Genomic DNA, 43,111 nt, shown 5'->3' on the forward strand with positions numbered 1-43,111 from the left:
ACTACGCCTTTTTGCTGATTCCATTATTCCCTCCTGAAAATAGATCAGAAGGTGTAAACCTTATTCAGGACGGGACATTTAACAAACAAAAGGGGAAGACTCGTAAGCCCTCCCCTTTCGTTCACCCCACGGTGCTATCCAAACGCACCTTCCCTGTACGCCTTGTGCCAGACCAACCCCGCAGCACTGTTGCCATACGCAAAGAGAGGCTGGCTATCGATTGAACCGCTCGACCAGTGAGTACTGAGTGGCCGCCGTTTTAGTCAGCTCGTTGCTGAGCTCTGCCGAGTGATGGGCTTGCTCTGAAGTCTGATCTGCCAGGTGCGCAATGGTGCTGATATTGCGGCTGATTTCCTCGGCAACGGCGGTTTGCTCTTCGGTAGCGGCCGCAATCTGAGTGGTCATGTCGGTGATATTGGCTACGGCTTCGCTGATCCCCACCAACGCCTTGTCTGCTTCAAGTACCCACGCCACGCCCTCTTCGGCCTGACGATGACCGTTTTCCATGGTCTGCACAGCGTTATTGGAGGACGCCTGGAGCTTGGTGATCAGGCCATGGATCTGTGTCGTCGACTCGGACGTGCGCTGCGCCAACTGACGAACCTCGTCAGCCACCACGGCGAAGCCTCGACCCATATCGCCAGCACGTGCCGCTTCGATCGCGGCATTCAGGGCCAGCAGGTTCGTTTGATCGGCAATGCCCTTGATCACGTCGACGACTGTTCCGATTTCATTGCTGTCCTTGGCCAACTGCGCCACCGTTTGCCCGGTTTCACCGACCACGGCAGAAAGACGCTCGATGGCTTCTCGGGTGTCTCTGGCCACATCGCGTCCGCGCCCGGTCAGCTGGTTAGCCTCCTGGGTGGCGTCAGCAGTGCGTTGGACATGGCTAGCAACTTCCTGCGTGGTCGCCGCCATTTGATTGACCGCGGCGGACACTTGCTCGGTTTCGACACGCTGTCGATCAAGACCTTGCGAGCTATCGGACGCCAGAACGTTGGATCTTCCGGCAAGCCCGCTGAGTTGCTCTGCGGTGTCTTGAAGGCGCGTCAGGCAGGTCTTCAGGCGCGCGTCCTGACTGACAAAAGCCGTTTCCAATCGTGCTTGAGGCCCCCGCTCATCGCTGTACATCTGTGCGATGAGTTGATCGGACGTGGAAGGTTCAGCCATCTGCAACAGACGCAGAGTGCCTCGCTGTTGCCAGCGGGACGTCATCAGGCCGAATGGAACCGAGACGCCTATCGCGACGACAAAAGCCAGCGTGGAATCGAGGAACATCCCCCCCAAAGTGCCCACCAGCCCCATAACCAGATACGGCAGGCAATCCTGGAGGACAGGTTGCCACTTGTCTCGAGTGGGAATGGCCGGCTTTCCCTGACTGATGCGCTTGTAGAGGGCTTCGGCGCGGCGGATCTGTTCGGCGGTAGGTTTGACCCGGACCGACTCAAAACCAACCACTTGGCTGCCTTCAAAAATCGGTGTGACGTAAGCGTTGACCCAGTAGTGATCGCCATTCCTGGAGCGGTTCTTGACGATCCCCATCCAGGGATTGCCTTGCTTGAGAGCGCCCCACATATGGGCAAAAACGGCGGGTGGCACATCAGGATGGCGAACGATGTTTTGAGGGGCGCCAATCAGATCGGCTCGGTCGAAACCACTGATCTCGACGAAGGCGTCATTGCAGTAAGTGATGACGCCTCGGACATCGGTTGTCGAGATCAGTTTTTGTTGAGGTGCAAGCGCGATTTCACGTTGCGTAACGGGTTGATTGTTTCTCATTCCTACTGCTCCCTGTGTCCTGTAATAGTGCCATCGGCAGGCATCAGGAAAAGGTTAGCTGGACTTTCAAAAAAACCCTTTAATAACAATGAGTTGCATTATACCAATTCGATTAAATTGGATCCAAGACAGCTTATCGCTATCTCGCTGAATACCCTGGATAAATAGCGTTTCAAACAGGCAGGAGACTGTCATGGACGACCTGAAAGTTCGCATCATCTCTAACAACGCGGAATGAGATTTCAGCCCGGCCCACCGAATATTTGCGAAGGCCATCTCTATCGATTGGGATCAGGTCAACCAACGGCGGCCGGAATGGAATGCGCGTTGGAGCAAGACGATCGAGCGGTAGGCCTCTTCGGTTAACGCCTGCAAAAAAAAAAGCACCAGCAAAAGGCCCGTAGCGTGGATCGCACTCAAAAGATGAAACAAGTCCTTACTCTGAACACCCAGTGCGGGCCGCGTGGGGGCGACGCATTGGAGTGGCAGTGGTCAGAGTAGGATAAGATGCCTGTAAATCAGGCTCGCCATGAGTAGCCCCGCATGACAGATAACAGTCGGAACACCACCCGTCTGATCAAGAAGTACCCGAATCGCCGTCTATATGACACGCACACCAGCAGTCATTTGACCCTTGCGGATATACGCCAATTGGTCGTCGATAAAATCCCGTTCGAGGTGGTCGACGCCAAGACCGGCGAGGATCTGACCCGAAGTATTTTGCTGCAGGTCATTCTGGAAGCCGAAAGTGGCGGTGAGCCGATATTCTCCAGTGAGATGCTCATGGGGATTATCCAGTTCTACGGTCCCTACCAGAGTGTCCTCGGCAGCTACCTGGATAAAAGCATCCAGACGGTCATCGACATCCAGTCCCAGACCGGAGCTCAGTCCTCTGAAGCCTGGAGTGAGTTCATGCACCAGCAAGCACCGGTCATGCAGGATTTGATGCGCCAGTATGTAGACCAGTCGAAAGCCCTCTACCTGAACACTCAGAACCTCTTCGGCCTGTTCGGCGGCATGCCACCAGGCAAGCCGGGTGCCGGTGGCGGGACGAAAAAAAATGGCGATGGGGAGTAAACCCATCGCCATCCGTTCAACCGCTCTAATGTGACTTACTTGCTGCCGCTTGTGGCCTTGGCACCTGGAGCGGCTTTGCCGGCTGCTGCGGTCGCTGCCTCAAAACCGCTCTGGGCAACGTCAGCAGCCTGTTTTACGGCTTTCTGTGCGCTTTCAAAAACGGTACCGGCATTCGCCAGCGACGACTTGAATGCGGCCACAACAGGCTCGGAGCCAGCCGGTGCATTCTTGCTGATCACGTCAACGAACTCTTGCACCTGCTGGGTGCCCGCCTCGACCTGACGCGAGGCCAGCTTGGTGATTTCCGAGTGAGTGCCGACAATCAACGCTTGCACTTGGCGATTGAACTCAGCCAGGCGTTCGGCTTGTACATTTGGCTGGGTGAAAGAAGCCTGGAGCTCAGCGAACCCTTGTGGATCACGGACTGCCAGCAGCTTGCGAAAGACCTCGAACTGCTCCTCGGTGGAGGCCTGCAGCGTCTTGAACTGCAATTGGCTGAGCTGTTCAACACTGGAGAAGATTTTGCCGCTGATTTGCTGCAGGAGGTCTAGGTTGGCTTTCTGAGCGTCTTGCAATTTTTCCGAGTTGAAAAAAGACATGCTTGAATCTCCTGATTCTGAAAGGCCGGCATAGGCCTGAGGACGCGATAGCGATCCTGCCGGTCATCGCGCTAGATTTAATATTGCAGCGCACAATTTTTTTTGGCAATGGTTTTTTTGTGCAGCGCACAAAAGTTTTTCCACCACGGCTGATATTCGCTATAGACTCCTGACATCAAGCGGACAGCCTGGGCCTCATTCATCAATGAGCCGCAGACCGCTGCTTCGCATGCATAACCTCAGGAGATCACCATGGGCCAGGAAGATATTATTGCATCGCAATATAAAAAACCCTTCTCTCAATGCAGCCTGTTCGAACACCTGAGTCATCTGCAGCGCCTCAATACGCTGAACATCCTTGATGCTTTGCGCCAGCGCCAGGAAAAAACCCTCGCGCCGCTGAAGCAGGGTCAACTCAGACAACCTACGCCTGCTGAATGGCAGGAATATGTCACTGACCTTGGCCAACGCTGCCTGCTGTTCTGGGACACCCTGCGCCAGCGCGGCGACAATACGCTGGCCCATGAACGCGCCGGGTATCCGCTGCTGCTCAAGTTCGATCATGAAACCCTGATCGCAGGCGCCGACCTCCCGCGCCCGGTCAACTATTCACTGCTGCGAATCCTCCTGGGTCCCGAGCAAAAAATCGACAGCAATGGCCAGCCGGTGATCATCATTGACCCACGCGGCGGCCATGGCTCGGGAATCGGTGGCTTCAAACAGGATTCGGTATTAGGCGAAAGCCTCAGAGCCGGCCACCCCACTTATTTCATCTCTTTCAGCCATTCACCACAGCCTGGGCAAACCCTGGCCGATATCGTCGAAGCCCAGGCCCGGTTCATCGAGGTCGTCAGCGCCCTTCACCCAACCAACAGCAAGCCAATCATTATCGGCAACTGCCAGGCCGGCTGGGCCTTAATGGGATTGGCGGCAACACGGCCGGAACTGCCGGGATTGATCATTATCAATGGTGCCCCCTTGTCGTATTGGGCCGGTGTCAATGGACGCAATCCGATGCGTTACACCGGTGGCTTGCTGGGTGGTGGCTGGATGGCTCGCCTGGGCAGCGACTTGGGCAATAACCGTTTCGACGGCACCTGGCTGGTCAGCAATTTCGAAAACCTGGACCCGGCCAACACCTATTGGGGCAAGTACTACCAGTTGTTCAGCCAGATCGACAGTGAGGCTGCGCGCTTTCTCGACTTCGAACGCTGGTGGGGCAGCCCGACCCTGCTCAATGGCGAAGAGATCGAGATGATTGTCGATGACCTTTTCATCGGCAACCAATTGTCCGGCGGCCTTGGCCGCAAGAGCTCCGGTATTGACCTGAAACGGATCGAAGTACCGGTGGTGGTGTTCTGCTCCTACGGCGACAACATCACCCCTCCCCAGCAAGCGTTGAACTGGATCGCCGATGTCTATCCCAGCGATCTCGCCTTGCATGATGCAGGACGTACCATCGTCTACCTGCGACACGCCAGCATCGGCCATTTGGGCATCTTTGTTTCCGGTAAGGTGGCTCGACGTGAACACCGTGGATTGCTCGGTGCGGTCGAAGCCATCAACGCGCTGCCGGCAGGGCTATACGAAATGCTGATCGACGATCTGCCGGCCCCCTCAGGCAGCGGTGACGTGCAATACAGCGTGAGTTTCGAATCAAGGCGAATCGCTGATATCCATAATGACGTCGAGCCAGCCCGTGATGACGATCGCGAATTCTCTCTGGTGGAGCATGCCTCTGAAATCAACAGCGAGTTTTACGACGGGTTCATACGCCCGTGGCTGCGTCAGGTCGTCAACGAGCCCATTGCCGAACTGATACGCAGGACGCACCCCTTCCATCAGCAGCAATTACTATGGAGCAGCCTGAATCCGGCGCTGTGGTGGTTAGCCGGGGCCGCCTCCCAAGTGAGCAGCGATCGTCGTCCCGCACGCCAGGACAACCCGCTGCTGGCGTGGCAGGAGCTGTTCTCCAACCAGATACAAGACGCCCTGAATGCTTATCGCGATGTGCGTGACGCCACTCAGGAGCTGTGTTTTTACGGTATCTACGGCGCACTGGGTGCCCTCACCAGCAACAGTCCGGTGCGAAATCTCCAGGCACATGCCGACCAGCAGGACCAGGCCCTGATCGAACGCCTGCAGGATGCGCTGCCCCATGGCGGCCCCCTGGAAGCGTTGGTGCGGATTCTGTTTTTGCTGGGCCGCGACAGCGACAAGGCAGGCAAGGAAAGCATAGAGAAACTGATCCAGCAGGTGCACTTGCTGGTCCAGGACTACAGCACTGAGCCCACAGCCCTGCGCGAAGCCATCCGATTGCAGAACCTGCTGGTTTTTGCCCACCCGCAAGAAAGCTTGCGCAGCCTGCCCTTGTTGCTAACCGAGGCCAAGGAACGCCAACAGGTACTGACAGCCGTTGGGCAATTAATGCCTGAGTTGCTCTCGACTGCGGGAACCGAAGGCGAATTCTGGCGTGAACTGCACACGCTGCTCGAAGTCCCCCTACCCGCTCCCGCCATCGTCGTTAAAGCCCCAAAGCGCAAAGCAACAAAAGGTCCAAAGCCTCAATGACCCGCCATAGGGATTAGCGGTGTATCCGTTCGGCGTAGGCGCTGGCGAAGCCTGCAATTCTATGGTCTCTGCGCAGACCGACAGAGTTCATGGCTCGGACCGGCACCGGCACGGCCTCGACTTTCTCGAGCGCAAACAACGACTCATCGGTTCGATACTGACCGGGGGGCATGCCGAACCAACGGGTGCATGCCTTATGGAAGCTGCTGTGATCATGAAAGCCGAGCAGATACGTCACATGCTTCATGTTGAGACGAGAATGGCGCAAATAGAAGTCGGCCAACTGCCGGCGCACATCGTTCAGGACATCCTTGAATTGCGTGCCATCCTTCTCAAGGCCTCGCTGAAGCGTTCGTTTGCTGACGTTCAGTGCCGCCGCAATCGATTCCATATCACATTGCCCTTGGCCCTGCCCCTGGCTCAAGCGCTCGATAATCAGCGCGCGAATCCTGCCAACAATAGAGCAGCCGGACAACTGGTCCAGTTGAGCCTCGGCAAAACTGTCATGGAGTACGGCGAGCGCCTCGTTGGCCATACTCAAAGGACTCAGAAGCTCCTCGCCATCGAACAGGATGCTGTCATAAGCCGCCCCGAAACGCAGCGGGCAGCCAAAAAGCCGCTGATGCTCCGACGTATCTTCAGGCTCGGGATAAGCGAACTCTACACTCAACGGCTGCGGCGACTTGCCACCCGCCAGCCAGCGGCAGAAACCCAGCAGCGAAGCCAGGCCTGCATCCGTATATTGCCGGGGTTTGACCGAGCCACGTTGCTGATGATCGAGGCTGGCCAGACGGAAATGTTGCTGCTCCTGAACAAAGAAAAGGCTGAATCCGGTACTTATCAACGGGCTGAAACGAACCAGGCGTTCGAGCGCCCTCTTCAGATTCGAACTGGACATCATCGTGTAGCCCACGATCTGAAAAACGCCGGGGTGGAAACTCCCGTAGGCTTTCAAACCGATGTTCGGATCATCCGAGGCCTGAGCAGCCAGATCCCAAAGACGATAGATAACGCTTCGCTCGCAGTATGCTCCAGGTTTATTCACGAACTCGACGTCCAGTCCCGCCTCCTGGCACAGACCGGTAACGTCCAGTCCTTGAGCCAAAAGCGTATTCGCCAGCATGCCTGCATAACCTGAACTCATTCTATACATAGCGCCCTCAATAACCTGTGGAACCGAACATCCTGTCCGGAGCCGATATTGACCTACGCTGAACATATTTCAGCCATGTTTCACGAATATTAATTATCCGTTCCGTTTCAAGTATTGATCCCAGTATAGGTACTCCTCATTTTTTGCAAGCCGTCTAAAACGCCTGTGTGGCACCGATGGACACGAATACGTCACCTACCAACACTTCCGCACGAACCGTTGATATCGAACAATCTTCGCTCCTGCAGCGCAAAAAAAAGGAAGTTGAAATATGGAGTTGCGTAGTCGTATTGCGGTAGTAACAGGTGGTATGGGCGGCATTGGTACAGCCATCAGCCAACGTCTGTACAAGGAAGGCTTCAAAGTCATTGTCGGCTGCAGCGCCAACTCCAGCCGCAAGGATGACTGGATGGCAACACAGCTTGCAGCAGGCTATCAATTCGAATGCGTCGAAACCGATATCACCGATTGGGAATCGACCCGCAAGGCCTTTGAGATGGTGCGCGAACACTTCGGGCCGATCGACGTACTCGTCAACAATGCGGGCATTACTCGTGACGCGTCCTTCCGCAAGCTCACCCCGGAAGACTGGAACGCGGTGATCGGAACCAACCTGAACAGTTTGTTCAACACCTCCAAGCAAGTCATCGAAGGCATGCTCTCCAAGGGTTGGGGGCGGATCATCAACATCTCATCGATCAACGGCCAGCGTGGCCAGTTCGGTCAGACCAACTATTCGGCCGCCAAGGCTGGCATCCATGGTTTCACCATGGCACTGGCCCGGGAAGTTTCCGGCAAGGGCGTGACCGTCAACACCGTCTCCCCAGGCTACATCCAGACCGACATGACTGCGGCAATCCGCAAGGACATTCTGGACGGCATGATTGCCGGCATTCCGGTGGGTCGCCTTGGCCAACCCGAAGAGATCGCCTCAATCGTGGCCTGGCTGGCCTCCGATGAGTCCGCCTACAGCACCGGTGCCGACTTCTCGGTAAACGGCGGCATGAACATGCAGTAAGCCCAACCAGGGCATGAATGCCCTGGTGTGTTCGACGAATTTTGTCTTTTCAATGAGGTCACGCATGAACGAAGTCGTAATCGTTGCCGCTACTCGTACCGCCATCGGCAGTTTCCAGGGTGCTTTGTCTGCAATTCCCGCGACCGAACTGGGTGCCGCAGTGATTCGCCGCTTGCTGGAGCAGACGGGTATCGATGCTGCTCAAATTGATGAAGTGATCCTCGGCCAGGTACTCACTGCCGGCGCTGGGCAAAACCCGGCCCGCCAGACGGCGATCAAGGCCGGCTTGCCACACACCACGCCTGCCCTGACCTTGAACAAGGTCTGCGGCTCGGGTCTCAAGGCGGTCCATCTCGCCGTCCAGGCAATCCGTTGCGGCGACGCGGAACTGGTGATCGCTGGAGGTCAGGAAAACATGAGCCTGGCTCCCTACGTTCTGCCCAAGGCACGCACGGGTCTGCGCATGGGTCATGCGCAACTGCAAGACAGCATGATCCAGGATGGCCTGTGGGATGCCTTCAACGACTACCACATGGGTATCACCGCTGAGAATCTGGCGCAAAAGTACGAGATCTCTCGTGAAGCGCAGGATGCCTTCGCCGCCGCCTCGCAACAGAAGGCCGCCGCTGCCATTGAGGGCGGGCGATTCCAGAGCGAAATCACCCCGATCCTGATTCCTCAGCGTAAGGGCGAACCACTGGTCTTCGACACCGACGAACAGCCGCGTATCGACAGTACTGCGCAAGCCTTGGCCAAACTCAAACCGGCATTCCAGAAAGACGGCAGCGTGACCGCCGGCAATGCTTCGACCCTCAACGATGGCGCCGCCGTACTGTTGCTGGCCAGCGCCGCTAAAGCACAAGCGCTGGGCCTTCCGGTACTGGCACGGATCAAAGCCTATGCCAGCGCCGGTGTGGACCCGTCGATCATGGGCATCGGCCCGGTCCCGGCTACGCGTCTGACCCTGCAAAAGGCTGGCTGGAACGTCGAGGACCTGGACCTGATCGAAGCCAATGAAGCCTTCGCCGCCCAGGCGCTGGCGGTTGGCAAAGAGTTGGGTTGGGACACCAGCAAGGTCAACGTCAACGGCGGCGCGATCGCCCTTGGCCATCCGATCGGCGCGTCAGGGGCACGGATTCTGGTGTCGCTGGTGCACGAACTGATCCGTCGCGACGGCAAGAAGGGTCTGGCCACTTTGTGCATCGGTGGCGGACAAGGCGTCGGCCTGGCTATCGAGCGCTAACCAACGGCATTTGAGTAGCCAATGCGCGGAACTGGGACCTTGTTCCGCGCATCAGGCTGGCGTCAAACAAAACTGCCCGCATTCCTGCCGTCGCTGCGCCGGAGTCCGGCAAAGCGCGGCTTTTTTCTGCCCGGCTCATCGGTATGGGCAAGGAACTTTAATGGACAACAACGCGCATACATTCAAGACCTATTGGTCAGGCCAGGTTCCGTTCATCGCATCCTTGGCAGTGCAACAATTGCGCCTATGGGTCAGCACTAATCCCTGGTTTTCCGGACATGAGCACAGCGCCTGGTTCGAGCTGCCTCGCGAAACGCTGGACAGCCTTCAAGCGGACTACCAGGTTGAATGGGGCCAACTCGGCCAAAAACTGCTGACCGGCCAATCCTTCAGCTTCGATGATCGACGTTTCGCCAGCGGCAACTGGAGCGAGCCACTGTTCGGCTCCCTCGCTGCGTTTTACCTGCTCAACTCCAGCTTTCTCCTGAAACTGCTCGACAAGCTGCTGATCGACGATAAGAAACCGCGCCAACGCCTGCGCTATCTGGTGGAGCAAGCCATTGCCGCCAGTGCGCCAAGCAATTTTCTGGTCAGTAACCCTGATGCGCTCCAGCGTGCGGTTGAGACAAAAGGTGCCAGCCTGATCACCGGTCTGCAGCATCTGGCCAGCGACATGAACGAAGGCAAAATGCGCCAGTGTGATAGCAGTGCCTTCAAGGTTGGCGTCGATCTGGCCAACACTCCGGGCGAAATCGTCTTCGAAAATCACCTCTTCCAGCTCATTCAGTACTACCCGCAAAGCGAGACCCAGTACCGACATCCGGTATTCGTCGTACCGCCGTCGATCAACAAGTACTACATTCTTGATCTGCGCCCGGACAACTCGATGGTCCGCCATCTGCTGGAAAAGGGACATCCCGTATTCCTGATGTCCTGGCGCAACTTTGATGAGGAACACGCGGGCACCACCTGGGATGACCTGATTGAGCATGGGGTCATCGACGCCCTGCAAGTGACCCGTGAGATCAGTGGCGAACAGCGACTCAATTGCGTGGGTTTCTGCATCGGCGGCACCCTGTTGAGCACGGCGCTGGCCGTACTGGCTGCACGCGGTGATCGAGAGATTGCCAGCGTGAGCCTGTTGACCACGTTCCTTGACTACCTGGATACCGGTCCCATCGACATTTTCGTCGACGAAGAACTGGTGGCCTATCGAGAGCGCACCATCGGCGGCATGAATGGCCCCATCGGCCTGTTTCGTGGCGAGGACATGGGCAATACCTTCTCCCTGCTGCGCCCCAACGACTTGTGGTGGAACTACAACGTCGACAAATACCTCAAGGGTCAGAAGCCGATTCCACTTGATTTGCTGTTCTGGAATAACGACAGCACCAACCTTCCGGGCCCGATGTACTGCTGGTACCTGCGCCACACCTATCTGCAGAACGATTTGAAATCAGGTGAGCTTGAGTGCTGTGGGGTCAAACTGGATTTGCGTGCAATCGACGCTCCCGCCTACATCCTCGCCACCCATGACGATCACATCGTGCCCTGGAAAAGCGCCTACGCCAGTACCAACCTGCTCTCCGGGACCAAGCGCTTTGTACTGGGCGCTTCCGGGCATATCGCCGGTGTCATCAATCCACCCGCCAAGCAGAAGCGCCATTACTGGACCAACAATCGGGTCACGAAAAACCCGGAGACCTGGTTCAAGAATGCCGAGCAGCAACCCGGTAGCTGGTGGAACGATTGGTTCAACTGGCTGGCGGGACACTCCGGCGAGCGCCAACCCGCGGTTGCGCACACCGGGAATGACAAATACCCGCCTCTGGAGCCGGCGCCAGGCAGTTATGTAAAGCAATGAAAGGCTGCGGTGGGCCAGAGCGCGACACATCATTTATTTGGGTACTAAGGAGAGACGACCCGTGAGCACCCCGTTCCGCATCAACGAAGCACTTTTGATTGCCGGCCACGCATTCAAACCGTTTCAATGTGTCGCTTGGGCTCCGCAAGACGGTAATGGCGAATTGAGCCTGAGTGTCATCGACCAGGCCAACACGCGTATTTGTCGCAAACTGATTCCAAGCAGTGCCTATTCCGACCCGACGCAGCTGGAACGCCTGCTGGAGGAGGTGCGCACCGAGTTGAGCCAGGAGGGTTACACGCTGCAATCCTGGACAATGCCAGGTTAAGCATTCTCGCGGATCGCCAACGCTGATCCACCTGATACCAGAGCAGTAATCCTGCACCGCTGAACGCTTCGCCTGCCCCGTGTGCTTTCCCATGGAACACCCCATCGGTTATGTCTAACCTTTGGGGTGCAGTCCAAATTCAGATGGACACCATCGCCTTTGGCGTCGGGGGTCAGGAAGGCGTGAAGAATGCGGCGTGACATCTGGTTTTTGCATCAGCATTAAAACAACGAGCTGATAAACCCAATCGCGACGATCGAATAGAAGGCTGCGCAGATCATCCCGAACGATTTTCGCGTTCGAGTGAAAAACGGTTCAGCCGAATGGGCTGAAAACGCCAACGCGTAAGTACTGAAGATCAGGAACCCGAGTACGGCACAACCGGCCACCAGGACAAAACTGGCCCAGGCGGGTGCATTCGCGCTAAGCCCGACCGTGGTCACGGTGAACCAGGTCAAGGCGGCTTTTGGGTTGGTGAGGTGAATACCCAGTCCTTGTAAATAATACCCAATGTTCCTGGTCTGTTTGGAGCGAGCTCGAGCAACCGTGGTGGCATTGTGTGCCAGTGCACCGCGAATCGACTTGTAGGCCAGAAAGAACAAATAGCAGGCGCCAAGGACTTTCAGCCAGACCAGAATCTGCGTGTAGGAAAGCAGCAACGCCGATACCCCAGCCGCGGTCATTGCCCCCCAGCACAGCGAACCGGAAATGACCCCCGCCGCCAACGCCAGCCCAGGCGTACGCCCAAAGTTCAGGGAGGTATTGGCAATCGCCAGGTTACCCGGACCGGGGCTGGCGGTGCCGATGACATAGACCGCCAGCGCGGCTCCGAAGCTCGAAAGATCAAACATATGACGGTCTCTTATCAGTCGCACCAACGCGCGCAATGCACACCCTTCAGGCCGCTATCGGCCTGAAGCTCCCCCCAAAAAAGCACTTATTTGAAGCAACGATGATCGGGCTCCTGGGCGCGAATTTTTTCCATCCAGGGTTTCAGCTCGGATTGCTTGTACAGCCGTTCGCCCCAGCGCTCCGGTGAAACCGGCAACGACCGCCCTTGCAGGATGTAATCGGTGAGCAGATGAATAAACTGCTGCAAGCAATACGCGCCCACATGCAAACGGAGCGAAGACGCTGTCTCGGCCGGAGCGACGTTAAAGCGCGCGACATGGATGATCTCCCCGCTGTCGACCGAAGGCGCCAGGTGATGGCAAGTCGAACCGTAGGTTTCATCGTTGTAGTAAATCGCATAGTGCTGGCTGCCCAGCCCACGGTATTTTGGCGGGGCCGGGTGCAGGTTGATCGCGCCCTTGCGGGCGTTCTTATAAATACTTTCCGGGAAGATAAAGTCGCCGCGATAGGAAATGATCCAATCACCTTCCCAGTCATCCAGGTGATAGGGATAAGGATCGCCGGGATCCCAGCAGAACACTTCAAGGTTGGAAAACACGGTTTTGGCGAACTCGACTCCGTGATCGCACCAGTCCATGGTGCACACCGAAAGGAGGACTTTGTCCTTGCATGGCTCAATCATCTGCATCTTCTATTCCCCATCAACGAGTAGTAACGGTGAAACCGGCAAGCGCTGAGCAACTGTCGCGAACGTGCTCACGCCTGCGCAAAAAGGGCGAACCGTCATTGACCGACGGCCCTTACAACTGCACTGAAACGTTCGACCATCTCGGCGACTTCGGCCTCGCTGGAAATAAAGGGCGGCGCAAACAGCACATGATTGCCGTGAGTGCCATCGACGGTTCCACTGCCGGGATAGATCAGCAGACCGCGCTTCAAGGCTTCCTGCTTGAGGGCGGCTGCATACGCCCCGCCACCACGAAACGGCTCTTTACCCGTGCGGGTTTCGACGAATTCGAGGCCGACAAACAAACCACGGCCCCGCACATCGCCAACGGTATCAACGTCAGCCAGGCTTTCTCTGAGCCAACTGCGCAATTGTTCGCCACGGGTGCGAACCGTTGCCAACAGGTTTTCTTCAGCGATGACCTTCTGTACTTCCAAAGCAATCGCGCACGCCAGTGGATGGTTGACATGGGTTTGGCCGTTGCCCAGCACCCCGGACCCCTGGGCCATGACCGAATGCACCCGGTCGCTAACCAGCAACGCTGAAATGGGTATGTAACCGGCCGCAAGCCCTTTGCCCACGGCCACCATGTCCGGCACGATCCCGTCATCGGCATAGGCGTACATCTGGCCGGTGCGGCCCATGCCCGCCATCACTTCATCGAGGATCAGCAGAACGTCGTGACGCTCGCAGACCTCCTTGATTTTGCGAAAGTAGCCGGGGACGGGAGGAACCGCCCCGTTGGTCGAGCCAACAACGGTTTCAGCGAAGAACGCGGCGACATTTTCGCTGCCCAGCGCGTTGATTTTGTCGTCCAGCTCCTGGGCCAGACGCGTGGCGTACTGCTCTTCGCTCTCGCCTACACGCAGTTCGCGATAGGCATAACACGGCGAAACAAATTCAGCGGGCGGCAACAGTGGCCCGAACACCGACTGGCGTTGGGCATTCCCGGAAATACTCAGGGTGCCCAAGGTGCTGCCGTGATAGCTCTGGCGCCGCGAAATGAACGTCGACTTGGAGGGCAAGCCACGCTCACATTGATATTGGTAGGCGATTTTCATCGCCAACTCCATGACCTCCGAACCGCCTGACAGAAACTGCGCCCGCGCCAAGCCACCGGAAGCGTCCACCAACTGTTCAGCCAGCTCTTCGGCGGCTGCCGTGGTGAAACTGCCGGCATGGGCCCAAGCGAGCTTTTTCGCTTCTCGCTCGAAAGCCGCCACGATACGCGGATGCGCATGCCCAAGGCTCGACACCGCTACACCACCACAGGTATCAAGGTAACGCTTGCCTGAAACATCTTCGAGCCAGACACCGGTCCCCTTGACGGCGAGGATCGGTGAGATATTCAGGTTTTTGTAAATGACCTTTGACATGGGCGTGAGTCCTTGGGCTGTTGGGGCTATTTTCCCTTTGCCGGATGATCCCATGCCGTCGGGGCCTGGTGAAAATTCCGGCCAAAACGCGATGAATGAAAGACCGAGCGGGTCAGTCCAATGGGCAGCAGTACAACGATGAACATAAGAAACGCGAGGAACCTGAGCACAAAAAAATCTCCTTATTGTTAAAGGTGAACATCAATCCAGCGGGATTTCGCTGCGCCAGTCGACTTCTTCAACGAACGCTGGCTGACCAGGACGCTCAAGCACGAAACGGCCGAGCACCAGCACGTCCATTTCCGTACGCATGAAGCAGGCATAAGCTTCTTGCGGCTTGCACACGATGGGTTCGCCACGCACGTTGAACGAAGTGTTAACCAACACTGAACAACCGGTACGCGCTTTGAAACTACGCAGCAGATAAGTGAACGGTGCGTTATTTTCTTCGGTCACGGTTTGCACCCGAGCCGATAAGTCGACGTGAGTCACCGCCGGCAACTGCGAGCGAATATTGTTGATGCTGCCCAACCCACGCGCGGGACCGCCCTCTTTGAGCGAAGTCTCGGATTTGATCGAGTCGGTCACCGGCGCGACCATCAACATGTACGGGCTACTTTCACAGATATCGAAATAGGTCTTGGCGTCTTCAGCCAGGACCGCTGGCGCAAATGGCCGGAACGATTCGCGGTACTTGATCTTCAGGTTCATGGTGCGCTGCATCTCGGGGTTGCGTGCATCGCCGAGAATCGAACGTGCGCCCAGGGCCCGCGGACCAAATTCCATACGCCCCTGGAACCAGCCGACTACCGCACCGTCAGCCAGACGGCTGGCGACCTGGTCATACAGCTGGGCATCGTCGTAGCGAGTGTAGGGGTAGTTGTTTTCGCGCAGGAACGCTTCGATCTCTTCGTCGCCAAATCCTGGCCCCAGCAGGCTACCGCTCATGGCGTCAGTCTTGCTCCCGGTCAGGTGTGGGCGCCCGGTATGCTTGACCGAATAGTCCATCGCCGCACCCAGCGCGCAACCGGCATCGCCGGCCGCCGGCTGGATCCAGATCGAGTCGAAACGCCCGGAACGGCTGAGCACGCCGTTGGCCACGCAATTTAACGCCACGCCTCCGGCCAGGCACAGATTACGTTTACCGGTCTGCTTGACCGCAGCGGTCGCCAACCCCAGCACCACCTCTTCCGTGACTTTTTGGACCGAAGCCGCGAGGTCGCACTCACGCTGGGAAATCGGGCTTTCCGGTTTACGGATCGGCCCACCGAACAGCTCTTCAAAGGCCTCGCCCACCATGCGCTCGCCGCGCAGGTATTCGAAGTACTTCATGTTCAGGGTGAAGGAGCCGTCAGGACGGATATTAATCAGCTCATCGCGAATCTTGTCGGCGTAGATCGGCTGACCGTAAGGCGCCAGGCCCATCAGTTTGTATTCGCCGGAATCGACCTTGAAGCCGCAGTAATAGGTCATCGCCGAATAGAACAGACCCACCGAATGCGGGTACGAAATCGAGTTCTTCAGCTCAAGCCTGGAGCCCTCGCCCTGCCAGATAGTGGTCGAGTGCCATTCGCCGATTCCGTCAATGCACAGTACCGCGGCGTTCTCGAACGGCGACGGGTAGAACGCCGCAGCGGCGTGGGAGCGATGGTGCTGGGACGCCTGGGTGCGCGGGGCTTTGCCTCGCTCCAGCTCTTCGAGTTTTTCATCGACGAACTTGAGTACGTTCCACTTCCAACGAATCCATTCCGGCATCGCGTTGATGAACGTTCGCGCGCCACCGATGCCGCCACTGGCAAAGGAGGAAATGACCCGTGAGAACTTCTCCTGGGGGTCTTCGTAATAGACCACGGCCTCCAGGTCATCCAGGGTAATACCCTCGGCATCCAGGCAATACTGAATCGCCTGGGCCGGAAATGCCGCGTCGTGTCGCACGCGGGTGAAACGCTCTTCCTGGGCAGCTGCAACCGGGACGCCATCTTTCACCAAGGCGGCAGCACTGTCGTGATAGAAGGCAGAGATCCCTAATACATAAATAGCCATTTAAACGTGCATCCTCTTAGCATCATGCCAATACATGGAATCCCTTTCGCCAGACGCATCTACTGGCTTCTCGGTAACTCTTGCTTTTATAAATACCTTCAAGACCACCACTCGCCGAACGGCAAGCTTTTCAATACCGGTATCAATGACGCCACCAGCACCAGGCTCATGGTGATATTGAACACCTTCAAACGCTGCGGGTGAGTCAAGAAGCGCCGCAGGTATTGCCCAAAAAACACCCAAACCATCGAACACGGCGAGCCGAACAAAAAGAACAGCAGCGCGATCAGCAAAATCTGAAAACCGTAGGCATCGACCGGCGAGGTATACGTCAGCACCGCACCCACCGCCATCACCCAGGCCTTGGGGTTGATCCACTGAAACAATGCCGCATGGGTGAAGCCCAAGGGCTTTCCAGACTTGTCGTCAAGGTCCACGGTCGGCGCGCTGGCGATCTGGTAGGCCAGGTACAACAGGTACAGCGCACCCACCACCTGCAATACATCGTGAAGCCTGGGGTACTGTTGAAAAATCGCCCCGGCCCCCACCCCGACGGCAATCAGCATCAGTGGAAAACCGATGTTGATCCCCGCCACGTGGCGCATCGTGCGCCCGATGCCAAAGTTCGCTCCCGACGACATCAACATGACGTTGTTAGGCCCCGGCGTGACGCAGGTGGCGATGACAAACAAAATGATCGAGTAGTAATCCAGGGTTTGCATCGTCACACCCTTATCAACGGTAATCTTCCAGCGTCCCGCGCCGACGGATGTCGAGCGACACACAATGGAAACCACCACTCAAACTACGAGCATGGCGCATCTTCAATGGCGCCACGTCGACACCCTGTTTTCCAACGCGCGGATAAACGGAACCTGCTGATCATTGATCACCGCCAGTGACGGGTTGACTCGATAAGTGGAATCGGCCAATTGCGGCTTGGGTGCCGAGATCCAGTTGGCGCCGCTGGCGAAATAGTCCTGCACATGCTTGCGATAGGCGAAGGGTTCGAAATACCGGCTACGCAAGGCCATCGGTGCTTCGATGAGGGTCTGGCCGATCGGCAGAATGCCCTCTTGATCGGTGTGGTGCTCGCTATAGTCGAGGGCGAATAAGCCCTTATCAGGCAGTGGCACCCGCGCGCCAGTGGCGATGCCAACAACCATCTCTTCGAGGGGATCCCACTCGTTGTGCACATTGACCAGAGACATGTGTAGCTCCTTGTTGTTTTTATTAGCCGGTTATTAGCCGGCCACTTCCACCAATGTCTTGCGGGTGATTGGCAAATGGTGGAAGAGCTGTTGCGAAGAGGCCTGGCGTCCGGCACGCGGCAACACCCTCCCGGCGGACCCGACCCCCAACCGGCGCAACACCGAAGTCCACTTGCCCGGCATCGGTGCCAGGGATTCATAGCCCACCCGCACCCGCTGCCAATGCTCGGCCAACGACTGCGCACCGCCTGCGGCAATCTTGCGCATGTAGGCGTCAATCGCATCGGCGGCCCAGGCCGAGTGCCCGGTGGAGACGTTGTCGATGGTGTTGTGCAAGTCCACAAAGGCCGTGCTGAAACCGTAATGGCGCAGGAAACGCCGCGCCAAACGGTAACTGCCACCCACGCCAGATAACTCCATCGCCAGGTTCATGCCGAGCGTCTCCGGCATAAACGTCACCGGCAATTTGCCCAGGCACAGCCAATACACCGGCAAGCGGAACGAGTCCTCGTCCAGACGCGGGTCCTGGGCAAACTCACGACTGCCGGTCGGCGCCAACTCGTGCCCCATCTGACGTAAACCGTCGCGATAAATCTTTGGATGATTCAACGCGTAAACGCCGTTGCCCAGTTCATCCCAATAGGTTTGAAACAGCGCATAGCCAATAGGCGAGGACGCCAGGTCAAGGTCGGTGAAACCCTGCAACCAAGCGCCGTCGATTAACGTCAGGGGCGCCAACTGTAGGGTCGACTCGACAATTTCTTCACGGGTCGGCAGTTGTTCTGGATCGCTTTCATCGAACTGCTCGCCGTTCTGGTCATGTTTGTCCAGCAACCAAGAGCGCAACACGTTCACGCCCCAGTACTCAGGTAGCGGACGCCCGGAAGTCTCCAGCGAACGGCTTGAGCGCTCCAGCCAACGCGTCACGTAGGCGTGGGCAAAGGCTTGGGTGGTTGGCCCGAGCGCGCGCCCCTGCAAGACAAAGTAGGCCTCGCGCAGGCTTTTCGGCCAGTGACCGAGAGACGTATGGCGGGTCTCGGCCAGGGAGCGGATAACGCTTGCATCGGTAGGGTTGATGATCGACTGTCGAGGTAAGGGTTCGCTATGTGCTGCTTGGGGCAGCCAGTCGATCCATTTACGAATCACACTCAGGTCGGCGTCGCTGAAGATTCGGAACATACGCCCGGTCGGCGCAACCAGGCTGGTGACCAAAATACTTTTTTGCGCATTGCCGGGCACGATCAAACGGCTGCGTGACAGGACGTCCAACAGCGGCAGCGGATCGGTTTGCGCATCCTTGAGCCACTCGGAAAGGCTACGTCCTTCCACCAGGTAATTCTGGTGATAAACCGCACCAACCCGAGCCAGCCGCTGGATCAGTTGCGCCATCGCATGCTGCGGTGACGAGGCTACCAGTACCGCGTTGTAGAGCTGGGCATTCCAGCGCCGCAGCGCCGAGAACAACCAGGTGGCACCCCGGATCAGCTCGGTGTGCCGGGCTTCGCCTTGAGCGGCGACTTGATTGCTGATCCACTGCGCGGTCGCCAGCGGCGAGGTCTCGTCCAGCCCCCCGAACGGCTCGTTCAAATCCAGCCGCCGGATGTCCAACGGCAGGCTTTCAATCTGCCCCAAGACGGCCCAGCCAGGGCAAAGGCCAACCGTACGCAGCGCCCAATCAATGCCGCAAAGCACATCGCCAAACTCATCGCTGCGACGGCTGAGGGCCAGCAACAGCGCCGGCAACTCAAAGGCCTCATCGCTTAAGTCGGGTAACATCGAAAGTTCGAAAGGCGCTACCGCATAGGACTTCAGCTCCAGCTGACCAAGCAGCGCCTTGAAGTGATCGGCGCGTGAGGCCCGGGGGCGGCCCACGCCGACGTCATGAGCAAACAGCTGCATGATTTTCAGCTGTGCATTGTCTTCGAAGACCCCGGGCGCACTCATGCCTTGCAGCCAGCAACCCAGAATCGACGCCATCGGCGCCGAGTAAATAGCCAGCGCTTGGGCAAATTCCTTGGCATTTCCGTGTTGCGCAGCGGCAGCGGCCACGGCGCTATAGGCCGCGCCCTGTTCGACCCGCCAGCGGTCGATCTGTTGCGCCAGCTCCGACAAGCCAGGACTGGCTTCACCGGTAGCCGACGCGCACGCCTGCATCAGGCTTTTGAGATACACGTCATCCAGGAAGCTTTCGGGACTGATCGCCGAGCGATACAGCTGGCGCCACACATCCCCTGCCCTTGCGTGAATTGAAACCGAGCCATCCATTGCCAACATCCTGTTCAGTGCAAGTGACGTTATCAAGCGAACGTCAGAACATCGGATAAATGGAGGAATCGGGCTTTTTCTTCTTTTTACCGAAGAGGCGTTGGATAAATTTTTTGATCGATTTCATCACAGTTTCCTTTTAGTGAGTGGCATCAAGAATGAGCTTTGAAACGAGGTCATTGCCTTTGTCGGTGAAGTGAATCCGGTCGACGAACTGCCAGTCATCCGGGCCTAGCGCTTCGGCCAGCAACGGCGTGATATCGACAAAGCCCACACCCATTTTGTGCGCCCCTTCGCGCAACTGTGCGGCATAGGCTTCACGCACACGGGTCTGCAAAATATCGCCATACATCTCAGTGAAATTTCCGGCCTGGTCCAGTTCGGCAAACAGTTGCTCCTCTTCACTGCAACCTTTTGCCCGAATCCAGCCGGCCAGCGGTTGCAAAATGAAGGTCAGCTTCGCGCCCATATCCTTGGCCAGGGCGCGCCAGATATCCAATTGTTGCAGCGTCAGGTTGGCCGCGTAGTCGATCTGCTCTCCCATCGACGGCGGAGCCGGTGGCTCTGGCTCCTGGGTCTTGCCGAACAGGTTGGTCAGGCTCCACGAGCTGTGCGTTGGCTGCTCGGGCGCGAATGCACTGAAGAACTGATGGCAGTTGAAAAAGGCCCCGTGCTCGCCGCGGTACTCCTTTGGCTGGCGTGCCAAGCCGAGGTTGTTGAACCCGGAAAACAGCACGATCTCATCCACCTTTGGCAGCAGGTGGCGGTTAAGCGTGAAGAGCATCAGTTCTTGGGTTGAGTTGAAACTGCGACCGCCGAAGTTCAGCCAGCGTTGACCGCGCGGATCGTTCGCCGACAGGCGCGAAGACAAGGTGCAGCTGTCGGAACTGGCACCAATACCGAATACCGTAGAACTGCCAGCCAACAAGCGAACACTGCCGCTTTTGTCGCAATCAGCCGCCGAATACTCGACACCCAGAGATTCAGAGTAGCGAAAGCCCACACTGTCAGTGTTGACCACCGGCGAGCGGTGGTTGGCCGGATGGAAATACATCAAATACGGTAACCAGCGGACTTCGCCGCCGTCAGTAAACTTTTGCTCGTATTCAGCCATCTGCGGAGTGAGTGTCATCCTTGCCGTCATACCGCCTTCATCCTCATCAGTAATCGCTGATCATGTGCCGGAAGCGTTCTAAGCCGCTGCCAGACGTCTGAATTTGTAGGATTTTTCCCAAAACACGGGGTGCCGCCCTGGAATGTTGCGACTAGCGTCTCTACTGAACATTCCTGCACCCCAGAAGAATCATCATCCCAAGGTGCCTGTGTGTATTGCAGATACAGCTCCGGCTATTTTTTTTAATACAGTTGGCTTTTTTTGGCGAAAAATATTTCAAAATAAGTCCAATCTGTAGCTTCTTAAGCTACAGATGACACGCTACAGTCAAATCCATGACTCTCTATCTGAACCTCGCCGAATTCATCAGCAGCCGCATCGAGCAGGGCCTTTATGGGCCAGGCGAGCGCCTGCCCTCTGTGCGTACGCTAAGCCAGGAACACGGCGTCAGCCTGACCACCGTGCAACAGGCCTATCGCGTACTTGAATCTTCGGGGCTGGCGATACCGCGCCCCAAGTCCGGTTACTTCGTGCCGACTGACCGACGCATGCCGGAACTGCCGCAGATGGGCCGCCCGACCTTGCGGCCGGTGGACATTTCCCAGTGGGACATGGTGCAGGAGCTGATGCGTTTCGAACAAAGCGCCAGCGTCGTGCAGCTGGGTTGCGGCATGCCGGATGTCACCGCCCCTACCCTCAAGCCGCTGCTCACCGCCATGGCACGCATCAACCGGCGCAGCGACAGCCAAAGCCTGCAATACAACCACCTCCAAGGGGTGCCGGTCCTGCGCGAACAAATCGCCCGGCTGGCCATCGACTCCGGCTGCCGCCTGATCCCGGCCGAGATCATCGTCACCAGCGGTTGCCAGGAAGCCCTGTCAACCGCCATCCGGGCGATTTGCGTGCCGGGCGACATCGTTGCCATCGCCTCGCCGAGCTACCACGGGATGATGCAAATCCTCAATGCCACCGGTTTGAAGGCCTTGGAGATTCCCACCGATCCAGTGACCGGCATCAATCTGGAAGCCCTGGAAATGGCCCTCGAACAGTGGCCGATCAAAGCCATCCAGGTGACCGCCAACTGCAACAATCCGCTGGGCTACATCATGCCCGACGACCGCAAGCGCACTCTGATCCGCCTGGCCCAACGCTTCGATGTGCCGATCATTGAAGACGACATCTATGGCGACCTGTCCCATCGTTATCCACGGCCGCGCACGCTGAAGTCCTTTGATGAAGACAACCGCGTGCTGCTCTGCAGTTCATTTTCCAAGACCCTGGCGCCTGGCCTGCGCGTCGGCTGGATTGCACCGGGGCGCTACCTGCAACAAGCGCTGTACATGAAATACATCGGCTCCGGCACCACCGCGACCCAGCCACAACTAGCCGTCGCCGAATTCATCGCCAAGGGTAACTACCTGCTGCATCTACGACGCATGCGCAAGCAATACAAACGCAACGGCGACCTGATGACCGAATGGGTCAGTCGTTACTTCCCGGCAGGCACCCGCGTCAGCCAACCGCAGGGCGGCTTTACCTTGTGGGTCGAACTGCCGGAAGATTTCGACACCTATTCCCTCAACCGCCTGCTCGAAGCCCAAGACGTACAAGTCGCCAACGGCAACATCTTTTCGGCGGCCGGCAAATACCGCAACTGCATTCGGCTCAACTTCGCCAACGCACCTAATCGAAAAATCGAAATGGCCGTGAGCAAGGTCGGCCAGACCATCAGCCAACTGATACACCTGGATTCAGGTTTCGGGCCTCCGGCACCCAACGCTTAGCGTTAAACAGACCGCATAGCATCGAAGACGGGGCGGAATCTCCGACAGAACGGCTTTCGCAGCGGAGAGCACGGGTCGTTGGGCAGCGAGTTTTTTTGGCGGTAATGCAGGGGTGACGATCATCGAAGAGATCGAACATCTGCGGCATGGGGTCGACGTTTTTGGAGAGTCTGGTCCTTTGTGCCCGCTGGTATCCTGATCGGGTTTGGATGATCTCGAGCGCTGGCTTGTCAGTACGCTCAATAGACTGAGCGAGAGGGTGGGGGAACAGAAACACACCTTTTACCAAGGTGCCTCTCAAGCTCATTAGGGTCGTTACGAAAACTTGCCGAGCGGCGATCAAGCAAGTTTCCTACAGAGCCTATGGGGAGTGGTACGACCTGCGGGACGAGGGCTGCGCGCCCTTGATGGCAACGACCGGGACACGTAGTTCGGGTTGTGTGATGTCATAGACCTGCAGTTCACACCCTTCCCCCCGATCTACGAAGACAAACTCCGCCAGATAGACCTTTTGCTTCTCGGGAATAAAGGTACTTGTGATCGGCCCACAGGCGTAATACGACGAGACGGTCGGATTGGCGGTTACCTTTTTCTCAAACTTGTTCTTCGACGAGTTGAATACATAGTCTTCGTTGTAAAGCGTCCGATAACCCGGTGCCGGAATTTGACTACTAATCGTCGATGACCCGCCCACCTGCAAAATCTGGCCGGGATCGGCCTGTATTTCCAGCTGGGGGAAATGCTTGGAGACCGCGCTGCTGAGACGACTGAACCAGCCGCCGACTTTATTGCGAAACGGTTTGACTACTGTCCCCAGATGATCGGGACGTGTATCCGGGTCGTTACCTCGGACCACTTCAAAATCTACTGGGTTGGCCGTATCGCCTGATGCCTGCATGATCACTTTGGCATGTTGATCATCTACGGTGACCTTCTTCTGCTCCAGCATGATGCCATCTGTCCAGAGTGTCGGCGCAGAGCTACGAAAGTCGGAACCGCAGCCGCACAACCCCAAAAATAGAACCGTCGTGACAACTGTCTTCACTGCGCTTCCCTGCGTTGAACTGCCGATGAGCTTCCAGGTAAGTAGCTCTTCCTGAAAGCAATAACAAAACGCCACTATTGCGCAGAACCATAACCAAAGGGAACCGCTGAAGCACGGGAATTTCACCCTCGTTTATTGGAAACTCCAAAGCCTTCTCGTCAGAGCCTGCTTTTTACGCACCGAAATAGAGCGCCAGTCCCATAGCGGTCCCATATCGCCTTTTTTCAGACGCCAAAAACCACAAACCCCCGACTTTCTCTAGGAAAATCAGGGGTTTGCGTTTTCAGAATTTGGCGGTGAAGGAGAGATTCGAACTCTCGATACAATTTCTTGTATACACACTTTCCAGGCGTGCTCCTTAAGCCACTCGGACACTTCACCGTATCTCTTCAAACATGTTCTGTCTGTCGAGGCGCGCTAATGTAGTCGAAAGCTTTTCCGATGGCAAATATTTTTTTCAGAATTTTCATGCGGTTAAGCGATTTACGAGTTCGGGCGGGTTTGGAGGCATGGCAAACCTGCCAATCTTCGGCCGGGTGAATGTTTCTATATAGAGGGCAATGCGCGGTACGTATGGCCGGCTACGCTGGGCGGGCGTGAATTGGCTGACTGGCCGGTCAGTCATGGCGCTTTACCTGGCCTACGACGGTGGGTAACGTCTGCCCCACTTCAATACAAGGAATAGCGTCATGAGTGAGTTGATTTCCTACCACCTCGAAGACGGTATCGCGACCCTGACCTTGAGCAATGGCAAGGTCAATGCCATCTCGCCGGACGTGATTGCCGCGTTTAATGCTGCGCTGGATCAGGCGGTGACGGATCGCGCGGTGGTGATCATCACCGGTCAGCCAGGCATTCTGTCGGGCGGTTATGACTTGAAGGTGATGACGGCCGACCCTAAAGAAGCCGTGAGCCTGGTGACTGCCGGTTCGACCCTCGCCCGTCGTCTGTTGTCGCACCCCTTCCCGGTGATCGTCGCGTGCCCAGGGCATGCGGTAGCCAAGGGCGCATTCATTCTGTTGTCGGCCGATTACCGGATTGGTGTCGACGGTCCGTTCAGCATTGGCCTGAACGAAGTGCAGATTGGCATGACCATGCACCACGCCGGCATCGAGCTGGCTCGTGATCGTCTGCGCAAGTCGGCGTTCCACCGCTCGGTGATCAACGCCGAGATGTTCGATCCGCAGGGCGCTGTGGATGCTGGCTTCCTCGACAAGGTCGTTTCTGCCGAAGAACTGCAAGGTGCAGCACTGGCCATGGCGCGTCAGTTGAAAAAGATCAACATGACCGCGCACAAGAACACCAAGCTCAAAGTACGCAAGGCCCTGCTGGAGACCCTGGACAACGCGATCATCCAGGATCAGGAACACTTGGTTTAATCCCGAAAGCGCTACAACGAAAAGCCCGACCGCCGAGTCGGGCTTTTTCTTGGCTGATCTGTTTACAGTCCTTCAGCCGCTCTACTCCGCATCTGACGCTATCAGTCTGAAACATGCGCTTAAACATCGCCTATCTCCTACCTCTATAGCAGCAATTGCCGAAAACAGTGCACATCCGTACACTGCGCCACCTTTTGTCCCGGCGGGCCTGTAGATGCTGTATCTGTTTCGCATGTTATTGATGGGTCTGCATTTTGCTGTAGCGGGTGTGCTCGGTGTGGTGCTTGGCCTGTGCCGACCGTTCAATCCGGATAACAGCCGTTTGTGCGCGCGTCTTTATGCCTGGCCAGCGATGTGTATTTTGCGTTTGCGGGTAAAGGCCGACGTCGATGGGCTGAAGAACAAGACGCAAAGCTGCGTGGTAATCGCCAACCATCAGTCCAACTACGATCTGTTTGTGCTGGGTAATGTGGTGCCGCACCGCACCGTGTGCATCGGCAAAAAAAGCCTGAAGTGGGTGCCGTTGTTCGGGCAGTTGTTCTGGTTGGCCGGTAATGTGCTGATCGACCGTGGCAATGCGCACAAGGCTCGGCAGTCGATGCTCACGACCACCAACACCTTGCAGCACAAGGACACCTCGATCTGGGTGTTCCCGGAAGGCACGCGCAACCTGGGTGAAGAATTGCTGCCATTCAAGAAAGGCGCGTTCCAGATGGCCATCGCTGCCGGGGTGCCAATCGTGCCGGTGTGCGTCAGCAGCTACATCAATCATATGCGCCTGAACCGCTGGCGCAGTGGCAAGATCCTGATCCGCTCGTTGCCGGCGATTCCTACTGCCGGCTTGAGCATGGACGACATGCCGATGCTGATCGCCCAGTGCCGTGAACAGATGCGCGAGTGCATTGAATCGATGGATCGACAGCTGCAAGCAGCCTGAATGAAGCCCGCCTCGTGCGGGCTTCTTTTTGCCGGCGAACTTCGCTGATTTTGCTGACTCTCAAGCTTAAGAGCAGGATAATCTGGTCATTGCCTGTCATTGCCTGTCATTGCCATTTGCCAAGAAGAAGTGAATAAGAATTATGGGTAGAGTCGTTGCGGCTGCGGTCTACAGTGCCGGTAAGAGAGTCACCGATATCACCCTTGATGAGGGCGCCGCCTGGGCTGCAAAACCAGGCCACTTTGTATGGATCGGCCTCGAAGAGCCGAACGCCCAGGAGCTGGCCAACCTGCAACGCCAGTTCGGCCTGCACGAACTGGCGATTGAAGACGCCCTGGATAAACACAGCCGATCGAAGCTGGAAACCTTTGGCGATGCGCTGTTTATCGTCACGTACTCGCCGGTGCGCCATGAGGGCAAACTGGAGTTCATCGAAACCCACATCTTTGCCGGCAAGGGTTACATCATCACCTGCCGTAACGGTCACTCGGCGTCCTACGCGCATGTGCGCCAACGCTGTGAGGCGCGTCCGCTGTTGCTTGAGCACGGCGAAGATTTCGTGCTCTACGCCCTGCTCGATTTCGTCATCGCAAACTATCAGCCAGTGGGCGAAGCGATCCATAGCGAGATCGATGAGCTGGAGCGCAACGTGCTGTGCAGCACGCTCAACGAAAAGGACATTCAGAACCTTCATGGTTTGCGGCGCGACGTATTGCGCCTGCGCCGTTATGCGGCGCCGATGGTGGAGATCAGCGAAGAGCTGCAGAAGCTGAACTTCCCGTTTATCGACAAGAACATGCGCCCGTACTTTCGTGATGTGCAGATCCACGTCACGCGACAGATGGAAGACCTGACGACGTTACGTGATATTGCCAGCCAGACCATCGAGATTGGCGTATTGCTGGAAGCGGCCCGTCAAAGCGTGGTGCAGCGCAAGTTTGCGGCCTGGGCGGCGATTCTGGCGTTCCCGACGGCGGTGGCCGGGATCTACGGGATGAACTTTCAGAACATGCCGGAGCTGAGCTGGCACTACGGCTATTTTGTGGTGATGGGGTTTATGACCGTGGGATGTTTCGCGTTGTGGGCGAGCTTCAAGCGGTCGGGGTGGTTATAACGGCAGGATGCATGGCGAGCGCTTCGCGCTCGATCGCGGGCAAGCCACGCTCCCACAGGTACACCTAAATCCTGTGGGAGTGTGGCTTGCCCGCGATGCTTTCAGGATTTAAACCGATTTGGTTTCGGGTTTGTGGGCCACAAACCGCATCATCCATTCGGCAACGGTGGTGCCGTGGTGCTCATTTGCCAGGCTTTCAATGCCTTTTTGATAGACCTGTTCGCCAAGGTGTTGCTGGCGAATTTCCAGCAACGCCCGCGAGTAATCGTGAATGAACTCCGGGTGGCCCTGGAAGCACAGCACCTGGTCATTGATGTGATACGCGGCGTACGGGCAAAAGTCGCTGGACGCGATCACCGTAGCGTTTTCCGGTAGCGCGGTGACCTGATCCTGGTGACTGATCAGCAGTGTCAGTTCTTCCTTCACCGGGCTCATCCACGGCGCTTTGGCGGCCAGTTTGTACTTGTGGATGCCGACCCCCCAACCCTGGGTCGCGCGCTCGCTTTTGCCACCCAGCAGCAGCGCCAGCAATTGATGGCCGAAGCACACGCCCAGCAGCTTGTCGCCGCGCTCATAGCGCGACAACAGGTAAGTCTTGAGGGTTTGAATCCATGGGTCGGTGCCGAACGAATCAGCCTTGCTGCCGGTCACCAGATAGGCATCGAAACTCAGCTCATCGCTTGGGTATTCGCCTTGCATGACGTTGTAGACAGTGAATTCGGCAGCGATGGGTTGCTGCGAAAACAGACGCTGGAACATCTGCCCGTAACCCTGATATTGATCGACCAACTCTGGACGCAGGATGTCGGTTTCCAGAATGCAGATGCGTAACGACATAAAAAATACCTGACACGATAGAGGCGATAGTGCACACCCAGAGCCTGCCTTGAAACGCGGGGTCAGGCAAGTCCGGTGCGCACCGCCAATCCGTCAGAGCGACTCCCTCAGAACAACGCGCCCTTCGCGGCTTTTTCCAGCAACAAAGCCGGCGGTGTGAACCGTTCGCCGTACTGCTCGGCCAGGTATTGGGCACGGGCGACAAAATCCTTCACGCCGTATTGGTTGATGAACTGTAACGCCCCGCCCGTCCAGACGGCGAAACCAATGCCGAAAATCGAACCGATGTTGGCATCGGCCGTCGACAGCAGCACGCCCTCCTCCACACAGCGCACGGTTTCGATGGCTTGCACAAACAGCAAGCGATCGCGTACATCCTGTGGTGATATCTGCCCGTCAGCTTTCTCGAAACGCGTTTTCAGCTCTGGCCACAAATGTTTCTGTCCACCGGCCGGGTATTCGTAGAAACCACCACCTGCGGCCTTGCCAGGACGCTGGCATTCGTTGAGCAGCAGGTCGATCACCGCAAACGCCGGGTGCGCGGGCAGCGGTTTGCCTTCGGCTTGCAGGTCCTTGGCGGCTTGCTGACGGATATGGCTCATCAGGCTCAGGGAAACTTCGTCGGAGATCGCCAGCGGACCTATCGGCATTCCAGCCTTGCGCGCCTCGGTTTCGATCATCGGCGCCGAGATGCCTTCGCCGAGCATGGCGATACCTTCATTGGTAAACGTGCCGAAGACTCGCGAGGTGAAGAAGCCACGGCTGTCGTTGACCACGATTGGGGTTTTCTTGATTTGCAGGACGAAATCGAAACCACGGGCCAGGGTTTCATCGCTGGTATTGACACCTTTGATGATTTCCACCAGCGGCATTTTGTCGACCGGGCTGAAGAAGTGCAGGCCGATGAATTTTGACTGATCCGGCACGGCGGTCGCCAGACCACTGATTGGCAAGGTCGAGGTGTTGGAAGCAATGACCGCGTCTGCCCCGACGACTTTTTGTGCGGCCGACGAGACCCTGGCTTTCAGCTCGCGGTCTTCGAACACCGCTTCGATGATCAGGTCACAGCCCGCCAGATCGGCGTCCTGCTCGCTGGTCTTGATCCGCGCCAGGGTGGCGTCACGCTGCGCTGCGCTTAGCTGGCCACGGGCGACTTTTTTGTCCAGCAGTGCCGCCGAATGAGCCTTGCCCTTCTCGGCTGCCGCCAGATTGATGTCCTTGAGCACCACGTCGATACCGGCCACGGCACTGACGTAGGCAATCCCGGCGCCCATCATGCCCGCGCCGAGCACTCCAAGTTTTTTCGTCACGTGCGGCGCAAAACCCGCAGGACGCGAGCCGCCAGCGTTGATCTCGTTGAGCTGGAACCAGAAGGTGCCGATCATGTTCTTCGCTACCTGGCCGGTAGCCAGCTCGGTGAAGTAGCGGGTTTCGATCAACTGCGCCGTGTCGAAATCGACCTGAGCGCCCTCAACCGCGGCGCAGAGGATCTTCTCCGGCGCCGGCAGGCAACCCTGGGTTTTGCTGCGCAAAATCGACGGCGCGATGGCCAGCATCTGCGCGACTTTCGGGCTCGACGGTGTTCCGCCGGGAATCTGGTAACCGCTCATATCCCAAGGCTGCTTGACCGTCGGGTTGGTAGAAATCCAGGCGCGTGCCTTGGCCAGCAGTTCATCTCGATCCGCCGCCAGCTCATCAACCAAACCCGCTTGCAGGGCTTGTTGCGACCGGACTTTCTTGCCTTCGAGCAGATACGGCAGCGCCTTCTCCAGCCCCAGCAGGCGCACCATGCGCACCACCCCACCGCCGCCCGGCAACAGCCCCAACGTGACTTCTGGCAAACCGATCTGCACCGACGAATTGTCCAGCGCAACGCGGTGATGGCAGGCCAGACAGATTTCCCAACCGCCACCCAGCGCCGCGCCATTGATTGCCGCGACCACCGGTTTGCCGAGCGTTTCCAGTGTCCGCAGCTGAGCCTTGAGCAGCAGCACCATGTCGTAGAAGGCTTTGGCTTGAGACTTGCCGACCTTGATCAGCTCGTTGAGATCGCCACCGGCAAAGAAAGTTTTTTTCGCGGAGGTGATGATCACTCCGGCAATCGAGTCCTTGTCGGCCACCAGCCGCGCAACGCAATCAGCCATGGCCTCGCGGTACACCGCGTTCATGGTATTGGCGCTCTGGCCCGGCATGTCGATGGTCAGGACGACAATCTGGTCCTGACCTTTTTCGTAACGAATGGCATCAGTCATAAAGGTGCTTCCTTGAAGTCGGGGCTCAGAGGCGTTCGATGATGGTGGCAATACCCATGCCGCCACCGACACAGAGGGTCGCCAGGCCGTAGCGCAACTGCCGCACTTCCAGTTCATCGAGCAAGGTGCCGAGGATCGCGCAACCGGTGGCGCCCAGCGGGTGGCCCATGGCGATAGAGCCGCCGTTGACGTTGACCTTGACCGGATCGATGGCCATGTCCTTGATGAACTTGAGCACCACCGAGGCGAACGCTTCGTTGACCTCGAACAGATCGATGTCTTCGACCCGCAGCCCGGCCTTGGCCAAGGCCTTGCGAGTGGCCGGCGCCGGACCGGTGAGCATGATGGTCGGATCGGTGCTGGTGACCGCCGTGGCGACGATTCGCGCCCGTGGCTGCAAGCCCAGTGCCCGACCTTTGGCCTCAGAGCCGATCAACATCAGCGCCGCGCCGTCGACAATCCCCGAGCTGTTGCCGGGCGTGTGAACGTGATTGATTCGCTCCACATGGCTGTAGACCCGCAACGCGGTAGCGTCGAAGCCCATTTGCCCGAGCATCTCGAAGCTCGGCTTGAGCTTGCCCAAACCTTCCAGCGTCGACTCGGCGCGAATGAACTCATCATGATCCAGCAGGACGATGCCGTTCTGATCCTGCACCGGCACCAGGGATTTTTTGAACGAGCCGTCCGCCCGCGCCCGCGCAGCCTTCTGTTGAGAGTGCAGCGCGTAAGTATCGACGTCTTGACGGCTGAAGCCCTCAATCGTGGCGATCAGGTCGGCGCCCACGCCTTGCGGGGTGAAATGGCTGTGCAGGTTGGTCTGCGGATCCAGCGCCCAGGCACCACCGTCGCTGCCCATCGGCACCCGCGACATGGACTCGACGCCGCCGACCACCACCAGGTCCTCAAAGCCGGAGCGGACTTTCATCGCCCCAAGATTCACCGCTTCCAGCCCGGATGCGCAGAAGCGGTTGATTTGCACACCCGCGACGCTAACGTCCCAGTCGGCCACCAGCGCCGCGGTTTTGGCGATATCGGCGCCCTGATCGCCAATCGGCGTGACACAGCCAATCACGATGTCATCAACCTCGCGGGTGTCGAGTTGCGTCCGCTGTTGCAGCGCACCGAGCAAGCCTGCCAGCAGGTTCACCGGTTTGACGCTGTGCAAGGCGCCGTCAGCCTTGCCACGGCCACGGGGCGTACGTAACGCGTCGAAAATCAAAGCTTGGGTCATGACGTCCTCGTACCGCTGGGCAGGTGAATAATTAGCGAGTTCTCACCTTAGGCTCAGCAGCGGCGGATTCAATGACCGAAGCGCTCAACGGCCTTGACGGTCACGCTCAGACGAACGGTAGTCAGCTATCGGATTAATCGATGCAGGTCACGGAACGGTCTAGCAAAAGGCCGGTAAAGCAGCTGGCAGTATGCCTCATAGCTTTTTAGAAGCAGCTTGCTCTTAGTTGATACTAAATGGATCTAAAGCACAGCCTGCGGGGCCCCTAAGGTAAACCTTACGAAGTTGTCGTCGGGTTTTGCCGAGGCGCTCGTGAGAAAGGAATTACAGCGCTTTGCCGTCATGGAGAAATGCAGGCAAGCATTCGACGCTCAGGAAATAACAAAAAAAGGCAAACAGCCATGTTCAAACATTCGAAAGTGCGTCAAGCCGGGCTCATTTTGTTCGCCACTACGCTGCTACTGATTTTGCCGAACCTTACCAAGGTGATCGGATAATCAAGCGTGGTTGTTGACGACGCCTCACTAAAAAACTGACTCGCTCGCTTTCCGGGCCTGCATGTGTGTGCCAACCTTTACGGCATACCTTCGACAGGATGGCGATCACTTGAAAGCTCTACTTTTGCTTGGGGCCTTGCTGCTCAGCACGCCCTCGTATGCCGCACAGCTGGTGCTCGACCTGGGTACCGGCAGCCGAACCTGGAAAACCGAGGAGCTGCTCAAGCATCCTCAGGTCCAGACGATTCAAATCACCGACGATGTTTCCTACAAAAGGAACATGAGTTATCGCGCGGTGCCGCTGGCGGTATTGTTGACTGGCATCAAGGCTGACGACCACTTGCAAGCCGTGGCCCTGGACGGTTTTGCTGCCGAACTGGCTGCCGCACCGTTGCTCAACACGGTGGGTGCGCAGGCGTGGCTGGCCATTGAAGACCCGGCCAACCCTTGGCCAGCGCTGGCGGAAGGCAAACCCAGTGCCGGACCGTTTTATCTGGTGTGGACCAACCCTCAGGCTGGCCATATCAGCCCTGAGCAATGGCCATTCCAGGTCGCCAGTATCAAACGCCTGGCGGCGGTCGGCGTACGCTTCCCTGCCCTGCTTCCAGACCCGGCGCTCGCCGCCAAAGACCCGGTGAATCTGGGCTATGCGTTGTTCCAGAAAAACTGCCTGGCGTGCCACCGCCTGAACGGCGCGGGCGATGCGCAGTTTGGTCCGGACCTGAACATTCCCTTCAGCCCTACCGAGTACTTTGGCGCTGAATTCCTCAAGCGCTATATCCGCGACCCGCAAAGCTTGCGCCAATGGCCACAGGCAAAAATGCCGGGGTTCTCGACACAGGTATTATCGGATGAGGAACTGACGTTGCTGGTGGGGTATTTGAAGCATATGGCGGGGCGTAAACAGCAGCCCTGAGCCTACGATCGGTTCCCACGCGTGGGAACGATCAATTCGGTTGGGGTTTGAAGCCTTGGGACAATAGCCACCCGCGCACCACCCGCCCCTGCTCCACCGTCAAACCTTCCAACGCCTGGTCAGCCGGCTCGGTTTGCAATCGCCGCAGCAAAGGTGCCAACTCAACCCCTTGCACATGCCAGATCCCCAACGGCTGATCCGCCGTGATCACCACCTCGGCCTCATCGACAAACCCATCGTGTAGCACCGGCGCCCGCTCAATGCTCAGAGACGCAAAATCTGCGGGTGCATGAGCCAGCTCCGTGTCTGGCCACTGTCGACGTGCACGCCAGAACGGTTGCTCCGACCAGCGCAGTTCGTCGGCATAAAAGTCCCGACCAATGCGCGCAAAGCGCAAGAACAGTTGCTCGACCCGTTGTTGATGGAAGCGCTGGGCCAAGGCCGCCCGCTCAGGTTTAGCCAGCAAGGTGTTGATCACCACCGGCGCCTGCAAGGCTGAGGACAGGGATTGAAAGATGCCGTTGCCTGACAGCGGATCGACCGCCATGGCCGCATCGCCAACCCGAACCCAGTTATCGCCGCACACCCGCGGATTGAGAATCGCCGTGCTGCTGCGGGCGTGCAGTTGCAGGTCGATTTCAGGATGCGATCCGAAAAAATCGATGGCCAACGGCGAGTCCTGCCGGCGCTGGCGACAGTAGTCGAGCAACTGCGCTTTGCCCGGCAATTCGGCGCTGGCCACATCCACGGTCAACTGCCAATAACATTGACCGTCGGCCCGCCGTGCCATCCAGGCCCAACCGTCCGGCAAACTTTCCACCGCGCTGGCGGTGCTGCCTGGTGCGCCCTGCCAACGGTTGAGCAGGCTGACCGTCTCCGGTCCACGTTGCCCTTTGCCAAGCGCTGGCGCCTGACGACCGCGAGCCTCCACCAGAAACTCGCTGTTCAGCTCAGCATGACCTTCGACCTCAACCCGATGGCCCGACGCCTGGGAGTGAACCGCCAACACCCGGCCTTCGATCAACTCGACGCCGGCCAGGCGCAAATCCTCACGCAGGCCGCGATCAAAGCTCGACCGATCCAGCAGAAACTCGATGTTTTGCGCATGCTGCTGGCCGTTCCACGACACCTGTCGCTGCGACGGCAACGCGGCCTCCGCCAACGCCTGATTCAATCCTGCACCGCGCAGGGCTTCGAGCACCCGCTGCGAAACACCTTCAAGCGCCGAAAAACGACGCCGGTCACTGACCAGCGTTACCGCATAACCCAGCCGGCGCAGCCCTAACGCCACCGCGGCACCCGCGGGCCCGGCGCCGAGAATCAGGATGGCGCTCATTGCCAGACTCGCCGCTCAGGTCCGCGATAACGGGCGTTGTCTCGTAGCCATTCAAGGACCTGCGCATTGCTCGCGTCGAGGTGCCCGGCAAGGAAGTTGGCGATATGCCCGGTCAACGCCGCGCAACCGAGACTGGCACCGGATTGCCCTGGGTACATGCCCTGAACACAGGCGGCAAAGTCGGCCTGCTGGCTGTTGAGCCACGACCATTCGTGCTCGCCGCAACGGGCATCGCCGGTCACCCGCAACACCTGTGGGTAACTCGCCGGGTACACGCCCTCGCCTTGCGCCGGGCTCGACGCACACAGCAAAACACCACGGGCCAATGCCGCCGAACAGGCTTCACGCAACAGATTGCGGTCCTGACGCAAGCCCAGGCTGAGGTTGATCACTCGCACGTCCTGCGTCACCAGCCAATCGATCGCCGTGGCAATCTGCAAGGCGCTGGTGACCCCACGCTGGTCGAACACTTGCGCGACGCAAAACCGTGCCGAGGCTGCACGCCGGCTGATCGCCTCGACGACTGCGCTGCCGTGGCCGAGCGGATCGTCACGCAGTTCGTCTTCGGCGAGTCCGTCTTCGACCAGGTAAAACCGTCGCCCGACGCTCACTTGTCCGCGTTGTGCCACGGAATGTCCGCTGTCGACCACGCCAATCCTTAGCTCAAGCTTCATGCAGCACCTTAACCTGCGTTAGCACGCCGTCGAACAACTCAAAGCGCAGATCCGCATCGGCCAGGGTTGAGGGGCGATGGCTGATCAGGATTCGTGTACGTCCGGCAAACAGTCGATCGATGGCCTCGATGACTTCCCGTTCAGTGGCCTCATCGACCGCCGAGGTGGCTTCATCGAGCACCAGAATCAGCGGATCCTGCAACAGCGCACGGGCGATGGCAATCCGCTGTTTCTGCCCGCCGGACAACTGCTGACCGCGCTCGCCCAACGGACTGTCGAGGCCTTCGGGCAGGGACGCGATCAGACTGTCGAGCTGCGCCAGCCGCGCCACTTCGGCCACTGCCTCACGACTGGCGTCCGGCACCGCATAGGCGAGGTTATCCGCCAGGCTGCCGCGAAACAGCACGATGTCCTGGCTGACCACAGCGATCCGCCGACGCAACTCGAACAATGCAAGCTCGCGCAGGTCGATCCCGTCCAGCAGCACCCGACCAGACTGCGGGTCGTGATGCCGCTGTAGCAGGTCGATCAGCGTCGACTTGCCAACCCCGGAGCCGCCGCTCAGGGCAACTTTCAAACCGTAGGGAATCCGCGCGTCGATTCCGCGTAAGGTCGTCGGCCGCCCGGGATGGCTGAAGTGCACCGCCTCAAAACACAGTTCGCCAGAGCTCGGCATTGGCTGCGGTGCGACCGGTGTGACGACGCTCGGCTGTTCACCCCGCAGCTCCATCACCCGACCGAGGCTGACGGTCATCCGTTGAATCGCCACGTACAACCCGAGCAAGCTCTGCACCGGCCCGACCGCCATCCCCAGATACGTCGAAAACGCGATCAACGCGCCGAGCTGCCATGTGCCCTGCACCACCCAATAACCGCCAATCAAAAACGCACAGGCCCGCGACAACGAAGTCAGTGTGCCGGGCACCGCCTGGGTGAAAAACTCGCTGACTTGCAGGCGCAGTAACTGGCTCATGTAGCCCTGCCCCAATGTTTCGAGGCGCCGTGCTTCGCGCTGTTGCTGGCCAGCCGACTGAATGAATTTCATCACTGGCAAGGTTTCGACCATGAACGAGGACATGTCCGCCGAACGCTCACGCAACTGCCGCACATCACGCTCGACCTTGCGCCGCATCCAGCGCAGCCAGAGCACATCCAGCGGGATCAGCACCAACGCCAGCAGCGAGAGTTTCCACGACAGGGTCAGCAACATCGCCACCGCGCAGACCAGACCGATGACGCTGGAAACCGCCGAGAACAGCGAGTCGACGGCAAAGCGCTGGATCTCCGCGACATCACCGTCGAGACGCGACATCAGGTCGCCGATCCGCCGTTGCCCGTAGAAGCTCGGCGACAAGGTCTGCAAATGCCGATAAAGGTCGTCGCGCAGGGCAAACAGAATCCGCCCCGACAACCGTGTGTGCAGGTAGCGATTGATCCCCGACAACGCCGTGCCAAGCAATCCGGCGACGATCATCAAACCGGCGATCAGCACCAGCATGGAAAAGTTGTGCGCCAACAGCCCATCGTCGATCAGCAATTTGGTCAGCCAGGGCTGCACCAGCACCAGCAATGAGGCGCACACCGACAACCCGAGCAGCCCGGCAATCGCCAACCGATGCGGGCGCACGAAGCCGTACAGCCACTGTAAGGCGGCGTCCAGTGCCTGGGGGTTGTGGCTGTCGACCAGCCTGACGATCAAGCGCCGCATCAGTTGCGCAACTGTTTGAGCTTGCGATACAGCGTCGCTCGACTGATGCCCAGTGCATCGGCCGTCGCCGAAACGTTGCCGTGATGATTGTCGAGGGACTGGCGGATCAGCTCCAGTTCGTTCTCGCGGATACTGCCGGAGGTCGAACGCTCGCAGGCATTCAACTCGTCGAGCATGCTGTCGGGCAAATGCTCCAGGCTCAGCACCGTTTCACCGGGCTCGCGCATAGCCAGTGCGGTTCGCAGCACCATCTCCAACTGGCGGATGTTGCCCGGCCAGTGGTAACCCGCGAGCAGGTTGCTCAGGTCGCCCTTGAGCTTGACCGTCGGGGCGTCCAGTTTGCCGAGCAGACGGTTCACCAACTCACTGAAATCATCGCGCTCACGCAGCGCCGGCAGCATCACGCTGATGCCATTGACCCGGTAGAACAGGTCTTCACGAAAGTGTTTTTCCTCGACCAGACGCTTGAGGTCGCGGTGAGTCGCGCAGATCAGCGCCACGTCAATGTCTTGCTCTTCACCGGCGCCCAGCGGTGCGACCTTGCGATCCTGCAACACCCGCAACAGGCGTGCTTGCAGTGCCAGCGGCATGTCGCCGATTTCATCGAGGAACAGCGTGCCGCCATGGGCCTGTTGCAAACGGCCGATCATCCCGCCGCGCCGCGAGCCGGTGAACGCGCCTTCGCGGTAGCCGAACAGTTCCGACTCGATCAGGCCTTCGGGAATCGCCGCACAATTGACCGCAACGAAGGGTTTGTCGCAACGGCTGCCGGCCATGTGCAATGCCCGGGCGATGACTTCCTTGCCGGTGCCGGTTTCACCCAGCAGCAACACCGGCAACTCATTGGCCAGGCCTTGCCGGGCCATCCGCAACGCACGCGCATACCGCGCATTGCTGCCGGCCAGGGATTCGAGATTGGGTTGAGGTTTTGGATTTTTGACGACACTGCGTGGAGTGCTGGTGACATTGATCGAACGCTGCGGCGCACGCAGGGTTTTGTAGAAAAATTCGCCTTTGGCGGTTTGCAGACTGCCGATCCCGCCTTGTTGCAGACGCGCCAGCAGTTGCAGGCCATCTACCCCGAGAAACTCTTCGCAGCGGTGACCAACCAAGGCTGAACGCTCGGCATTGAGCAACTGACAGGCCTGGGCGCTGACCGCCAGAATCTGCCCGCCGAGGCTCACCGCCAACAGCCCTTGCCAGGGCGATTCGAGGTACTGTCGACGGCTATGAAAGGCCAGCACGATCTGTTCGGGGAAGCTTGCGTTGAACACCCGGCTTTCAATCTGACTGACTGCCATCGCCAACAACGCGGTGCTGTCATGCGCCCGGCCCAACGGGCCTTCGCGGGTCAGATCGAGTACGCCCAGGATGTCGCCTTGAGGGCAGTGAATCGGCACCGAACTGCAGGAGAAATCGCTGAGACGATCGAGGTAATGTTCGCCGCAGTCGATCAGCGTCGGCCGGGCTTCCACCAGCGCAGTGCCGAGGGCGTTGGTGCCACGAGCAGCTTCGCTCCAGCAGGCGCCCAGGGTGATGTCTTGCAGGCCGCTGCCCTTGAGGCGGTCGGCGCGGCCTTCGACCGCGAGAATGGTCGCCTCGGAATTGGCGAGGATGATCAGCCCTTCCTTGCCCTGACGCTCGGCCAGGTAATCGATGGCCGGCATCGCGGCGTCGATCAGCAAGCGATTGCTCGCCAGCAACACCTCAAGGCTCGCACTCGATTCCAGTGCCAGCTCATGCTTGCCATTGAAGTGCACGCCATGGCTTAAGCTGCGCCGCCATGAGGCATCGATTTCAGCGCGCAACACCCCGTTCGGGACTTCGCCTTCAAGGTGAAGTTTCTCCCGGGCCAGCCGGGCTTCATGTTGCGGTTGTGGCGTTATTGTTTTTATAAGAGTCATCAAGCGCTCCGGATTGGTCCGCCCAGTCTCTGGCCGGTTCACTTCCCGACATGCGACGAAGCACGCACGTCATGGGGAAATATCTACCCGGTTCAGATGGCAGTAAAGGGAAGTTTGCCCGAGACCTCGGACAGCCCTTCCCTCACGCAAAACCTGCGCCATGGGAATTCGGCGCCAGCGCTTATCTTTACGTTAACGTCAAGAGACTGGCAAGTGCCGTAGAGCGCCTGACTCGGTGTTCATGAGCAATAGGACTCGCGCTGCGATTCGATCAGGGTCAATGCCGCCGACCAGGCCAGCTCGATAATGTTTTCGGCATCGTCCTGTTCGAACTGTTCAGCCGTGTGGACACAGACCTCCGGCGACGGAAAATTCAGTTCACACCCGCCCGCCAACGCCTGTACCTGCGCCTGGCAGGCACGCTCCAGAAAGTAAATTTCCTGAAACGCGTGAGCCACACTGGCGCCACCCACCAACAGTCCGTGATTGCGCAGGATCATCGCCTTGTGCGGTCCCAGGTCGGCAATCAACCGCTCGCGCTCGTCCAGCGACAAAGCGATACCTTCATAGGTGTGATAAGCCAGCTTGCCGTAGAACTTCAGTGCGTGTTGAGTGATCGGTAGCAGGCCCCGCTTCTGCGCAGCCACCGCCATGCCCGCCGCCGTGTGGGTGTGGATCACGCAGTTCAGATCGGAACGCGCCATGTGGATCGCCGAATGGATCACGAAGCCCGCCGTGTTGACCCGATGATCCGCATACGCCGGATCGACAATTCGGCCCTGTTGGTCGATTCGCACCAGATCCGAGGCGCGCATGCGATCAAAGATCACCCCGTAGCGATTGATCAGGAAGTGATGTTCGGGTCCTGGAATCCGTAATGTGATGTGGGTGTCGATCAGGTCGGTCATGCGAAAGTGCGCAACCAACCGATACAGGGCCGCCAACTCGCAGCGGGCCTGCCATTCAATGGTGTTCATGTGCTCGGGCTTATCCACCAAATCACCTCTTTTTGTGTGTGATGGCGAGCGGGTTGCCCTTGGACGGGCAAAGCGCAGACGCCGGGTATCAACAGCACGGTGTGCTTGTGAGCTTTATCGCGGCCGGGCTAGGATTAGTCAATTTTCAAATTCTTAACCTAACTATTAGCCTGGCTAATAGCAGGATTCCTTATGCCCTCACCCCTCCCCCAATCCAGCCGACGCTTTCTCAATGACCGGCTCGACTGGAACCTGTTGCGCACCTATCTGGTGATCGCCCAGGAAGGCAGCATGAGCCGCGCGGCTGCACGCCTGCACATCACACAATCGGCGGTGAGCCAGGCGCTCAAGCGTCTTGAAGAGCAACTCGACTGCGTGCTGATTGTCCGTAGCGGCCGGCGTTTCGACCTCACCGAAACCGGTGAAGAAGTGCTGCGTATCGCGGCCGATGTCTATGGTGATATTTCGCGCCTGGGGCCGGTGATCGAGAGTCCTCACGATGACGTGGTGGGCAAGGTGCGGATCCTGACCATCAGCGGTATCCAGTCCCCGCACTACGATGAGTTCCTCGCGGACTTCCATAAGAGCCATCCGAATGTCGAACTGGAAGTCGAGGTGATGGGCAGTTCGAACATCATCAGTGCCCTGCTGCAAAAGACTGCGACGGTCGGCGTCGGCTTATCCCGACTGCCGCAACCGCGGCTGGAGCAACGGGTGCTGTTTCGCGAGCGATATGGGTACTTCTGCGGCCAACGCCACCGTTTGTTCGGGCAGACGAATCTGAGACTGGAACAACTTGCCGCCGAGCACTTCGTCAGTTTCACCAGCGACCAGTTGGGCGGCAACCTTTCGCCGCTGACGCTGTTTCGCGACCAGCAAGGCTTTACCGGCAAGATCGTCGCATCATCGACCAGCTTCGAAGAGATTCACCGGCTGATCTGCGCAGGGTTTGGGATCGGCTGTTTACCCGTTCACCTGGTGCAGCGAGATGTCGAGCAGGGGTTGCTGTGGCGTTTGCCGCCTGAGGAGGGTGTGGTGGATCTGGATATTCGGTTGCTCTGGAATCGCGAGCAGAAAATGACTCAGGCCGAAACAGTGTTCCTGGAAAGCTTCCAGCACCTGCTCAACAGGCATGAGCAGGTGCTGTAGCTTTCAGCGCCTCAAACGTGAGGATCGCTGGGTGGTTTGCTCGGGCTCGCGTATTGCGGCTTCAGATGGCCGTCCTTGTCCAGCAGCCACGCATCCATGATCTGCCGCACCACAGGGCCGGCAACGCGACCGCCGGCCTCGCCGTTCTCGATCATCACCGAGATCACGATCTGCGGATGTTCGGCCGGGGCGAAACCGACGAACAAGGCGTTGTCGCGGTTACGCTCACGGGTCTTCAAACGGTCGTAACGCTCGCCCTGTTTGATTGCCACCACTTGTGCAGTGCCGCTCTTGCCTGCAATCCGGTATTGCGCCCCCACGGCCGCCGCACGGGCGATACCGCGCGGATCGTGCATAACCATCTGCATGCCGTGGTTGACCTGCTCCCAGTCGTGCGGATTCTTCAGCAGGATGTTCGGCATCGGATGCTCATCCACCGGTGCCACGCCATCGATCGTCTTGGCCAGATGCGGTCGGTTCCACACCCCTTTGTTGGCGATCAGCGCAGTCGCCTGAGCCAGTTGTAGCGGTGTCACCTGCATATAACCCTGGCCAATCCCAAGGATCACCGTTTCACCGGGGAACCACGGCTGACGGCGAGTAGCGCGCTTCCATGCCTGGGACGGCATCAGCCCGGGGGACTCTTCGAACATGTCCAGCGAGACTTTTTCGCCAAGGCCGAACATCGCCATGTAATCGTGCAGGCGATCAATGCCGAGTTTGTGTGCCAGGTCGTAAAAATAGGTGTCGTTGGAACGCATGATCGCTGCGTCCATGTCGACCCAGCCGTCGCCGCTGTGATTCCAGTTACGGTATTTATGGTCGAAGTCCGGCAGTTGGTAGTAACCCGGATCAAAGACCCTGGTGGACGCCGTCACCACGCCGGTGTCGAGCCCGGCAATCGCCACTTCCGGCTTGATCGTCGAGCCTGGCGCATACAACCCACGCAAGACCCGGTTAAACAGTGGGCGGTCAATGGAGTCATGCAGCGCCGCGTATTCCTTGAAGCTGATGCCGGTGACGAACAGGTTCGGGTCAAAGCTCGGTTTGCTGACCATTGCCAGCACTTCACCAGTGGCCGGATCGAGAGCAACCACTGAACCACGGCGGTCGCCCAGCGCGTCTTCTGCCGCTTCCTGAAGCTTTACATCGAGGCTGAGCACGATGTTTTTTCCAGGGATCGGATCAGTGTGCTTGAGCACTCGCAGCACCCGGCCCTGGGCATTGGTTTCGACCTCTTCATAGCCGACATGGCCATGCAGCTCGGACTCGTAGAATTTTTCGATACCGGTCTTGCCGATCGACTGGGTACCGCGGTACTCGACGGTATCCAGTGCCTTGGATTCTTTCTCGTTGATACGCCCGACATAACCGATCGAGTGGGCGAAATGCGCACCCAGCGGGTAGTTGCGCACGAACTGCGGCTCAACATCGATTCCTGGCAGGCGGAACTCGTTCACCGCCAGTGTCGCAATCTGCTCTTCGGTCAGTTCGTAAAACAAGGTGACCGGAACAAAGGGATGGCGCGCCTGCTTCATCGCCTTATCAAACAGTGCGCGGTCTTCAGCAGGCAAGTGCAACAGATTGATCACCGAGTCCAGCTCGCCTTTCACATCGGTTGCGCGTTCGCGGGTGATGATCAGGTTGTAGCTTGGCCGATTATCGGCCAGCAGTACGCCGTTGCGGTCATAGATCAGGCCGCGAGTCGGGGTAATGGGCAGGACATGTACCCGGTTGTTTTCAGAGATCGTCGAGTGATAGTCAAACTCGACCACTTGCAGGACGTACATGCGCACAACCAGCGCGCAGGTAATTGCAACCACGAACAGCGCGCAGGCCAACAGCCGTTTGTTGACCAGGCGCGTTTCTTTTTCGTGGTCCTTGATCGGAATCGGTTCGGGCATTTCTACAGCAACTCTTTGACCGGGTTAAACGCCATTCCCTGCGCGTGACATCAGTCCATTAAAAAACGAGCTGCACCATACCAAAAACTGCGCGACCACTTTAGAGGGAATTTCCCAAGTGGCTGTCCTTGACGGCCAAAACGACGGTCGGACGTTGGTGCAGCCGATGAGCACTTTCTCGCAGGCAAAACAAAACCCCAACTGCTTTCGCAATTGGGGTTTCGGAATTTAATCTTGACGATGACCT

The 43,111-nt window shown here is 58.2% G+C and carries 35 protein-coding genes, 1 tRNA gene and 1 pseudogene; 13 read left to right on the forward strand and 24 right to left on the reverse strand.

Annotated features, from left to right (window positions below):
* A partial coding sequence (locus AC1RJ3_RS28455; RefSeq protein WP_493081774.1) for a hypothetical protein occupies positions 1–224 on the forward strand: 224 nt, incomplete at its 5' end.
* Here the strand turns inward: AC1RJ3_RS28455 and AC1RJ3_RS28460 are convergent.
* Both AC1RJ3_RS28460 and AC1RJ3_RS28465 read right to left on the reverse strand, forming a co-directional pair.
* The gene (locus AC1RJ3_RS28460) at positions 214–1,278 is read right to left on the reverse strand and encodes a methyl-accepting chemotaxis protein (protein ID WP_493081817.1); all 1,065 of its coding nucleotides are present in this window, start codon (positions 1,276–1,278) and stop codon (positions 214–216) included. The two genes, AC1RJ3_RS28455 and AC1RJ3_RS28460, sit on opposite strands and share 11 nt — an antisense overlap.
* A gap of 225 nt (positions 1,279–1,503) precedes the next feature.
* Positions 1,504–1,779: pseudogene (locus AC1RJ3_RS28465) on the reverse strand (PAS domain-containing protein); the annotation flags it as partial.
* A 543-nt stretch (positions 1,780–2,322) separates the two neighbouring features.
* Between AC1RJ3_RS28465 and phaR the strand changes: the two are divergent.
* A complete protein-coding gene (phaR, locus tag AC1RJ3_RS28470; RefSeq protein ID WP_347929408.1) occupies positions 2,323–2,856 on the forward strand; it encodes a polyhydroxyalkanoate synthesis repressor PhaR in 534 nt (177 codons plus the stop codon).
* A gap of 35 nt (positions 2,857–2,891) precedes the next feature.
* Here phaR and phaP read toward each other — a convergent pair whose 3' ends face one another.
* The gene (phaP, locus tag AC1RJ3_RS28475; RefSeq protein WP_054593289.1) at positions 2,892–3,455 is read right to left on the reverse strand and encodes a TIGR01841 family phasin; all 564 of its coding nucleotides are present in this window, start codon (positions 3,453–3,455) and stop codon (positions 2,892–2,894) included.
* Between the two features lie 252 nt (positions 3,456–3,707).
* Between phaP and AC1RJ3_RS28480 the strand changes: the two genes are divergently transcribed.
* Positions 3,708–6,026 (forward strand): DUF3141 domain-containing protein, encoded by a 2,319-nt coding sequence (locus tag AC1RJ3_RS28480; RefSeq protein WP_493081776.1) that lies wholly within the window; start codon positions 3,708–3,710, stop codon positions 6,024–6,026.
* A 13-nt stretch (positions 6,027–6,039) separates the two neighbouring features.
* Here the strand turns inward: AC1RJ3_RS28480 and AC1RJ3_RS28485 are convergent, their stop codons facing one another.
* Complete coding sequence (locus AC1RJ3_RS28485; protein WP_493081778.1) at positions 6,040–7,179, reverse strand: AraC family transcriptional regulator; 1,140 nt, start codon at positions 7,177–7,179, stop codon at positions 6,040–6,042.
* A gap of 271 nt (positions 7,180–7,450) precedes the next feature.
* Between AC1RJ3_RS28485 and phbB the strand changes: the two genes are divergently transcribed.
* The 4 genes from phbB to AC1RJ3_RS28505 all read left to right on the forward strand — a co-directional run bounded on the left by phbB (position 7,451) and on the right by AC1RJ3_RS28505 (position 11,632).
* On the forward strand, positions 7,451–8,197 hold the full coding sequence (phbB, locus tag AC1RJ3_RS28490) for an acetoacetyl-CoA reductase (RefSeq protein WP_347929405.1): 747 nt from the start codon (positions 7,451–7,453) through the stop codon (positions 8,195–8,197).
* A 64-nt stretch (positions 8,198–8,261) separates the two neighbouring features.
* The gene (locus AC1RJ3_RS28495) at positions 8,262–9,440 is read left to right on the forward strand and encodes an acetyl-CoA C-acetyltransferase (protein WP_103315398.1); all 1,179 of its coding nucleotides are present in this window, start codon (positions 8,262–8,264) and stop codon (positions 9,438–9,440) included.
* Positions 9,441–9,600: 160 nt separating this feature from the next.
* On the forward strand, positions 9,601–11,304 hold the full coding sequence (gene phaC / locus AC1RJ3_RS28500) for a class I poly(R)-hydroxyalkanoic acid synthase (protein ID WP_493081781.1): 1,704 nt from the start codon (positions 9,601–9,603) through the stop codon (positions 11,302–11,304).
* 61 nt (positions 11,305–11,365) lie between these two features.
* On the forward strand, positions 11,366–11,632 hold the full coding sequence (locus AC1RJ3_RS28505; RefSeq protein ID WP_054593295.1) for a hypothetical protein: 267 nt from the start codon (positions 11,366–11,368) through the stop codon (positions 11,630–11,632).
* 221 nt (positions 11,633–11,853) lie between these two features.
* Here AC1RJ3_RS28505 and AC1RJ3_RS28510 read toward each other — a convergent pair whose 3' ends face one another.
* The 8 genes from AC1RJ3_RS28510 to AC1RJ3_RS28545 form a co-directional block, all read right to left on the reverse strand.
* Entirely contained in the window at positions 11,854–12,483 is a 630-nt protein-coding gene (locus AC1RJ3_RS28510) for a LysE family translocator (protein WP_347929403.1), read from the reverse strand.
* Positions 12,484–12,569: 86 nt separating this feature from the next.
* A complete protein-coding gene (locus tag AC1RJ3_RS28515) occupies positions 12,570–13,172 on the reverse strand; it encodes a formyltransferase family protein (protein WP_103315401.1) in 603 nt (200 codons plus the stop codon).
* A gap of 95 nt (positions 13,173–13,267) precedes the next feature.
* Positions 13,268–14,587: an aspartate aminotransferase family protein gene (locus AC1RJ3_RS28520; RefSeq protein ID WP_493081784.1), complete on the reverse strand. Its 1,320-nt coding sequence runs from the start codon at positions 14,585–14,587 to the stop codon at positions 13,268–13,270.
* Between the two features lie 201 nt (positions 14,588–14,788).
* The gene (locus AC1RJ3_RS28525; protein WP_493081786.1) at positions 14,789–16,630 is read right to left on the reverse strand and encodes a carbamoyltransferase family protein; all 1,842 of its coding nucleotides are present in this window, start codon (positions 16,628–16,630) and stop codon (positions 14,789–14,791) included.
* Positions 16,631–16,728: 98 nt separating this feature from the next.
* Positions 16,729–17,352 carry a LysE family translocator gene (locus AC1RJ3_RS28530; RefSeq protein ID WP_054593300.1) on the reverse strand — a complete coding sequence of 208 codons (624 nt, stop codon included), beginning with the start codon at positions 17,350–17,352 and terminating at the stop codon, positions 16,729–16,731.
* Positions 17,353–17,454: 102 nt separating this feature from the next.
* Entirely contained in the window at positions 17,455–17,841 is a 387-nt protein-coding gene (locus tag AC1RJ3_RS28535) for a hypothetical protein (protein WP_493081788.1), read from the reverse strand.
* A gap of 33 nt (positions 17,842–17,874) precedes the next feature.
* The gene (locus AC1RJ3_RS28540) at positions 17,875–20,106 is read right to left on the reverse strand and encodes an iron-containing redox enzyme family protein (protein ID WP_493081790.1); all 2,232 of its coding nucleotides are present in this window, start codon (positions 20,104–20,106) and stop codon (positions 17,875–17,877) included.
* 139 nt (positions 20,107–20,245) lie between these two features.
* Complete coding sequence (locus tag AC1RJ3_RS28545; protein WP_103315406.1) at positions 20,246–21,250, reverse strand: SGNH/GDSL hydrolase family protein; 1,005 nt, start codon at positions 21,248–21,250, stop codon at positions 20,246–20,248.
* A 305-nt stretch (positions 21,251–21,555) separates the two neighbouring features.
* Between AC1RJ3_RS28545 and AC1RJ3_RS28550 the strand changes: the two genes are divergently transcribed.
* A complete protein-coding gene (locus tag AC1RJ3_RS28550; RefSeq protein WP_493081792.1) occupies positions 21,556–23,004 on the forward strand; it encodes an aminotransferase-like domain-containing protein in 1,449 nt (482 codons plus the stop codon).
* 361 nt (positions 23,005–23,365) lie between these two features.
* Here AC1RJ3_RS28550 and AC1RJ3_RS28555 read toward each other — a convergent pair whose 3' ends face one another.
* Together AC1RJ3_RS28555 and AC1RJ3_RS28560 are read right to left on the reverse strand one after the other, a co-directional pair.
* Positions 23,366–24,049, reverse strand: coding sequence for a hypothetical protein (locus tag AC1RJ3_RS28555; RefSeq protein ID WP_103315409.1), 684 nt, complete (start codon positions 24,047–24,049; stop codon positions 23,366–23,368).
* A gap of 291 nt (positions 24,050–24,340) precedes the next feature.
* Positions 24,341–24,430, reverse strand: a tRNA-Ser gene (locus AC1RJ3_RS28560).
* 308 nt (positions 24,431–24,738) lie between these two features.
* On the opposite strand from AC1RJ3_RS28560, the gene AC1RJ3_RS28565 reads away from it, so the two are divergent.
* The 3 genes from AC1RJ3_RS28565 (at position 24,739) to AC1RJ3_RS28575 (ending at position 27,479) form a co-directional block, all read left to right on the forward strand.
* Positions 24,739–25,428, forward strand: coding sequence for a crotonase/enoyl-CoA hydratase family protein (locus tag AC1RJ3_RS28565; RefSeq protein WP_493081795.1), 690 nt, complete (start codon positions 24,739–24,741; stop codon positions 25,426–25,428).
* 214 nt (positions 25,429–25,642) lie between these two features.
* Positions 25,643–26,365 carry a 1-acylglycerol-3-phosphate O-acyltransferase gene (locus AC1RJ3_RS28570; RefSeq protein WP_054593307.1) on the forward strand — a complete coding sequence of 241 codons (723 nt, stop codon included), beginning with the start codon at positions 25,643–25,645 and terminating at the stop codon, positions 26,363–26,365.
* Between the two features lie 142 nt (positions 26,366–26,507).
* Entirely contained in the window at positions 26,508–27,479 is a 972-nt protein-coding gene (locus AC1RJ3_RS28575; RefSeq protein WP_054593308.1) for a magnesium and cobalt transport protein CorA, read from the forward strand.
* A 108-nt stretch (positions 27,480–27,587) separates the two neighbouring features.
* Here the strand turns inward: AC1RJ3_RS28575 and AC1RJ3_RS28580 are convergent, their stop codons facing one another.
* The 3 genes from AC1RJ3_RS28580 to AC1RJ3_RS28590 all read right to left on the reverse strand — a co-directional run bounded on the left by AC1RJ3_RS28580 (position 27,588) and on the right by AC1RJ3_RS28590 (position 31,799).
* On the reverse strand, positions 27,588–28,316 hold the full coding sequence (locus AC1RJ3_RS28580; protein WP_493081797.1) for an amidotransferase: 729 nt from the start codon (positions 28,314–28,316) through the stop codon (positions 27,588–27,590).
* A gap of 107 nt (positions 28,317–28,423) precedes the next feature.
* Complete coding sequence (locus AC1RJ3_RS28585; RefSeq protein WP_493081799.1) at positions 28,424–30,568, reverse strand: 3-hydroxyacyl-CoA dehydrogenase NAD-binding domain-containing protein; 2,145 nt, start codon at positions 30,566–30,568, stop codon at positions 28,424–28,426.
* Between the two features lie 25 nt (positions 30,569–30,593).
* Entirely contained in the window at positions 30,594–31,799 is a 1,206-nt protein-coding gene (locus AC1RJ3_RS28590; RefSeq protein WP_489112308.1) for an acetyl-CoA C-acetyltransferase, read from the reverse strand.
* 558 nt (positions 31,800–32,357) lie between these two features.
* Here AC1RJ3_RS28590 and AC1RJ3_RS28595 point away from each other — a divergent pair.
* Positions 32,358–33,212: a c-type cytochrome gene (locus AC1RJ3_RS28595; RefSeq protein ID WP_493081801.1), complete on the forward strand. Its 855-nt coding sequence runs from the start codon at positions 32,358–32,360 to the stop codon at positions 33,210–33,212.
* A gap of 31 nt (positions 33,213–33,243) precedes the next feature.
* Here the strand turns inward: AC1RJ3_RS28595 and qhpG are convergent, their stop codons facing one another.
* The 5 genes from qhpG to AC1RJ3_RS28620 all read right to left on the reverse strand — a co-directional run bounded on the left by qhpG (position 33,244) and on the right by AC1RJ3_RS28620 (position 39,829).
* On the reverse strand, positions 33,244–34,548 hold the full coding sequence (gene qhpG / locus AC1RJ3_RS28600) for a flavin-dependent monooxygenase QhpG (RefSeq protein WP_493081803.1): 1,305 nt from the start codon (positions 34,546–34,548) through the stop codon (positions 33,244–33,246).
* The gene (gene qhpE, locus AC1RJ3_RS28605; protein WP_493081805.1) at positions 34,545–35,222 is read right to left on the reverse strand and encodes a subtilisin-like serine protease QhpE; all 678 of its coding nucleotides are present in this window, start codon (positions 35,220–35,222) and stop codon (positions 34,545–34,547) included. Before qhpE ends, qhpG begins: the two co-directional genes overlap by 4 nt.
* A complete protein-coding gene (locus AC1RJ3_RS28610; RefSeq protein ID WP_493081807.1) occupies positions 35,212–36,930 on the reverse strand; it encodes an ABC transporter ATP-binding protein in 1,719 nt (572 codons plus the stop codon). Before AC1RJ3_RS28610 ends, qhpE begins: the two co-directional genes overlap by 11 nt.
* Positions 36,930–38,834 (reverse strand): sigma-54-dependent Fis family transcriptional regulator, encoded by a 1,905-nt coding sequence (locus AC1RJ3_RS28615; protein WP_493081809.1) that lies wholly within the window; start codon positions 38,832–38,834, stop codon positions 36,930–36,932. The genes AC1RJ3_RS28610 and AC1RJ3_RS28615 overlap by 1 nt, the downstream gene beginning before the upstream one ends.
* Positions 38,835–39,073: 239 nt before the next feature.
* Positions 39,074–39,829, reverse strand: coding sequence for a class II aldolase/adducin family protein (locus AC1RJ3_RS28620; protein WP_347929390.1), 756 nt, complete (start codon positions 39,827–39,829; stop codon positions 39,074–39,076).
* Between the two features lie 174 nt (positions 39,830–40,003).
* Between AC1RJ3_RS28620 and AC1RJ3_RS28625 the strand changes: the two genes are divergently transcribed.
* Positions 40,004–40,960, forward strand: coding sequence for a LysR family transcriptional regulator (locus AC1RJ3_RS28625; RefSeq protein ID WP_493081811.1), 957 nt, complete (start codon positions 40,004–40,006; stop codon positions 40,958–40,960).
* Between the two features lie 11 nt (positions 40,961–40,971).
* Here the strand turns inward: AC1RJ3_RS28625 and mrdA are convergent, their stop codons facing one another.
* On the reverse strand, positions 40,972–42,864 hold the full coding sequence (gene mrdA, locus AC1RJ3_RS28630; RefSeq protein ID WP_493081813.1) for a penicillin-binding protein 2: 1,893 nt from the start codon (positions 42,862–42,864) through the stop codon (positions 40,972–40,974).
* A 50-nt stretch (positions 42,865–42,914) separates the two neighbouring features.
* Positions 42,915–43,111: hypothetical protein (locus AC1RJ3_RS28635; protein WP_493081815.1), on the reverse strand; the 197-nt coding region annotated here is incomplete at its 5' end.

It is taken from the genome of Pseudomonas sp. GW822-FHT04C11 (genome assembly GCF_058800905.1).

Coding starts and splice junctions, on each gene's coding strand:
- mrdA (WP_493081813.1), bottom strand. CDS start 42,864: ATGCCCGAACCGATTCCGATCAAGGACCACGAAAAAGAAACGCGCCTG.
- AC1RJ3_RS28525 (WP_493081786.1), bottom strand. CDS start 16,630: ATGGCTATTTATGTATTAGGGATCTCTGCCTTCTATCACGACAGTGCT.
- AC1RJ3_RS28510 (WP_347929403.1), bottom strand. CDS start 12,483: ATGTTTGATCTTTCGAGCTTCGGAGCCGCGCTGGCGGTCTATGTCATC.
- AC1RJ3_RS28615 (WP_493081809.1), bottom strand. CDS start 38,834: ATGACTCTTATAAAAACAATAACGCCACAACCGCAACATGAAGCCCGG.
- phaC (WP_493081781.1), top strand. CDS start 9,601: ATGGACAACAACGCGCATACATTCAAGACCTATTGGTCAGGCCAGGTT.
- phaR (WP_347929408.1), top strand. CDS start 2,323: ATGACAGATAACAGTCGGAACACCACCCGTCTGATCAAGAAGTACCCG.
- AC1RJ3_RS28565 (WP_493081795.1), top strand. CDS start 24,739: ATGAGTGAGTTGATTTCCTACCACCTCGAAGACGGTATCGCGACCCTG.
- AC1RJ3_RS28610 (WP_493081807.1), bottom strand. CDS start 36,930: ATGCGGCGCTTGATCGTCAGGCTGGTCGACAGCCACAACCCCCAGGCA.
- qhpE (WP_493081805.1), bottom strand. CDS start 35,222: ATGAAGCTTGAGCTAAGGATTGGCGTGGTCGACAGCGGACATTCCGTG.
- AC1RJ3_RS28495 (WP_103315398.1), top strand. CDS start 8,262: ATGAACGAAGTCGTAATCGTTGCCGCTACTCGTACCGCCATCGGCAGT.
- AC1RJ3_RS28580 (WP_493081797.1), bottom strand. CDS start 28,316: ATGTCGTTACGCATCTGCATTCTGGAAACCGACATCCTGCGTCCAGAG.
- phbB (WP_347929405.1), top strand. CDS start 7,451: ATGGAGTTGCGTAGTCGTATTGCGGTAGTAACAGGTGGTATGGGCGGC.
- AC1RJ3_RS28625 (WP_493081811.1), top strand. CDS start 40,004: ATGCCCTCACCCCTCCCCCAATCCAGCCGACGCTTTCTCAATGACCGG.
- qhpG (WP_493081803.1), bottom strand. CDS start 34,548: ATGAGCGCCATCCTGATTCTCGGCGCCGGGCCCGCGGGTGCCGCGGTG.
- AC1RJ3_RS28515 (WP_103315401.1), bottom strand. CDS start 13,172: ATGCAGATGATTGAGCCATGCAAGGACAAAGTCCTCCTTTCGGTGTGC.
- AC1RJ3_RS28480 (WP_493081776.1), top strand. CDS start 3,708: ATGGGCCAGGAAGATATTATTGCATCGCAATATAAAAAACCCTTCTCT.
- AC1RJ3_RS28575 (WP_054593308.1), top strand. CDS start 26,508: ATGGGTAGAGTCGTTGCGGCTGCGGTCTACAGTGCCGGTAAGAGAGTC.
- AC1RJ3_RS28485 (WP_493081778.1), bottom strand. CDS start 7,179: ATGTATAGAATGAGTTCAGGTTATGCAGGCATGCTGGCGAATACGCTT.
- AC1RJ3_RS28570 (WP_054593307.1), top strand. CDS start 25,643: ATGCTGTATCTGTTTCGCATGTTATTGATGGGTCTGCATTTTGCTGTA.
- AC1RJ3_RS28595 (WP_493081801.1), top strand. CDS start 32,358: ATGTGTGTGCCAACCTTTACGGCATACCTTCGACAGGATGGCGATCAC.
- AC1RJ3_RS28545 (WP_103315406.1), bottom strand. CDS start 21,250: ATGACGGCAAGGATGACACTCACTCCGCAGATGGCTGAATACGAGCAA.
- AC1RJ3_RS28540 (WP_493081790.1), bottom strand. CDS start 20,106: ATGGATGGCTCGGTTTCAATTCACGCAAGGGCAGGGGATGTGTGGCGC.
- AC1RJ3_RS28585 (WP_493081799.1), bottom strand. CDS start 30,568: ATGACTGATGCCATTCGTTACGAAAAAGGTCAGGACCAGATTGTCGTC.
- AC1RJ3_RS28520 (WP_493081784.1), bottom strand. CDS start 14,587: ATGTCAAAGGTCATTTACAAAAACCTGAATATCTCACCGATCCTCGCC.
- AC1RJ3_RS28590 (WP_489112308.1), bottom strand. CDS start 31,799: ATGACCCAAGCTTTGATTTTCGACGCGTTACGTACGCCCCGTGGCCGT.
- AC1RJ3_RS28460 (WP_493081817.1), bottom strand. CDS start 1,278: ATGTTCCTCGATTCCACGCTGGCTTTTGTCGTCGCGATAGGCGTCTCG.
- AC1RJ3_RS28535 (WP_493081788.1), bottom strand. CDS start 17,841: ATGTCTCTGGTCAATGTGCACAACGAGTGGGATCCCCTCGAAGAGATG.
- AC1RJ3_RS28530 (WP_054593300.1), bottom strand. CDS start 17,352: ATGCAAACCCTGGATTACTACTCGATCATTTTGTTTGTCATCGCCACC.
- phaP (WP_054593289.1), bottom strand. CDS start 3,455: ATGTCTTTTTTCAACTCGGAAAAATTGCAAGACGCTCAGAAAGCCAAC.
- AC1RJ3_RS28550 (WP_493081792.1), top strand. CDS start 21,556: ATGACTCTCTATCTGAACCTCGCCGAATTCATCAGCAGCCGCATCGAG.